Source organism: Micromonospora sp. SL4-19, assembly GCF_047921475.1.
GTDB lineage: Bacteria > Actinomycetota > Actinomycetes > Mycobacteriales > Micromonosporaceae > Micromonospora.
In genome coordinates this window covers 1-42,609 of record NZ_JBLROB010000042.1, presented here as the reverse complement: position 1 = coordinate 42,609, position 42,609 = coordinate 1, and the positions used below count along the sequence as shown (strand labels likewise).

The following is a 42,609-nucleotide window of genomic DNA, read 5'->3' as shown; positions in this document are numbered from 1 at the left end:
CCTTCCAAACTGACGGTTCTTGTCAGACGGCTGGGGCTGTTGCAGGTCGCGAGGTGGCCCGTCACGATCAGGCAGTGGAGGTCTACTTGTTCCGCGTGCCGGTTCCGGCCGATGCGTGCGAACCTATGGACGTACTGGTTGCTGCGAAGCGCGCGACCCATGCCGCGCGGGCAGCTCGGGAGGCCGGGGTACGCAGGGTTCGCCGGCAAGACGCCCGCCCCGTGCGCGAGGCCAGTGCTCGGGCTGTCGCTCTGGCTGAACCTGGCGTGATCTTCTGGTGCACATGGGGCAAGGAGCCACGTGTCTGGCACTGCGTTCCGCCTGGCACCTCCATCGAATCCTCAGTGGAGAGCGGGTGCCTAAGCGGGTGACGATCGGGACGGACGCCAGCGACGAGCAGAGACGCTAATGGACAGTTCCGGCAGCTCAACGCCGATGAAACGGCAGGCCAGAGCGCTGTGTTTGTTGCCTGGGGGTCAAGGGGTCGTCGGTTCGAATCCGGCCGCCCCGACGCAGGTCAGAGGTCATTCGGGATCTTCCGGGTGGCCTTTTCTGATCTTGTACAGCAGCGAGTACAGCAACGGCTCATTGGTCGAGGCTTTCGCCGAGCTTCCGCAGGGCTTCGCGGGTGGCCTTGGATGAGACCTGGCTGTAGATCTCCATCGTGATTGAGAAGTCCGCGTGTCTGAGGATCGCCATCGCGATCCGGGGATGGATGTCCAGGTCGACCAGCAGTGAACCACAGGTGCGTCGGGCGTCGTGGACGGTGATCTTCGGGACGCCAGCTACGAAGCCCTACCCGACAACTTCGCCAGCATGATCCGCATCGCGATGATCGACAACCTCACCAAACGGGTCACCGACGAAACCACCCCAACCTGGCGAGACATCTGAAGATCACATCACTCGCAAAATTCGTGAATCAGACGTCCTCTGAGCGGCCCGGACGTATTTCTCGGCAGGCACAGGGCCGGGGCGACCACCCGATCGGGTCAACGGTGTAAGATCCGCAGCTAGCGTCGCGGTGTACCCGGCACGAAGACCGCCGTGGGCATGGAGGCGCGGAAACGCAGGGGATTATGTGCACCCACCCTTCTCGCCGAGCGCGCGGCTGACCGCCCTCGGCACCCAACTGATCGAGATCCACGACTGGCTCCGCGAGGAGCTGGTCCGGCTCCGCGCGAGCCTCGACTCCCCCGGCGGCCTGACCCGCGAGCTGCGGGCGCACTGCGTCGGCTTCTGCGCGGCGCTGCACCGGCACCATACCGGCGAGGACGCCGGCGCGTTCCAGGTCCTCGCCGAGCAGGTGCCCGAGCTGCGGCCCGTGCTCGCCACGCTGAGCGAAGACCACCGGGTGGTCGCCTCGATCCTGACCCGGGTCGAGGAACTGGTCTCCGGCCCGGTCGCCGGCCCGGCGGTCCGGGCCGAGCTGGACGGCCTCGCCGCGCTGCTGGAGTCGCACTTCACCTACGAGGAGAGGACGCTGGTCGCCGCGCTGGACGCGGTGTCCGCGGGTACGGCCGAGGAGCTGCTCGGCCTCAATGTCCCCGACGGGAACTCGGCGGTCGAGGAGAGAAATTGACCACGGGGACGATCAACGCGGCGGCGGCCGGGACCTGGCAGCTCGGCGACCGCACGGTCAACCGGATCGGCTTCGGCAACTTCCGTGCAGCTCCACCTCCCGCTGTCACCGAGGAAGTCGTCGAGGCGGCCACGCGGCCACCTGGTCGAACGCCCGGAGGCGGTCGCAGCGTGAGCACCATCGCGGCCCAGACCATCACCACACGGCGGCTGGACCTACTGCCGCTTCTCGTCGAGCACGCCGAAGAGATGGTCACGGTCCTGTCCGATCCAGCGCTGCACACCTTCACCGGCGGCACTCCGGACACCCAGCAAGCCCTACGCTCGCGCTACCAGCGCATGACCGCAGGCTGCCCCGATCCGGCCGTCTCCTGGCTGAACTGGGTGATCCGGCTCCGTGACGAGGACTGCCTGACAGGCACAGTCCAGGCCACGATCAACCCCTCCGGCCACGGCCCCATCGCCGAGATCGCCTGGGTGGTCGGAACTCCGTGGCAGGGAAGAGGCATCGCCACCGAAGCAGCCCACGGGCTCGTCGACTGGCTCAGCCAGCAGCCGATCCCGACCATCATCGCCCACATCCACCCCGGCCATCAGGCATCCGCTGCCGTGGCCGCCGCTGCCGGGCTCTCAGCCAGCGACGAATGGCACGAAGGCGAGATTCGATGGCGCCGGAGCCTCCGGCGATAACTTCACCTCTCCACAGGTCTTGACTATTGCTCGTCCGACCTCGGCGAGTGCCAACACCGATGCTTCGGAGAGTCCGCCTGCCCACCCAGTTCGGCGCGTCCACGGGAAATGCAGGCTGGCCTGGGAGCGCATTCGGTAGATCGAAGCCAAAAGATGAACACCTTCGGCACTCCACACACGTCTGTACTGGCCGACCAGTTCGACTAACAGCCTGCTCCCATCAGCAAGACCTTCGATTCGACAGGAGCTCCAGTTGACACCTGATCCCATGGCCGTTCACCCCTTGCCGGCGCATGAGCGCGTGGTCTTCCTCAAGCCGCTGGTCACCTCGCCCAAGATCGTGGTGGGCGAGTACACCTACTACGACGATCCCGACGGTGCCACCGGCTTCGAGCACCGCAACGTGCTCTACGGCTATGGCCCGGAACGGCTGATCATCGGCAAGTACTGCGCAATCGCCGCAGGCGCCCGGTTCCTGATGGCCGGCGCCGACCATCCGACGATGGGCGTGTCGACGTTCCCGTTCACCATCTTTGGCGGTGAGTGGACCGAGCGGACCCTCGATATCGTCACCGCCATGCCCAGCCGGGGCGACACTGTCGTCGGCAATGACGTCTGGTTCGGCTACCAGGCCACCGTCATGCCGGGCGTACGGATCGGCGACGGGGCCATCATCGCGGCCGGTGCGGTGGTCACCGCCGACGTGCCGCCGTACACGATCGTCGGCGGCAATCCAGCCAAAGCGATCCGGCGCCGCTTCGAGGAGGCGGACATCGACCGGCTGCGTCGCGCCGCCTGGTGGGACTGGCCCGTTGACCTGGTCACCGAGCACACGCACACGATCATGGCCGGCACGCCGGCCGACATCGAACGCATCGCCAAAGAGAACGGACTGGAGCAAACCCCGTGACACCCGGATCCATCCACGAGCACGTCGTGGCCGACACTGCTAGCGGTCCGTACGCGATCACCACCGGCCCCGATGATGCGCTGTGGTTCACCATGGTCCACAGCGGGCGGATCGGCCGGCTGGTCCCCGGCGACGAGCCCACCAGCCACCAACTCGATCCGGCGTCCGGGCCTACGATCATCGTCACCGGGCCTGACGGGGCGCTCTGGTTCACCGAGTACCAGGCGCACCGTATCGGCCGGATCACCACCGACGGCGAGGTCACCGAGTTCCCGCTGCCCACCCCGAGCTGCGGACCGTTCGGCATCGCGGCAGGCCCCGACGGCGCCCTGTGGTTCACCGAGACCACCGCCGACCGCATCGGCCGGATCACCACCGACGGCCAGGTCACCGAGTTCCCGCTCCCGGACACCGGAGCATTCCCGTCCGCGATCACCGCCGGAGCCGACGGCGGGATGTGGTTCACCATGAACCAGGCCAATGCGATCGGGCGGATCGGCATGGACGGCGCGGTCACCGTCCACCCGCTGCCGACCGCGGCCGCCGCGCCGGTGGGCATCGTCGCGGGCCAGGACGGCGCCCTCTGGTTCGTCGAGATCGCCGCCGGTCAGATCGGGCGGATTACCCCCAACGGCACGATCCTGGAGTTTCCGCTGCCCGACCGCGCCGGCCGACCAAACGCCATCACCAGCGCCGGCAATGGCAACCTGTGGTTCACCGAGTGGGGCGGCAACCGCGTCGGTTCGATCGCTCCCGGAGGTGCTGTCGAGCTGCACGACCTGCCGACACCACGCTCCGAGCCGCACGGCATCACCCTCGGTCCCGACGGCGCGCTTTGGGTGGCATTAGAAATCGGTGCTCTCGCCCGGGTCACCGTCGCTCCGGACCTGCTACCCCAGCGCGGGAGAAGACCATGACCGTCAGGTTCAACACCATCACGGCAGAAGACTTTCCAACCCCTGCGACGAATCGGCGTCGACCGATCGTCCCGCGCAGCTGTCGCGTAGCGCGCCATGCGCGGCGGCAAGCTGCTCTCGCAGTTCGGCGATCTGCCGAGTGAGTTCTTGGTTGCGGCGGTGCGCCGTCTCAAGGCGGCGGATCAGGCTGGCTTCGCTGGTGCGTTGGCGGGGACGGCGACGCCAGTGGAGCGGTTGTTGATATCGCGTAGCCGTTCCACTGCCGCTCGGACGTCAGGCTGGCTGTAGAGCCAGGCCCGGCTTACCTTCGCCGCCGCAGCGACCTTGGCGTAGGTGACGGGCTCGCCGGTGGTTTCGAACTGGCGCAGTGCTGTGCGGGCACGGGCGAGGGTTTGCTCGTGTCGCCGGCGCGCTGCCGCGATGAGCCGATCTGACGCATCAACTGGCATCGCGGTGCGCTCCGCCCGCAGCGACTGCCTGCTTGATCTGCGCGATACGCGCGTCGAGTTGCTCGAGTACGAGCCGGTTCTGGTCGGCCAGCTTGGTCTGCCCTCGGGCCTCGAGTTGGGCGATGAGCGTCAGCGTGCGGTGGCGGTGCGCCTCGTGCGCAGGGAGGTCTTCACTGGTGGTGATGAACACCGGGCAGGTCAGGCACTTGTTGGAGTGGTCGCAGGTCTGCTGGCGCGGAAGCCCGCAGTGCCCGTTCGGTAGTGCGGTGCGTGACCGGTTCGCCCACTCCACATCGGCCGGTAGCAGGTGCTGCAGATCGTCGTCGGTGTCGCGGGCGGCGTCCCACTGGCGCTGCAGCACCGCGAGCTGGTGGCGTAACGCGAGGATCTCCGCGTCCTTGTCCCGGTCGCTGCCTGGCAACAGCCGCAGCAGTGCGACGACGTTCGTGAGGCCCAGGTACGCAAGTCGCAGCAGCATGACACGGCATCATCGCGCAGCCATCAACGGAGAGGGGCAAGCAGGACCCGCGTCGGAGAACAAGGCAAGATCCGTTCCCAGGCCCGAACAGTCTCTGACCAGACCGGACGTATCTTTCGGCAGGCACAGGGTCCATAACGCCGCTCAACGATTGATCCCGGAGGTCTTCCGCCCTGCCGTCGATCTGGCCATCGACTTGACGACTATCGCTGTCCGAGTCGAGCCAAGATCGTAATGACTGAGGGTGTGACTGTTTTGGCGCCCGAGCCGCCGCTCGCATCGCGGCCAGCGCGTGCACCGCCGCATCGCGGCGCGCCCGATTCTCGTCGCATTGGCGGCATGCACGCTTTGTTTGATCAATCCCCGTCTCCAGGTGCAGGTCAGCCACTCAACGTTCCGGCACCGGGGGTCCCCGCTGCATCAAGGCACGCCGGCCGCCTGAGGGACGACCCCGCGCGGGGCGGCGGCCAGCAGGCCGCCGTCCCGTCGTGCTCTGCGCGAGCTTCGGACTCCCTGCGCGCAACTTTTGCTGATTCATTTCAAAGTTTCGTAGTGATGCATCTAGCTTCATGTTGCTGCCGGCGATAGCCTCTCGCCCGAGAGCGCATCGCGTCCCCTTGGCTCGTCGAGGTTCGCCCCCGCTTCCCCGGGCCGGAACTGGAAAGGAACCGCATGTCCAGCCACCGCCTGCCAGCAAGAACCCGCAGAGCACACCCGTCCCGCCGAGCGGGCGCAGACGCCCGCCGACGACTGCTGCGCTTCCTGCTCGCCGCCGTCCTACCCGCCGCGTCCCTGTCCGTCGGCTCGCTCGCCGTCGGCACCCCGGCCTGGGCCGCGCCCACCAGCGCACCGGCCATTCTCACCCCGACCGCCCCGACCGGAACCAACGGCTTCTACCGAGGCCCGGTCACCCTGAACCTGTCCGCCACCGACGACGTCAGCGGTGTCCAGCGCCTGGAGTACCGGCTCGGCAACTCGGCACCGTTCCAGACCGCGGCGTCCGCGCCCGCCCCGTACCCCGCCAACCTGACCGGCTCGGTGCAGATCACCCAGCAGGGCACCACCACGGTCGGCTACCGGGCGGTCGGCGGCGACGGCTCCGTGGAGTCCGTCCGCACCATCACCGTCCGGATCGACACCGTCGCCCCGGTGGTCAGCTGGCCGGGCATCGTCGACGGGCACGTCGGCCACACCGCCACGCTGATCCCGACCCGGACTGATCCCGCGCCCGGCTCCGGGGGCGTCTTCATCCACCGCATGTGGCTCGACGGCACCGAGGTCACCCCGCTGCCCGTCACCACCTCCACCCTGGCCACCGGCGGGCACACCATCAGCGTGGTGGCCAGCGACGCGGCCGGCAACGCCGCCCGGTTCGACCAGGCGTTCGTCGTCACCACGTCCTTCACCGACCTCGACAACCTCATCGCCGGCTACGTCACCAGCGGCGCCCTCGACGCCGCCGCCGGCGACAGCCTGCGCGCCACCCTCGCCCAGGCTGCCAGCCTCGCCGAGACCGGCGGCACCAACGCGGCGGCCACCCTGCTCAACCAGTTCGTCGCGGCCGCGCAACGCGCCACCAACTCCGGGCCGACCCGCGACACCCTGGTCAGCGACGCCCGATACCTGAAGCAGCAGGTCACCGGCACGCTGCCGGCGGACCCGCCGACCGGCATGACCGTCACGCCGGCCACCGGACCTAACCCGATCCCCGCCGCGACACCGCTCGCGGCATCCACCAACTTCCCCGACGCCAGCTACCGGGTGCTGTACTTCTCGGCCACCAAGGGCTTCCGCCACGACCACATCGCCGACACCGCCCTGCTCGTGCAGCAACTGGGCAAGCAGTACGGCTTCGACGTCGACATCTGGGATCCGAGCCTGGCCCCCAACTCGCTGCGGAGCACGCCGTTCACCTCCGCCGCCGACCTGGCGAGGTACAAGACCATCATCTTCTCCTCGCCGGTGGACGGAACCAACCCCAACAGCACGCCGGACAAGGACGCCCTGACCGCCAATGAGCTGGCCGCCTTCAAGGAATACATCCAGGCCGGCGGCGGCTACCTCGGGCTGCACGGGGCCTCCGACGCGATCCATAACGTGCCCTGGTACCGCGACCTGGTAGGAGCGTGGTTCACCAACCACCCCGGCGGCCAGAACGGCGAAGGCACCTGCGGCAGCTGCATCAACGTCCGGGTCAACACCGAGGACCCGGCCAACCCGGCCGTGGCGCACCTGCCGAAGGCCTGGCTCACCATCGACGAGCTGTACAACTTCGACCACAACCCGCGCGCCGAGGTGCACACGCTGCTCAGCCTCGACGAGTCGTCCTACCAGCGGAGCCTCAACAGTGGCAACGCCGCCATCAACCCGCTGCGGCTGATGAACGGCGACCACCCGATCGCCTGGTGCCAGGAGTACGACGGCGGACGCGAATTCTCCCTCATCCTCGGCCACGACCGCGCGCAGTACTACCGTGACCCGTTCACCCGGATCCTGCTGGCCGGCATCCACTGGACCGCCGACCAGACCGAGGCGAACTGCTCGACCTACCGACAGACCCGGACGCTGATCACCACCGGCGCCGCCAACGGCGCCCTGGACCCCGAGTCGGCCGACGCCGCCTCCGCGCTGCTCGACGACGCCCAGGCCGCCTACCTCGCACGGGACTACAACACCGCCACCACCTCGCTTAACCGGATCATCGCGATCGCCGGTAAACCCGCCGCCGGCAGCAAGGCGGCGCGTACCGAACTCGACCGCCAAGCCCGCCAGCTACGCGACTGGATGCTGACGTTGAAACACTCCTGACCGCCCCCGGTTGCCGCCGGCCCACAGCCGGCCGGCGGCAACCGCTGGTCTCCGTCTCCCGCGTACGGGGAGGGCAGCCAGTCCCGGGCGGGAGGCGCCCGGCGACGGGCCGCACCAGGCTGAGCCCTACGCCGCGGTGACCCGAGCGGGTCATCTGGCCGGGCACGCCCGGCGGCATACCCGCAGCGGGATGCGGCCCGATGAACGTGGGCCACGGAGTTCTCACAGCCGTCTCACGGACGGTCCGGGAAGTCTCGATAGAGCCCGGCCTGCCTCGAACCGCCACCTGGCCGTTGGCCTGCACCTTCGGCACGAGCCGGTACCGTCCGGCAGACGCCGGTAGGCCCGCTAGTTCACTGGGGGTCAAGGGGTCGTCGGTTCAAATCCGGCCGTCCCGACAAAGTCAAAGCCCTGACCAGTAGGAATGATGGTCAGGGCTTTGACTTTCTTCTATGGAGTTTTGAACCTCCCCCCGAAAACCCCTCATTTACCGGGTGCGGCAACCAGGTTTGTCATCGGTGTGCGTCGTTGTGCGCTGCTGGTGGGTGCTATCCGTTCGGGTTGGCGCCGAGGCGTTCAAGGACGTCGGAAACGTCCGGGGCTTGGACGGGCTTGGCGATGTAGTAGGTGTCGGTGACCTCCTCGCTGGAGTGTCCAAGCGGCGGAGGGGAAGACGAGCGGTCGGCGGCGGGCGGCCGTGGCGGTCGCGGTGGGTGGTGAACGCGGTGACGCATCGGGCTGGCAGGGCAAGGGTGCGACGCGACTTCTTGGTCTTGGTGTCCCCGTCGGCGCGGACCGAGCGCCAGACCTGGATGGACGGTGCCATGGGCGGGTCGTTGTCCGGCTTGCCGGTGAGGTCGACGTGAGCCCAGATGAGAGCGCGCAGTTCTTCGGTGCGCGCGCCGGTCAGCAGAGAGACCACGATGTAGGCGTGCAGGGAGCTGTCTTCGGCAGCGACCAGGAGCGCCTTGGCCTGGTTGAAGGCCAGCGACTTGGACGGTCGCCCGGTGCGACCGGTTGGAACGGTGCAGAGAGCTACGACGTTGCGTTTGACCTTGTCTCGCGCCATCGCCCGGTTGACCGCGCGGTTGTAGTAGGTGTTGGTGACCTCCTCGCTGGAGTGTCCAAGAGGACTGTCCGACATCGCCGCCGGCATCGGCCGAGTGATGGTCGCGGGCTCGCGCTCGAGGACTGCGGTGACGCGGTCGCCGCAGGCGTGAGCCGCGCAGGCGCAAGGCGTGCGCCGCGAAGCGGATCCGGTAAGCGCCAGGCGCCGCACGTTGTGAAGGAATCTGGCGGCGTCCGGCAGCAGGGCCGTGCCCGGACCAAGGTTTGGACGGAAGGCCGGGGTCGTTGCCCTCGGCGGTTCACTGCCTGGGGCGGCCCGTGCCGAAGTCCATCGGACCCCGGTCCTCCGCGCGGTGAAGAGTATCGGCGCCCACTGACACCCGGTGCCGGTTATGGCGGATCACGCCGTTCTGCGTCACCGTCGACTTCGACTCGCTTGAGGACGACTCCGTGACGGTATGCGACCGCGACTCGATGGGGTAGGAGCGTACGCTCGCCACCGTGGAGGCGTACCTCGCCGAGCGGCTGCGCGATGCCTGAGGCGACGACTGTGGAGGGCGGCGGGTCGCGGACGCTGTTCGTCAGCGACCTTGACTTCACGCTGCTGCGCCGCGACGCCACGCTGAGTCCGCGCACGATCGACACGATCAACCGGCTCGTCGCCGAGGGAATGCTGTTCACCTACGCCACCGCGCGGTCGTTCAGCTCGTCGCGGGCGGTGACGCGAGAGCTCCGGCTCACGCTGCCGGTGATCACCTACGGCGGCACAGTCACGGCCGATCCCGACAGTGGCGAGCCGCTCCGCGTCGACTTCATGGAGGCGGCGGTCGTGAGCACGATCCTGTCGGCGGCCCGCGAAGTCGGCGTCGAGCCGGTGGTCTTCGCGATGGAGGCCGGCCGCGACCGGATCAGGTGGCATCCGGGCCGCCCGTCGGCCGGCGTGCAGTCGTTCGTCACGCGCCGGGAGGGCGACCCGCGGCTGCTGCCGCTCGACGGGTGGGACGAGCTCGACCCCGCGTCGGTGTTCTACGCCACCCTGATCGCGGAGCGGGAACGGCTGGCGGAGCTGCGTGTCGCGCTGGCCGAGGTGCTCGCGGGCGCCGCGCACTTCCTCTCCGTCGACGGCTACACCCGGGAGCACTGGCTCGAGATCCACGCCGCGGGCGGGACGAAGGCGCTCGCCGCGCGGCGGCTGGCGGACGAGCTCCGCACGGGGCGAATGATCGCCTTCGGCGACAACGTGAACGACGTGCCGCTGTTCGGCGTGGCCGACGAATCGTGCGCGGTGGCGAACGCTGTGCCGGAGCTGCGGGCCCTCGCCACGCGCACCATCCCTTCGAACGACGAGGACGGCGTCGCGCGCTGGCTCGAAGAATGCGTCCGCGGCTGAACCGCAACGGGTGCTGACGAAACCCTTGCGCTCGGCCGGAGGTCCGGCCCATACTCCTCGCCAAAGCGGTTTGCCAAAGCGCTTTGCAAGATCTGCAGCGCGCACCCGAGCCAGCCGCCAGGTACGGCGCCGTGCCCGCAGCAGCATCGCGCCCCGACGACGAGGAGGCCGCACGGATGGTCTCGATCTCCGATGTCGCCCGGCACGCGGGCGTGAGCCCGACGACCGTCTCGCACACCCTCAGCGGCAAGCGCAAGGTGAGCGAGACGGTGCGCGAGAAGGTGCGCAGGGCGATGGCCGAGCTCGACTACGTCCCGACCCGCGCCGCGCAGAGCCTCGCGCTCGGAAAGACGGGCGTCCTCGCCGTCGTCGTCCCCGACATCGCGATCGAGTACTTCGCTGAGCTGGCGAAGGGGATCGAGTCCGTCGCAATGGAACGCGGATACAACATGCTCCTCGCGACGACCGGATTCGACTCCGGGAGGGAGAGCCGCTACCTGGAGATGATCGCCTCCCGCGCGGTCGACGGGATCATCTACGCCTCGGGCGCCGTGCTGGGCGCGAAAGCCCGTGCGGCCCTCAACGGGCGTCTCCCCGTGATCCTCGTCGACGAGGAGATCGAGGGGATCGTCGACCTGCCGACAATCGTCTCCGACAACGAGGCGGGCGGCCGAATCGTCGCCGAGCATCTGCTATCCCTCGGCCACCGCAGCGTGCTCGAGATCCAAGGGGCGCCTGTACATGCACCGGTGACGAGCGTCCTGCGCAGCACGGGGTTCGCCAGCGCGTGGGAGCCGGCCGGCGGCCGGGTGTTCACGACGTCCGGCGACTACTCCGTCGAGAGCGGGCCCCCCGCGGTCGACGGATTCGCTGATGCCTTCGCCGCCGGCGAGATCACGGCGGTGTTCGCCCACAACGACCTCATGGCGCTCGGCGCGATCGAAGGCCTACGCGCGAAGGGGTTCGACGTGCCGAGGGACGTCTCGGTGGTCGGGTTCGACGACATGTCGATCAGCCGGCATAGTTGTCCGCCGCTCACGACCGTCCGCCAGGACACGCAGGAACTCGGCACCCTGGCCGCCCGCACCCTGCTGCACGCACTCGAGACGGGCGAGCAACTCGTGCCCGGCCGCATCGCCATCCCGGTCGAGCTCATCGTCCGCGCCTCGACCGGGGAGGTCCGCCGATGACCCGCCACTCCGTGTTCCTCGGCGACGTCGCCCAGGACGAGTACTACGTCACGCCGCACTTCCCGCAGGCGAACGACAAGGTCATCGTGCAGGCGCTGGAACCCGAGTTCGGGGGAAGCATCGCGAACGCCGCGTCGATCTACGCCCACTACGGCATGCCGACGTCGTTCATCGGCCAGCTCAACTCCGGCGCCCTCACGCAGAAGCTCCTCGCGCAGCTGCGCGAGCACGGACTCGACACCCGGTTCGTGATCTTCGACGAGACTGTTCCCGACTCGCACTGCATCGTCCTCATCTCGGGCGAGCAGCACATCGTGATCATCCCGACGCTTGGCATCACGCGCACCGAGATCACTCCCGAGACGTTCGAGCACCTCGCCGAGGCCGAGTTCATCGTGACGACCCTCACCGACGCCAAGCCGCTCCGGATGGGGGAGCTCGGCGCGCACGAGGTGCTCGAGGCGCTCCGCGCCCGCGGAGCGAAGATCGTCGTCGACCTCGACGTCTACAACGAGGAGAACCACGGCACGGGACTCATCGAGCACTGCGACATCGTCTTCATGAACGCCATGGGCGAGGCCCGCTTCGCCGCCACCGGCGGCTCAATCCCTGAGCTCCTCGTCGGAGGTGCGGCGGCCGTCGTCGTCACGAAGGACAGCGAGGGCTGCGAGCTGCACACCCGCGACGGCGTGGTCGCGGTGCCGGGCCTTCCCGTCGACGTCGTCGACGTCACGGGTGCCGGCGACACGTTCACGAGCTCCTTCCTCTACGCACTCTCGATCGGCCGCGACCCCGTCGCCGCAGCCGAGTTCGCCAACGCCGCCGCCGCCCTCGCCGTCGGGAAGATCGGCGCGCGCGCCGGCATGACCACGCGCGAGGACGTCGACGGCTTCCTCCGATCGCTCGCACCGACCACGTCGACGACGATGTGACTCCGTCGAGGCTGAGTTCGGCGCACAAAAACAAGAAAGGACGCCGACGATGGCTTCCAGTCGATTCGCAACATTCATGCGCGGTTACGGCCGCCTGACGATCTTCATGATCCCGATCGGTATCGCGATCAACTTCGTCGGCGGGCAGATCGCACTGCTCCTCAAGCTGCCGGTCTATCTCGACAGCATCGGGACGATCCTCGTGGGAGCGACCTGCGGCGGCCTTCCGGGCGCGCTCGTGGGCCTCATCTCGAACGGGATCAACTCGATCACCTCGCCGCCGACGTTCGCGTTCGCGATCCTCAACGTCGCGTTCGGTCTGCTGGCGGGCTATTTCGGCCGGGTCGGCGTGTTCCGCACCTGGTGGAAGACGCTGCTGTCCGTGCTCCCGTTCGCCTTCATCGGCGGCTTCTGCGGCGCCCTCATCACGATCTGGGTGTTTGACGGGCTCGCCGTCGGCGGCGGCGCGATCGTCGTCGGCGCGCTCACGGCGATGGGCATGGACCTGAACACGGCAAACTTCGCCGCCCAGTTGCCGATGGACGTCCTCGACAAGGTGCCGACAGTGCTGATCGTGTACGCGATCATCAAGGGCATCCCGAAGCGGCTGCTCGTCAAGCTGCCGCTCGGCCGGGTGTACCTCGGCCAGCCGAATCCGCGCGCGAAGAAGCCGGTCGCCACGACCGCCACTCAGTCATGACGAACAACGCGGTGGCCGCCGTCGCTGACCGCTACCGGCAGCCGATGACACTGGGGAACGCCGTCCTCGACATCCACCCCGTCGCGATGGTCGCCGGCATCACGGCGCTGATCGTGGTGGGTCTGGCGAGCGCGGGGTGGATCGTGCCGCTGGCGGTCAGCGTGCTCTTCGTCGGAATCGCGTACCTCGCGGGGCGCGGTCCGTCCTACCTCGTCACGATCCTGAAACTCTGGATCGCGGTCGGGCTCATCCTGTTCGCCCTGCGCGCCCTGCTCGTGAAGGGCGAGACGGTCCTCGTCCCGCTCGGGCCGATCGCCATCACGCGCGAGGGCATCGAAAACGGTCTGCGCTTCACCACCGCGGTGATGGTGATCTGCGGCGGCGTGACGCTATTCTTCGCCATCGTATCGATGCGCCGGCTGATGCTGGCCCTCGAGCGGATCGGCGTGAGCCCGCGCGTCAGCTACGTCATCCTGGCGTCATTCCAGGCGATCACCGACCTCGGCGCCACCGCCCGAGTCGTGCTCGACGCGCAGAAGGCACGGGGGATCGAGGCCGAGGGGAACGTGTTCGTGCGAGCACGCGCGTTCTTCCCGGTGCTCGCCCCGGTGTTCCTGACGGCGATGACGGCGACCGAGGAGCGGGCGATCGCGCTCGACGCTCGCGCGTTCAACAACCCGGGCAGGCACACCAGCCTCCTCAACCTCAAGCCCTTGACCGCCGTCGACACCGTGCTCGTCGTGCTCTCGCTCGTCGTGGCCGCGGCCGCCGTCACCGGAGGGATCCTCGGATGGTTCTAGCCTCACTGACTGGAGTGGGCTTCACCTACGCCTACGCGGAGCAACCCGCGCTCGTCGGCATCGACCTGCAGCTCGAGGAGGGCCGGCTGCACGGCGTGGTCGGGCTCAACTCGAGCGGCAAGACGACGCTGTGCAGCCTGATCCGCGGCGTCATCCCGCACTTCCACCACGGCGACCTCACCGGCGAGGTGGTCATCCTCGGCAGGCCGCTGCTCGACTGGGACCCGGCCGAGCTGTCGCGGACTATCGGCTGCGTCTTCGATAACCCGTTCACGCAGATCAGCGGCATCCGCGAGACCGTGTTCGAGGAGATCGCGATCGGGCTCGAGAACCTCGGCGTGCCCCGCGACGAGATGATCGAGCGCGTCGAAGGCGTGGTCGAGCAGCTCGGCATCGAGGCGATCGTGGAGAAGAACCCAAACGAGCTCTCCGGCGGACAGCGGCAGAAGGTCGCGTTCGCGTCGATCATCGCCATGGACGCACCGGTCGTCGTGATCGACGAGCCGACGTCCCAGCTCGACCCCGAGGCATCCGAGGCCGTGTTCGAGATCATCGAGGGACTCAAGCACAGGGGCAAGTCCATCGTGCTCGCGGAGCACAAGATCGACCTGCTCGCGCAGTACGCCGACACCATCACCGTGATGAACGAGGGCACCGTCGTAATGCACGGGCCCACGAGGGATGTCGTCGGATCGGACGAGTTCGGCACGTACGGCGTCGTCCCCCCAGAGGTGACCGAGCTCGGCCGCAGGCTCGCCGCCGCAGGGAAACCGCTCGACCGGCTGCCGATTAAGCGGGCCGAAGCGTTCGACGAAATCTCCGTACGGATCGGAAGGAGCACGCATGCCCATTGAACTGAACGGGGTGGGCTTCACCTACCCCGACGGCTCGCGCGCGATCGGCGGCGTCGACCTCCGCGTCGCCGACGGGGAGCGGCTGGCGATCGTCGGGCAGAACGGGGCGGGCAAGACAACCACCGTCAAGCTCATGAACCGTCTGCTCTTGCCGACCGAGGGCGAGGTGCTCGTCGACGGGGCATCGACCGCGAAGCGCACCACCGCGCAGGTGGCCCGCGACGTCGGGTACGTGTTCCAGAACCCGGACGACCAGCTGTTCGCCGCCGACGTCCGCTCCGAGATCGAGTACCTACCCAAGTACCTCAAGTGGCCCGACGAGAAGCGCGAGGAGCGCTGCGCCCGCGCGATCGAGCTGACCGGCATCGGCGACCACCTCGACACCAACCCGAAGGACCTGCCGAGCGCGATCCGCAAGTTCGTCGCGATCGCCGCCATCCTCGTGTCGGAGTGCCGGTACGTGATCCTCGACGAGCCCACGGCGGGCCTCGACTCCCGGGGGCTCGCACTCCTGCACGGCATGCTCGACCGGCTCGGCGACGAGGGCGTCGCCGTCATCACGATCACGCACGACATGCGCTTCGTGATCGACGCGTTCGAGCGCGTCGTCGCGATGGCCGACGGTGCGGTTATCGCGGACGGCGACCGCAGGGACGTCTTCCTCGACGACGACATCCTCCGGCGCTCCCGCATCCGCCGGCCGGATGCCGCGCAGCTGGCACGCGACCTCAATCTGAGCCGCCGCGCCCTCACCGTCGACGACGTCGTCGAGCTCGTCCCCTGACCCGAACCCGAACCCGAACCCGAATCCGGAGAAAACTCCATGAGCAGGCCCTTCCGCACCGTCTTCCCCACGGGCACTCCCATTTTCGCGATGCTCCATCTGAAGGGCGAGGACGCGGTCGACCGCCTCCGCCGCGCCAAGCAGGAGATCGACGACCTATGGGGAAACGGCGTCGACGCGATCATCGTTGAGAACTACTTCGGCGAGGTCGAGGACGTCATCGCGGTGCTCGACCACCTGGTGGCGGAGCGCCCCGAGGTCGTCATCGGGCTGAACGTCCTCAACGACGACGCGCGGGCCTTCGAGCTCGCGGGCAGGTACCCGATCGCCTTCCTGCAGCTCGACTCGGTCGCCGGCCACCTCTCGCCGGAGGAAGACGCCGGGTTCGCCGAGCGGCTCGCCGAGATGCGCGCCGGGGTAGAGGCATCCGTCTTCGGCGGCGTCCGCTTCAAGTACCAGCCGTACCGCTCCGGCCGGACCCTCGAGGAGGACCTCGCGCTCGCCGTCGGGCGGTGCGACGCGATCGTGGTCACCGGCGACGGGACGGGACTCATCACGCCGCTCGACAAGATCGCGGAGTTCCGGCGCATCGTCGGCCCCGGCTTCCCCTTGATCGTCGGCGCGGGCGTCACGCCCGACAACGCCGCGGAGCAGCTCGCCCAGGCCGACGGCGTCGTCGTAGGCAGTGCCCTGAAGGACACGCTTGCCGACACCGGCGATGTCGCCCCCGAGAACGTCGCCCGCTTCGTCGCCGCAGCCCGCGCGGCGCACTGACCCTCGCCCCTCGCCGAACGAACGGAGATTCCGTGGCACGAGTACTGCTGGCCGGAGAGTCGTGGTCCACGACCTCGATCCACACGAAGGGGTTCGACTCGTTCTTCACGTCGACCTACGAGGAGGGCGGCGGCGCCTTCATCGCGGCCCTCGAGCGCGGCGGCCACGAGGTCGACTTCATGCCCAACCACGTCGCGTCGGCGCAGTTCCCGGCGACGACCGCCGAGTTCGACCGGTACGACGTGATCGTGCTGAGCGACATCGGTGCGAACACGATCCTGCTGCCCACGGACGTGTTCACCCGCGGCCAAGCGGTACCCGACCGCCTGGCCGCACTCGCCCACTGGGTGCACGGCGGCGGCGCGCTGCTGATGGTGGGCGGGTACCTGAGCTTCCAGGGCATCGAGGCCAAGGCGAACTATCGCGGCACCGCACTCGCCGCCATCCTCCCAGTCCACATGGAGGTCGGCGACGACCGCGAGGAGACGCCGCACGGCGTGCGCCCCCGCGTCGTCCAGCGGCACGCCGCCGTCGCGCACGTCCCGCAAGAGCTGCCCGCCATCCTCGGCTACCAGCGACTCCGGATGCGTCCCGCCGCCGAGACGCTCATCGCCGTCGACGGACGCCCACTCCTGGTCGTCGGCCGCCACGGTGAAGGGCGGGTCGCCGCGTTCGCGAGCGACATGGGGCCGCACTGGCTGCCGCCGGAGTTCCTCGCATGGGAGGGCTTCGACGCCCTCTGGCAGGACATGGTCGGCTGGCTCGCGGGCGAGGAAGAAGGAGAGAAGGAATGACAGACCACGAGATCACCGACGAGCCGCCTGCCGGCCTCGTCGCCGCGCAGCGCATCGCCATCAAGGTTGCCGAGGCCGGCACCGAGGCCGCCGTCGCAGGGCAGACCGAGCGAGAGTTGCACCGCATCATCGACCAGATGGTGCTGGACGCCGGCGCGGTCGGCACGTGGACGCCAACGACGGTCGGCTTCGGGATCGGGACGCTCAGCTGCTTCCCCACCGACGTGCCCACCGACCGCGCACTGTGGAACCTCGATCTCGGCATGATCGACGTCCACCCCGTCACCGTCGACGGATGGTGGGGCGACTGCACGCGCTCTTTCCAGCGGGGAGACAACCACGCCCAGCGCGAGGCGCTCGCCACAATCGAGCGCATCCACGCGACGGTCCTCGCGGCCGCGGAGCCGGGGATGCGGGCGTGCGACTGGTTCGGCGTCTTCAGCGACGAGCTCGCGAAGACCCCGTACGTGCTGCTCGATCGCCTGAGCAACATCGGCCACTCGCTCACCGCGAACTCGTCGTACGACGACGGGTACATCGACGCCTCCAACGAGACCGTGATGCGCGGGGCGTGGGCGGTGGAGCCCTTCATCGGCAACCACCTCTACGGGGTCAAGCGCGAGGACGTCGTGTGGTTCGGCCCGACGAAGGCGACGGTGATCCGATGAGCGCCCGCCCCATCGTCATCGACACCGACCCGGGCATCGACGACGCGCTGGCGATCATGCTGGCCGCCGCGAGTCCTGAGGTCGACCTGCGCGGGCTCGTCGCAGTGGCGGGCAACGTCGGACTCCCGTACACGTCGGGCAACGCGGCCGCCCTCGCCGACCTGCTGCGGCTCGACATCCCGGTCGGCAAGGGCGCGTCGGGGCCGCTGTGGCGGCGCGACATCGACTTCACGCCGGACGTGCACGGCGAGGACGGCTTCGCCGGCCACAGCCTGCCCGTCTCGACGCGGAGCTTCGAACCCGGGGTCCCCCTACTCGCGCGTCTCATCGAGGAGAGCGCCGACCCCATCACGATCGTCCCAATCGGGCCGCTCACGAACATCGCGATGCTCGTCAACGAGTACCCCGAGACGGCGCGCAAGGTGGAGCGGTTCGTCATCATGGGCGGGGGAGCGTTCGACGTGCTCGGCAACGTCACGCCCGTCGCGGAGTTCAACATCTGGTTCGACCCGGACGCCGCGGCACGTGTCTTCGCGTTCGGCGTCCCGATCACGATGGTGGGGCTGAACGCGACGCACCAGGCCACGGTGGCGCGGAAGCACCTGCCGCGGCTGTTCGCCTCGGGTGGCCCGGTCGCCGAGATCGTCGGGCACCTGCTCGCCGGCTACCACAACGTCGGCGTCGACATGGAGGCCGCGATGCCGCAGCACGACTCGCTCGCGGTCGCCGGGGTGATCGACCCCGACGTGTTCACGACGGTGCCGGCGTTCGTCGACGTCGAGAACGTCGGACGCCTCACGTCCGGGATGACGCTCGTCGACCGCGCCTGCGAGAGCGGCGAGCCGAACTGCGACGTCGCGGTGAAGGTCGACGTCGAGCGGTTCCGCGACCTGCTGGATTCGCGGCTGTCGGCGCTCGACGCGTCGCTGCGCCAGGATTGACCGGACCGGCGGTCGGAGGGATAGGCATGGCAGAGGTCGTGGTCGTGGGGAGCACCAACGCGGATCTGGTCGTCGAGGTGCCGCGGCGCCCCGGCGGCGGCGAGACGCTACTCGGCTCCAACCTCGCCCTGCACCCGGGCGGCAAGGGTGCGAACCAGGCGGCGGCGTCGGCTCGGGCCGGCGCCGCCACGCGGCTCGTCGGATGCCTCGGCGACGACGACCACGGCGCGTTCCTCCGCCGGGGACTGCAGGACGCCGGCGTCGACGTCGAGCACGTCCACACCGTCGAGCGGCCGACGGGCACGGCGATCATCCTCGTCACACCGGACGGCGAAAACTCGATCGTCGTCTCGCCCGGTGCGAACAGCGCGGTTGACGTCGAACTCGTGGAGCGGCCCGACGCGGGCTGGACCGAGGCGCGCGTGGTGGTGCTGAGCATGGAGATCCCCGTCGCGACGGTCGACCACGTCGCGACGGCGGCGGCGGCGCGCGGCATCCGCGTCGTGCTCAACGCCGCCCCGGCACGGGAGCTGCCGGCCGGCACGCTGCGCGCGTGCGACCCGCTCATCGTCAACGAGCACGAGGCGCGGATCGTGCTCGGCCGCGATGCCTCGGGGTTCGAGGAGCTCGCCCGCGGACTGCTCGACGCCGGTGCGCGGTCCGTCGTCATCACGCTCGGCGTGGACGGAGCGCTCGTCGCCGATCCGGACGGGCTCCATCGTGAGGCGGGTCGTGTCGTGGAGGTCGTCGACACTACCGGGGCCGGAGACGCGTTCGTCGGCGCCGTGGCGTGCGAGCTGTCGCACGGAGCCCCGCTGCGGGACGCGGTGCGGTTTGCCGTCGCGATGTCGGCGATCACGGTCGGCGCGCGCGGCGCGCAGTCGTCCTACCCCGACCGGCCGGTCGTCGAGAGCCTGCTCGCGGGGAGCTGAGCCGGCTCACGTCGAAAGAGCGGGATCGCACTCCGGTCCCTTCCCGGCGGCCGCGGCCTGCTTCTCGCACGCCGGTTCAGGCGCTCTTCGCGGCGGCCTTCATCGCGCGCTGGCCGAACGGGGCAGGGCCGATGTCACCCGACTCACCCGTGATGCGGCGCGAGTCGCCTGGCGCTACGCTCCTCGGCCGGAGCTGCGGACCACCGTGGCGGAGCACGCTGAGCTTGGTCGCATTGGCGGCTCGAGCGGCGGTGGCGCTCGGAGAGGAGACCAGTCAGCTGCTCGCCGGCTGGCTGGCGAGCAGCCGCCCCAGCAAGTGAGGTCCCTTCACGACCGAGAGTCACAGCGATCTCCAAGTGTCGCCTCGTGCGCCTGGTGGTTCAGGTGTTGAGGCCGGCCCAATGTGTGACGGCGACGATCGACGACAGCAGGACGCCGGCCATCATCGGGATCGATGCCTTCGGTTCTATCCTTGCGCGGTGCCGTACGCCGACCTCAGCTTGGAGCCGTGGAGCGACCTGTCTGACGGCGCTGCCCGCCGGATGGCTCAGGATATCGCCGACCGACACGACCTGACTGTGGTGGGCCTGAAGAACACGGCGTACATGGGGCGGTCGCACCGGATGGCGCTGTTCGACCGTGACGGGATGCAATTCGCTCTTGTACCCGGCGGCCGGCCGACTCTCGGCTACGACGCCGCCCGATTCCAGCCCGTCCCGAACCAGGTCGCCAGCTACGCCGACAGCGCCGGCGAGTACGGTCTTCCAACGCTGGCTGAGTACGTCGACGCGATGACCTCGCCGGTACGCAGCGCCGAGATGCCGGCGATGCTGATCGCGGTGGAAGCCTTCGATCCCTGCGAGATTCCGCTGGCGCCCCGGCGAGCGGGTGGTGGCGTACGCGACGTTCGTGGCCCCGGCCATGCTGGCCTCGTCGGCGATGAGCGGCGCACTGTCCGAGACCACCTTCAACCTCTTCGCAAGTCGGTCGTCTAATCGATGGGGGTGCGTCCCCGTGGTGGGGGAGCGGGTGCGGTGATGCTTGGATTCGTCCTGGCGGTGGCCCCCGTTTACCCCCCGAAAACCCTGGCTCGACGCTGACGAACAGTGACAGGAAGCGGTCATCGCCCGGTAGTGTCTGTGCTGCTCAATGCCTACTTTTGACAATCGATGACAAGCTCGGGGTGGCTACGGTTGGTGACAAGGGGTCGTCGGTTCAAATCCGGCCGTCCCGACAAAGAAAAAGCCCTGACCAGCAGGAATGCCGGTCGCAACAGCATGAGCCGGCATCATCGCGTAGTCATCGGTGACGATGGGTGCGGGCGACGCCCCCGGATCAGATCAAGGTCGGGCCTGGACGCCAAGAGGGCCAGCGACCTGCACGGATGCCGTTCTCGGCAGGTACAGCGCTCGTGAAGCAGGCGGTGAGCTGAGGCCCGGACGTGCAGCGGGTCCTTGAATCAGCTGTCGGCCGCCCAGAACCGGACCCGGAATCGTTCCACGTCCATGATGGGGATGGGGTGGTCCGGCTGGGCTTCGATCCGGCGGAGTTCGGCACGCCCGGTAACGCTCACGTGGGCGTGGTAAGGGCCGGGCGGGCCGAGGGCCAGAGTGGGGCTCGCCGGAAACTCCAACATGCCGGAGACGTGCACGGTGCCGTCGCTCAGGGTCAGGGTGACCCGCTGCTGAGCGTCCGCGTCCTGGTCGTTGTCGGGCGGGGCGGCGGCCCATGCCTCAAGCACGACGCGGGCGCGGTGGTAGGCACCCGAGGCGCTCAACAGGTACAGGATGTCGTCGCCTGCATAGCAGAGCGCCCTGGCGGAGAACGCACTGTTTAGGAACTCGGCGGCCACACCCGCGACGATGATGATGCGGTTCGCGGGTGCCAGCAGCGCCTCGACGCTGGCCAGCGGTCCAGTCATCGCCCCTCGCAGTGCTTGCGGGGCCGGGCGTTCGCCCGGCCCCGCAAGGATAGCTGTCTCGTCAGAAGTGGATCTGGACCGAGCCGGACGTCATGGCCGTCAGGCTGGACTTGTCAAGGTCGTAGCTGCTCGGATAGTTGTCGTAGATGATCTGGTCGTTGGGGATGGTGTTGTCGCCGAGCCGCCAGACGACGAGGCGAAGGCCGTCGGGGTTGTCTTTACCGTAGAAGAGGAACCCGAACCCGGCCTGACCGCCGACAGTGCCGACGCCCTTGGCCGCCAACTTGCCCGTGGGTGTGACGACGAGCCATTCGAGTCTGGTGGAGAGCAGCCTCATTTCACCGCCTTCGAGGTCGGCGGCGATGCGGCCGTTGCCGGGCACCGGGCCGTTCTCGCCCGGCAGATACTTGACGGTCGCCTGGGCGTGTAGTTTGCCGATGTGTTCGGGGTTCGCCGGGAAGGCCCCGGCGGGTGAGGAGATGACGCCGCCCTCGGTGATGAACCCGCCCTTCGGGTCGTACACGATGACCATGACCTCGGCGGTGCCCGTGCCACCGTCGTCGTCGGTCACCGCCACCTCGATGGTGTACATGCCGGCGCTGGTGAAGGTGTGCGTCTGGTTGCAGACGTGGTCGGTGGGGGTGGACTGGGTGGTGGTGGAGTCGTCCCACGACACCTTGCAGGTGTGGGTGTCGTTGGCGGCGTCGGTGAACGGCGCGCTGAGCTGCACCGGGGTCCCCACGCGGAACACCTGCCAGGGGGTGGGGCTGGTGATGCTCACCTGCGGCGGGACGTTGTAGACGTTGACCTCGGTAGAAGCCGAGACGGGTGGATGCATCCCGTCGTTGACGGTCAGGGTGGCAATGTAGGTGCCGTCGTCGGTGCAGGTGATCTTCGCCCGCAGGTTGTGCGGGTTGTCGAAGGAGCAGGTGGCGCCCGGGTCGTTCTCGTCCGACCCTTGGACGGTCCAGGTGATGTCGGTCTCCGAGGCCACGGTCTGCAGGGTCGCGTAAAGCTGGATGGGTTGTCCCTCTGATCCGTAGACCCTGGGGGAGACATTGACGAGCGGGCCGTTGGCCGCGCCGGCGTCGGCGCGGGGCAGGATCTGCACCCAGAACCAGTCGTTGTCCCGGTAGAGGATCCGGTCATCCCGGTAGAACGGGGGCAGTTGCGCGCCGGCCCTCACGTTGTCATCGGCGAGCACGGCACGTACTGAGAAGTCCACCGGCATTCCCCGAAGACGCCGAGCAGCCGCGCCTTGGAGGGTGCTCGCGAAGGGGTATTCGTCGCAATGTTCGTCGAAGAGTGGCCGATCCTCGGGTGGGATCCCCGTCTCCAGGTAGGGCCATGTTCCCTGGCATGCCCGGTTCTTCTCGCCCTCGTTCTCTGTCCACTCCGGGCCTTCGTACGGCACTCGTTGCAGATAGTTGGTCTCGGTGCGGGCGTCATAGTTGCCGGGTATCCGCTTGTCTCCGTCGAGTCGGAGCGGTCGGGTGTTGTTCGGGTCGGCGAAGGCGTCCCGGATGTGCTCGGCGACCTCCTTCACGGGGCTGTTGGAGCCGTCGGCGTTGAGCACGGGGTAGATCAGGTGCGGTACGACGTCGTGGAAGATGCACGCCGCCGTCCGGCTGCCGAAGTAGTCGGCGGAGTCGCACCGGACGAAGTAGTCGAGCGGCGTCCCGTCGTCGTCGCGGACGTAGTCCGAGGGAGTGTTCCTGAGCTGGTACTCGATGGCGAACGGGTGAAAGCGCATCTTGTCGGGCTGGTCGGTGTTGGCGTCCGACGAGAGCACGAACGACGACCATGTGCCGGTCAGCGAGTTGCTCAGCCACTCGGCGAGGGTTCGCCGGTGGTCACCGCTGACGCTGCAGCCAGGCGTGTCGTGGTAGCAGTCGATGCCAAAGGACACGTTGTCCGCGGCCGTCAAGCTGCCGAAGAACAACACGCTCATTGGCCGCAGGAACAGGTTGATGTTGCGGGTGCCGTCGTCACGCCCGTAGCCAACGACGACAAAGGTCATGTTCATGACCCCGAAACGCTCGCGGTTCGGGTCGACTTCCACCGCGGTGAGCACGTAGGTCGCGCACCACTGCATGCGGTTCTTGATGTAGCCGTACCGGTCGTTTGCCGCCGCTGGGCTGGTCTCGCACTCCTGCGCGAAATCGGTGTCCGGCGCGGCGGGGGGAGTCATCACTTCCCGCAGGATTCCGACGTCGGTGTCATCCCCGCCCGCGGCAGCCGTTCCACGCGCCCGGTTCCGCTCCTCGATGGATGCTTGCGCGACGTCGTAGCCGATGTCCTGCCCGGACGCGAGGGCACGGCTGCGGGCCAGATCCCGCAGTTGCGCCGGCGAGGCGTCGGGGGGCGTCGGCGGAATCTCCGACGTCGACCTCAACCCGGCACCCTTGCCCGATCCGAGCTGTCTGGCGGTGATGGTGAGGTTGGTCGACGCCGCCTTCGGCTCTAGCTCTGTCGCCTGAGCGGCACGCGGCGGTACGAGCACCGCCGAGGCGACGGTCGCCGCGACGGCGGCCGCCCACCATCGTTGAGTCTTTGTCATCTGCTCTCCCGTCTGCCGAAGTGGCGAACCACATCGGCCAGTCATGGCGGGCCTCGCCTAGACTTGGGGAGTCACAAAAGGACGGCCGCGCGTAGCCCGCGCGGTCGACCGCGATCCCCGTTGGCGTGCTCGACCCAGAGGAGCACGCGTAGCATCGATGATTGGCGATGAGATACCGAACAGGGATTGATCTGTCGTAGATCCGACACCACACCTTGTTGCGCCCCCCACGTCGAAGGCATTGGCGGCCACTGCCGTCCCGACCCGGGGCGTTCCACGACGTGCTCGTTCGTTGGGTTGCGCGGCCGCGGCCGTCGCTAATCTATGCTCACTGAGTGCCCCTGCCGGCTCCGATCACCCGTGGCTCCTACGCGTCGGTCATGCTTGTGCTCGCCAGCGTGACACTTGTTTCGTGCGGCTCGCCATCGTCGACACCGAGCGCCGAGTCCACCGCTGCAGCCGACTCGAAGTGGCAGGATGCCTCAGGCTCATCACAACCGGCCCATGCGTCCAGTAGGGCCATTAGCTGCAGCTGGGCTGGCCCCGCCGGGGGCCAGCACGACTCCACCTATTGCCAGCGGGTGGTTGACGACGAGCTACGCCGCAGCGAGCTCACTCCGGACCAGCGCGCTGATGCAGAGGCCGCCGTCGAAGCCGTCGTCAAAGCGATCGACCACCTGACCTTCGACTGCGCCCAACCGGTCACGGAGGAGTGCCTGGCGGAGCAAGCCCGGCGGCGAATCATGCCGGCGACGGACAGACCGGCGCGGACCGTCGAACAAGTCCGGCAGGCGCTCACCGTTGCGGGCTTCGCCGACGTCACCGTACGAACGGCCGGGCAGGCGGATCCGGCACCACGAGACACCATCGTCTACGCCGTACCGATCGGTACCGGTTGCGTGGTGGGGCATCTCGCCGCCAGCGGCCAAGGCGCCGGACAACAGGGAGTCCTCGGCACCCTACCCGACGGCCGGTGCCTCGCCTGACAGGTCGACCTGACGCGCGCGTTGGTGACCTTCATCCGAGGCAGGTCGTAGTACATCGCCTCGGCGGGCAGCGGAGCGGTTCAGGCAGGTCTCCGGCCCCAAGCCGAGATCATGGGCGAGGTGACGAGGTCGAGGAGCCCTGTCGCGATGTTGTGGCGATGCTGGTCGACATCATCGACGGTGGCCAACCCGGCGGAGATCAGCCGGTCGCGGATCTGCCTCATGGTGGCCTGTTCCAGCAGGGCGCAGGCGACACCGGTCATCGGGAAGAAGGCGTCGGCTTCAACATCGGCCAGTCCCGCGTCGCGCAGCAACCTCGGTAGCCTGCGCGCGTAGGACAGGTCGACACCGGCGGCACGTCATGATTGTGGGAATAGCGTGTGTGACGTGCGTGGACGTGTGGCGAAACGTCCTGGGGGTCATCCCTGAAGAGGTGGGGTCGTGTCAAGCGCGGACGCTGGACCGGTTGTGACCGGTTTATGGGGGATTCCCGGGATTGGCGTGGGCAGGCGTCGGTGAGGGGTCGGGGTCCAGGCTCGACCTTTAGGTCGACCCGCGTAGCGGGTGTGGCCTTGACGCCGATCCCGAGGCGATCGCACGATGGCGGCGCCGGGAGCGGGCTATGAGGTTGTGTGGGCCGTCTTCTCCGATGTCCTGAATGGATGTGCGGCATGCCGGTTGGTTGTGATCCGGTTGCCGGTCATCCCTTCGCCGCTGTTCGTGCGGCATGGAGTGGTGCGGCCACAGCCAGGGCCGGGTCAATCAAGTAACGCTCGACCGCGTCCCGCGTGCGGGAGGGTCAGACCCCCAGCGACCTCGGGTCCTGGCTGTGTCCGGATCAGGCTCACGCCGGTCGGGTGCTCAGGGCGCGGATATGCCTGTCGCGCAGCCCGTAGAACACCAGCGTGAGAAGTTTTCGGCCGGCGGTGACCTTGCCTATGTTGGATCCCCGGCGGGCGCCGACTCGGATCTGGGTCGCGCCGACCGGGCCGCGGCTGAGCGGTTGCACCGCCTCGATCGCAGCCCAGCGCAGCAGGGGACTGCCTTGTTTGGTGATCTGGCCGCGGTGCACGGTGTTGTCGGATTCCCGGTGGCGTGGGGTCAGCCCGGCCCAGGAGCACAGCTGCTGCGGGCGGACGCCGAGCCGGACCTGTCGGTGGTCGGCCAGGCGCGGGACGGGGCCGAGGCAGTTAGGCTCTGCCGCGAGCTGCGCCCCGACATCGTCCTCATGGACGTCCGGATGCCCGGCCAGGACGGCGTCGCGGCGACCCGCCAGATCCTCGCCGACCCCACCACCGCGAGCCGCATCGTCATGCTCACTACCTTTGATCTCGACGAGTATGTCTACGCGGCCCTGCGCGCCGGGGCCAGCGGCTTCCTGGTCAAGGACATCCCCGACGAACAGTTGGTCGCCGGCCTCCGGTCCGTGCACCGCGGGGAGGCCCTGTTCGCACCCACCGTCACGCGTCGCCTCATTGATGCCTATGTAAGGAAGCCGCCCGCAGGCGCCGTGCCTGGCGCGGAGACCCTCACCGCTCGGGAGGTCGAGGTGTGGCGCCTCGTCGTCGCCGGCCGGTCCAACACCGAGATCGCAGCCGAACTCTACGTCGGCGAAACCACCGTGAAGACCCACGTCTCCCGGCTGCTCGCCAAGCTCGGCGCCCGCGACCGCATCCAGCTCGTCGTGCTGGGCTATGAGAGTGGCATCCAGTCACACTAGTGCGGCACCGGATTCGGACGCCGATGACGCGGCCGACGACCCGTGCGCGGTGACCCGGGCGCACGTGGAGGCGTTCCAGGCCTGGATGATCGACGCCAGATCCGCGTCGACCGCCCTGAACAAGCACAAGAGACTGCAGCAGTTCTTCAAGTGGCTGCTCGTCGACGAGCAGGCCATCGACCGGTCGCCGATGGAACGCCGCTCGTCGCCCTTCACTTCGGACATTACCGCACCACCTGATCACGGAGCGCCACGAACCGCTACTCGGAAGGCTCATTGACAAGGTGGGGAGGGCCTGAAAGGGTCTCGCGTACAACAAAATTCATCCGATGTTTTTTTGGGTGACCATTCAGGGAGAAAACGGCGATGCGGAAAAAACCGCTTGCACTGACACTTGGCATGTCATTGCTCCTGTCCACGGGTGTAGCGGATAAGGCGTCCGCGACCAGCTCCGGCGAGGAGCGCTTCCAGCCGAGTGTCACCTACGATCTGTCGGTGACCGACGCCGAGCGCGACGCGATCCACGCGGAAGTCGAGGCGTTGGCTGGACGCGTCAACAGCGCGCGGGCGGGGGACGGCACCTACGACCCGCTCAGTCTGGTCGGGGCGATGCTGGACGGGTCGAGCTACGACTCCATCTCCCGAGGTGGCACGGCCGCGACGGCGTACCCCTTCCCGGTCAGCAACACCGCGGCCAACCAGTACGAGTACGACCGCAAGGTCGCCAAGCTCGCCTGGGTGGTCAAGCTGGCCACCGACCTGGGTTTCCCGGTGGTCGTCCAACGCCAGCCTGACAAGTACGTCTACGCAGAGATCGGTGACCCGGACGCCCCAGAGATGGTCATGGCGTTGAGTCACCTCGACTCGCCGACGGCTTCTGTTTCGGCAGCCCAGTTGGCGCGCTGGCGGGACGCCGATGGCAACTACGGCACTCCTGGTGCGTACCACTCGCCCTATGTCAAGGACGGCTCGGTCTACGGGGCGGGCATTCAGGACGACAGCGGCCCGACGCTGGCGACGCTGCTCGCGGCCAAGGCGCTGCTCGAGGCGGGGCTGCCCCTCGACCGACGCATCCGCATCGTCATGGGAATCTACGAAGACGGCGGTCCCGGCACGCCCTCGACGACGAACACCGCCACCTTCCAGTCCATCCCGTACAACTCGAACCCGAGCTTCTACGACAACTGGGCCTACAAGAACCTCAACCGGGAAGAGATCCCGATCGCGGCCTACACCTCCGACTCGCGGTTCCCGGTCATCGTCGGCAACTCCGGAGCGGTGACCCCGTCGGTGTCGATGAGCTTGGCCGCAGACAGCACCAAGGCCTTCCGGCTTACGGCTGCCACAGCCGGCGTCACCCTGCGCGAAGGCGACCCGACGCTCAAGGACATCGCCTACGGCAGCACCACGCAGATCGCCTCGCGGGCCATTTTCACCCTCGACGTGGCGGGGGCCGGCTCCGCCGAGCGCGACCGATTCGTGTCGGCGATCACCGCTGCCGCGACCACGAAGGGTTGGCTCCCGGCTGCTCCCCGCACCACGCCCAAGGTGCAGACCACGATCACCGGCGACTCGCTCACGCTGGAGATCAACACCGATGTGGCGATGGAGATGCCGACCCCGCAGTACGGCAAGAATGCGGTCGTGTGGGGAATGTTCCTCCTCTCCAAGGGACTCGGCGCACTGGGAACCACGGCCGCCGACATGCAAGTGAAGAAGGCCGCCGACGGCATCACCGACCTGTTCTTCCGCGACGGTGTCGAAGGCGAAGCCTATATCGGCAAGTACATGGGCATTCCGGCGAACCTGTTGCGCAACCCGAGCAACGGCACGCCAAACCTGACCTTTGCCCTCATGGGAGGCATCAGTTCGGAGACCCCGACGAGCTTTTACACGGACGCCTCCGGCAGCCTCAGCATCCCGATGTATGTGCGCAGCATGCACGTCACCGCGGCTGACTCCGGCCAGGCAACGGCGGCGGTCACGGCCGCCTTCCAGGCGAAGGGGTTCACCATCGGGACCCTCGGCTCGCCCGTCGGCGCGGGGTTGTACGTCACTCACGACAACCCGCTGACGGCTCTTCAGTTCGGGAGCTACCAAGCCTCGATCAACCACAACCCGAAGGAGTTTGCGGATCCTCATTCCCTCAGGGACGTGGTCTATCCGCAGGGCACGACCGGTGGCACCCTGGCCAGCAGCTTCCGCAACAAGATGACCGCCTTCGGCGCCGTCATCCCGGGTAACGAGCGCTGGTGGCACACGGCCAACGAGCGGATGAAGATCGACTCGGCAGTGCAGATGACCAAGATGATGGCCGATGGAATGCTGGAGATGGCCCGGTACTCCGGGCCCGCCGGTGCCAAGTTCATGTCGGCAGACATCCCGGGGCTGAACTCGGACCGGGCGGACCTCGACCTGCTCGACGTCACGATCGGAACCTACAAGGACGCGTCGGCCGCCGTCGGCACGAGCCAGTTGGGCAACCAGGCCCTGCTCGGCGCCACCTCGTTCAACATCCCGATGTGGAACGGGCGCGGCAACTCGACCCCGACGGCGTCGGCTTTCGAACTGGGACACGCCCCGGGAGGGGTCTACCTGCCCCTGACCGACACCGAGTACCTGAACTCCACGTACGTGGCGCCGATGCGTCTCGAGTTCAAGGTGGAGCGTCCCGATCACATGTCGGACGCGGCTTGGGCGAAGTTCGTCGCCGGGGGCTACGGCGACTTCCAGTTCAACATTCTCGTCGGCGACAAGGTTGTGCCGCTGGCCGTTCCTGCGGGGCAGAGTGCGGACAAGTACTTCTCCTCGCGCATCTCGGCCAACAACCCCGACGCCATCTACCTGTCGGTCAACCTCGCGATCACCGATGCACCGTACACCGGGGTGCAGGCCAAGCTCGCGGATTCCAAGACGGACCTGTACACGGTCAATCCGACGTACCTGGCCTCGAACCCGGATCCGTTCCCCGGGCGCGGGGCCATCGAACAGCGGGGCTTCTTCGTGTTCGGTGACGGGCAGAAGAACGCGGAGTTCTCTTCACCCGACGCGGTCTACGTGACAGTCGCCAACGCGGTCGTCGATGCGAAGCCGTCGGCGGTGGTGAAGAAGCTGAAGGGCGACACGAACGAGTTGACCATCACGGTGAAGCAGACCCATGTCGACGGCAGCGAGTCTCCGGTGACGGCCACGGTCACCATCGACAACAACGCTTCCGGCACCTACACCGTCGGCGATTACAAGGTATTCGTCGACACCAAGGGCAACACCCAGGTGCGGTCGATCTCCATCGTGTGACGCATGTGAACCGGAAGGTCCGCGCGCGCACGGGAGGGTATGCCCGGTGGCAGGATGCCTCGACTCGGGGTCAGCGGCCGCCGGGGTGTGAGGCACATTGACAACGGAGTGGAGCCATTGCCGTCGGTGGTGGCTCCACTCCGTTGTGCGCCACTGGGCGTGGCTGTTCCTGTGGGTTGCTGTCACGGTTGCGAACTGCGGACGCTGCTCGCCGAGCAGGCGCTGCAGCACCATGATCTGGCGTCGCAGGGGGAGGATCTCGATGTCCTCGGTCCGGTCGCTCGTCGTCTGCAGTCGGAGTGCCGCGAAGATGTTCGCCACTCCGAGATGCATCAATCGCAGCAGCACGGCCATCATCGCTCGGCGACCGCCGGCGATCCATGTGTGAGGCAGCCAGGTTGCCGAAATCGCGACGGTCGTGATCAGTTGTTGTCGATTGCCGCCGCCAGGTCGATTCCTCGCTGCCCCAAACCGGCCCGCTCGGCCCACGCGTTAAGGGCGGTGAGGAAGCCGAGTCGCGGCCGAGGGGTGCCGCTGGCACCCCTCGGCCGCGTGGTGTCATCATCTGGTGTGGAGCAGGCGTGCGGATAGCGGTGCGAAGACCACCGCCAGCACCGTGCAGGCGATCAGGACCCAGGCGAGCTGAGGGCCGGGCGTTTCGCCCGCCATCAACTCTCGCGCGGCGGTCACCAGGTGGGTGACCGGGTTGCCATCGACAAAGGCTTGCAGCCATCCGGGCAGCGTGGCCGGGTCGACGAAGATGTTGCTGAACAGCGACAGCGGGTACAGCAGAGCCTGGGACACGCCGAGCACGGCGCCAGGCGACTTCATAAGTAGCGCCAGTGCCGCCCACACCCAGGACAGGCTGACGCTGAAGGCGACGACAAGCAGCACTGCGGCCGCCACACCGAGGACGTTACCGTGCGGGCGGAACCCCAGCGCAAGGCCGAGCCCCACGACCACCGCCGAGGCGAGCACGTACCGTACGGTGTCGCTGAGCATTGCCCCGATGAGTGGGGCGGCGGGTCGGATCGACAGCGTGCGGTACCGGTCGAATGCGCCGCTGGCGAGGTCGATACTGAGCGTGGCGCCGGTGGTGCCGGTCGTCACCAGCAGGGTCATCACGAGGATCCCCGGGACCAGGTAGCCGACGTACTTGCCGGTTGATCCGCCGACCGCGCCGCCGAACAGGTACGTGAACATCAGGGTGAACACGACCGGGTGGACGGCGATGTCGAAGATCTGGACGGGGGTACGCCTGATCTTCAGCAGAGCCCGCCGGGTGAACGTCAGGCTGGCGCTCAGGGTGCTGGGCTGGGACGGTCGCGGGCGGGCGGCGAGCACCGCGCCGGGGCGTCGGGCGCCTGTGACGGTGTTGAGCGTGGTCATTCAGTCTTCTTCCTTCGGTGCGGCGTCCGCAGTGGCCGGACGGCCGGTCAGGGCGAGGAACACCTCGTCGAGGCTGGGCTGTCCGAGGGTGAATTCGGTGATCTCGACCTGGGCCCGCGATAGCTCGGTCAGCGCATGTGCCGCTGCCGCGGCGCCGGCCGGCCCGCTTTCCGGCACCTGTGCGGTCACGGCGGCTGGATCGGAGCTGAGCGCCACAGGCCCGTGCAGCGCCCGGGTCAGCACCCGTTCGGCGGTGGCCCGGTCGTCAGGTTCGGCCAGACGGACGTGCAGGGTGCCACCTCCGACCGATGCCTTGAGTTGGCTGCTGGTGCCCTGGGCGATGAGGGTGCCGTGGTCGATGACAGCGATGCGGTCGGCGAGTTGGTCCGCCTCGTCGAGGTACTGGGTGGTCAACAGGACCGTGGCGCCCTCGGCGATGAGGACCCGGACCAGGTTCCACACGTCGTTGCGGCTGCGTGGGTCCAGCCCGGCGGTGGGCTCGTCCAGGAACAGCAGATCGGGGGTGACGATGAGGCCGGCGGCGATGTCCAGCCGGCGCCGCATGCCGCCGGAGTACGTCTTGACCAGACGGTCGGCCGCCTCGGTCAGGGAAAAAGCGTTCAGCAGCTCTTCGGCGCGGGCTGCCGTACCAGCGCGGGAGTGGCCGTGCAGCCGACCGAGCAGGACGAGGTTCTCCCGTGCGGTGAGCCCGTCGTCGAGGGAGGCGTACTGCCCGGTCAGGCTGATCCGGTCGCGTACCGCAGCGGCGTGGCTGACCACGTCGTGGCCGAACACCCGTGCGCTACCCGCGTCGGGGCGCAGCAGTGTGGCCAGCATGCGGATCGTGGTCGTCTTGCCAGCACCGTTAGGGCCGAGGAACCCGTACACCGAGCCTGCGGGGATGCTCAGGTCGATACCGTCCACGGCTCGGGTCGTGCCGAACGTCTTCACCAGGCCCGTAGCTTCGACGGCCAGGTGGCTGGAGTTCGTCATCGGGTCCAGCCGTCCTCGTCGACCAGCTCGCCCTGCTCCGCGCTGACATCACCGGCGACGGCGAACGCCGCAGCGGCCTCCGGCAGGCCCGGCGCGCCGGCGAGGGCCGCTTGCAGGGCCTCGGGCGAGTCCCACCGCCACATGTCCACCCACGTCCGCTCGTCGACACGGATCAGTCGGGTCTCGGTGGGACCGGCGAACGCCGCCCTGACCGCTGCGAGCAGGTTCCTGCGCCGCTCCAGCACGGTGTCGGCGTCCGCGGGGTCGGCCGTGAAGCGCGTCGTCCGAATGAGAGCCATTTCCGTACCTCTTCTCTAGAGTTGGTTATTAGAGATGAACTCTAGTGTTACAGTGCAGGCATGCAACTGGTCAAGAGCACGGGCAAGAAGGGCGAGAAGTCGCGGCAGACTCGGGGACGGATCCTGCAGGCCGCGTACGAACTGTTTGTCGATAAGGGGTACGGGGCCACGACGCTGCAGGGCATCGCCGAGCGGGCCGGGGTCGCCGTGCAGACCATCTACTTCGCCTTCGGCAACAAGCCTTCGCTGCTCAAGGAGCTGGTTGACGTCACCATCGCCGGCGACGACGAGCCGATCCCCACGATGCAGCGGGCCTGGTTCATCGACGCTCTCGCGACCGACACCGCCGAGGCGCATTTGCGGGCACACGTGCGAGGCACCTGCGAGGTGCTCCAGCGGGTCGCGCCGATCATGGACGTGCTACGCGCCGCTGCCGCTCAGGATCTGAGCCTGGCCAGCATGTGGCCGCAGGACAGCGATCCGCGCCTCGAAGTCCAGACCGTCGCGGCGCGCAGCCTCGTGGCCAAGCCCGGCGCCAAGGCCGACCTGTCCGTCGAGCACGCTGCCGACCTGCTGTTCGGCCTGCTAAGTCCGCAGCTGTATCTGCTTTTCGTCCGCGACCGGGGCTGGACCCAGGATCGCTGGGAACAGTGGGTCTACGACACGCTCCACGCACAGCTCTGCGGGTAGCGCAAGCGCAAGTGGCCGTAGCAGCGGCGCCAGCAATCGGCTGACGCCGCGACTGCGTAGTCTCGTCGGTGGGTGTCAACGTCGAACTCCGTCAGCACGGACCACGGCCACGTAAAGGGCGGGCCGAGACCACCCTGGTGGACGAAATCGTCGATTGGGACGATCTCTTCGTCGGGTTGCTGAACAAGGTCTACAACCAGGGCCGGACACCGACGTTCGACAGGATTGACCCGTACGGCGACCTGGTGCTCGCCGGCGACGCCATGACTCAGCTGCTTGCTGAGCTGCCGGCCCTCGTCGTTGCCGCAGCTACCCAAGCCGAAAAGAGCTTCCTCGCAAGCCTCGAGGGACTAGCCCTCCGATGCGCTGCGGATCCCTCTGATCACTACCTGCATTTCGTTGGAGATTGACCGCTTCCGCTTCCGTGCAGCGGCTTGGGCCCTGCTCTCACGCTGCGTGAGCGGCGCGGCGCACCGCTCACGCACGTGACCTTTGTCGGTCAGGGCGCGGCGCTCAGTAGCCCCCATCCCGTCACCAGCGATGAGCAGCCATCGGGGGAGCCACTACCCCTTGACGGCTGGCCGCAGTGCCGAGCAGCCATCACCAACGGTTCACTGGATCGACAGGGCGCGCTCCCGTCAGCACGGCGGTCGTGGCCGGCAGTCGTGCACGCGCGGCTGCCGGCCAGGCACAAGGACGAGCAAAGCAGCCACTAGGGCAGCACACCGTCCACGCCGCGGGAGACCTCGTCGCTCGGGTTGCCAGCAAGATCCCGGACCGCGCGATAGGCCATGTCGATGGCCGAGTCCGCGTAGGCGCGCGGGGCGGAGTCGGTGTTGGCGATCGCGACGTGCCCCCAGGGCCGGCGCGCGGTGTGGCTGGGGAGTTCACCGTCGGGCCAGAAGGGATCCCAGGGCCGGGCGTATTCGTAGGCGTACCCGTGAGCCCAGCGGTTCACCGTGATGCCCTCGATGTCGCGGGCGGGATCGAACCCGCCCGGCTCGAGAGCGCGGGCGAGTTGGTCCCGGATCGCGCGTTCCATCTCCTGGAACGACGTCGCCAGCAACTGGCGCCGGCCGGCCTTGCCCTGATCGCGCGGTGAGAGTCCGGGCTGGCAGGCCGCCTTGCTCAGGTGCAGGATCATCGGTTGGCTGGGATCGTCGGGGAAGCGGTAGGAGCCCATGCTGACCGGGAAGTCCAGGCTGGCGCTGTTCCAGTACATGGTCGGGTACCTGATGCTGGAGATCTTGAGGTTGGCGAACGACGTCCAGTTGCGGATCTGCACGTTGGTGTAGACCAGGGCGAGCCGGCCGGCGTATTCGAGTGCCGTTCGCTGCTCGTCGGAGATCTCGTCGGTGAGGTACGGGATCATCTGGTTGTTGCAGGCGAGCACGACGTGCTGGGCGTGGACCGAGTGAAGCTCACCGGCCTGCACGTAGGCGACCTCGACCTGCTTGGCGCGTACGGGGTGGTCGTTGTGGCGAACCCGGACCACTGGGGCGCTGAGCCGGATGCGAACCCGGCTTCCGTTGCGGTCCAGCCGGTCGTAGCGCAGCCGGGTGGTCGTAATCTGCTCCATCGTGTGCCCGGGAAGCGCGTCGGGGATCAGCTTGCGGACAAGGGCTCGGGCTACACCGGCGTTGCCCTCTGGGAAGTGGTAGATGTAGTCGTCCTCGGCGTACCAGAACTTGTGCCCGGTCGGTGAGATCCTCGGATCCGGATCGTCCATGGCGAGGTCGAGCCCGTCGAAGCCCGGGTATTCCTCGGCGGCCGCGTCGAGCGCGCCGACGGCATCGATGCCGTACCCCCAGTTGCCGTTGGACACGGTCTGCAGGTACTTGATCGCGTCCGGGTGTGCCTTGACGTGCTCGGTGAGATACGTGCCGTAGGTGATGTCGGCGAGGCGGTCCTTTTTCTGCGCATCGGTCATGCCCGGCAGCCAGTCCTCGGGCGCGTCGTACATCCTGGCCAGATCGGCCTTGGCCTCCTCGGCCATGGGCGCGTTCTTGAGGATGTCGGCGTACTTCATCCCACGCTGGTACGCCACGAAGCGGTCGCGTCCCCAGGATTCCTTGTCGAAGAACAGCGCGCGCCCGAGGCCGTACCTGCTGTTGAAGCCACTGTCGAAGTACTTCTCGAACCGTTCGACGTCAATCCCGAGATCGTCGAGCATTCCGCGCGCCGGGCTGTTGAACGTCGACGGGGTGTCCAGTGACTGGGAGCCGCCGTACCCGACCAGTGTCCGTGCGGTTGTCTCGTACTCGTTGCGCCGCGCGTGCCCGCCGAAGTCATCGAGCGCGTCGAGGATCAGGATGCGCGCATTGTGGCCGAACTCTTGCTGGTAGAAGCGGGCTGCCGCGAGGCCACTGATCCCACCGCCGACGACCACAAGGTCGTACTGCTCACGGGTGTCCCGGGGCTGGCCGGCACCCTGCCAGAACGTGCCGTCGCGCAGCTTGTGCGGCACGACCATGGCGTCGCTCGTGTAGCCGCGCATGCCCTGGAGGGCTGGCGGGTACGGGGCAGGTTCGCCGCCTCCTGGGCCGCGCCCGGGTGCGGCGTGGGCGCCGGTGGCTCCGCCCAGACCACCCAGAGCCAGCGCACCCACGGTGACGGCGACCCCGTCCAGGAAATCACGGCGGGTGATGTTACGTCCCATCCCAAGTTCTTTATCGGACCGTTCGGGCACCGCGTTCCTCCCGTTGGTTAGACGATGATTAATGGCAGACTACTGATTGCGCTTAGATTGTCTAGGGGACGCACGGATAGCGTGGTCGTATGGGGTTGCGGCAACGAAATCCGTAGGCATCCTCCCGCAGTTTCCTCGCACCGAGGCTGCTGATGATGTGGGAGCGCACGAGGGTGGTTGCTCAGGGGCGAGCCGAGCAGACCACCGCCAACCCGCCAGCGTCCGTACGATCCGTCAAGGTCCGCTTGACATGGTGGACCGGGCGGCGGCCCGCTCCCCAGGGGGCGGATCGACGGCGCCGGGATGGCACGGTGGACTCAGTGCGGCGTTGCGGAGAGGGAAGCCGGATGAAGATCTGTACGCGCCGAGGCGACAGCGGTGAGACGGGCGCCTGGGGAGGTGCCCGTCTATCGAGCCTCCTTCGCCAGCCGCTTCCTCCAGTCGAACGGGATCGCGTACAAGTCGTGCGTCGGGCACTGGCAGTGGCCCTGGTTCTTCTCACTGTCGGTGCCTGTGACGGTGGAAAGGGGAAAGGCGCTTCCGGCCATCAGGATGCGCCTTCCCCCAGCGTCTCGCCGAGCAGCGCCGCCAGCAGCGCTGGTCTGTCCTTCCGCGTCGGGTCCCGGCGCTCCGCCTCGGACGCGGTGACCGTCGTGCCGGGCCGCGACCTCCGGGTCAGCTTCGACCTCCAAGGTAAAGCGGCGGCGGGCCGCTCGCTCAGCCATCTCGGCCTGACGCCCGACGGGCAGGTGATCAGTGCCGCCAGCCCCACCCCCGGAAACCGTGACGGCGAGTTGGTCATCGGCCAGAGCCGGGTGGGGCTCTACACCGGCGACGGGGTGCGGGAGTTGTCGGCGCCGTCGCGCGGCGCAGCGCGCCAGGCCATCTACGCGGACGCCGACGAGCGGACCGTGGCCTGGATGGAGACGACCAGCACCGACATGTACCAGATGGACTGGCGGGTGTACGGCTTCGACCGGCACACTGCCCGCACGGTGCTGCTCGGCGACTCCGCCGCCGTGTCCAAGGGCAAGAGAATGCCGATCCCGCCCGGGATGTCGATGCTCTCCGTCGGCGCGGGCCGGGTCTACTGGACCACGGCCGTGCCCACCACCGGCCAGCGTGAGTTCGGCGCGCAGATCATGGGCAGAGCCCTGACCGGGGGCCGGGCTCCGGAGGTCGTGGCCGAGCGGGCGAAGCTGCCCGCCGCGGCCGGCACTGTTCTGTACTACGTGCGGTCAGAGGACGTGTCGCCCGGCTTCCCGGCCGGCCGTTACGAGATCCGGAAGGTGGCCGGCGGGCGGGACGACGTGGTTGCCTCCGGGCCACTGGCACCGGAGCAGCAGGTCACCGCCCTGACGGCAGAGCCCGGTCGGGTTTCGTGGATCGTGTCGGCGCCGGAGCCGCCGGCCTCGTTGTACGTGCTGGACCCGGCGGCGGGCCAGGCCATCCAGGTCGCGCTCGGCGACGACGGCCGTTCCATGATGCTGAGTTCGTCACCGCGGTACGTCTGCTGGAGCAACGGCAGCGGTGGCGGCGACGCCGGCCAGTACGCCCTAGACCTACAGACCGATCGGCTGTGGCGACTCGGCGAGGCACCCGGGCTCAGCATGGTGTACGCCGCAGGTGACTACGTCGCCTGGTCGAAGCTCGGCGCGGAGCCGCAGAAGCCGGAGCAGAACTCTCTCGTGGTCGCCCGGCTCGGAAGTGCCGACAACTGAGCTGCGGGTCGGTTGGCGGCAACGCCAGATGCCCGCCACCGCGGCTCCGGCACCACGACGTGGTCATCACGTGGCACGATGCGCTGGACCGCTGAACGGGACGGAAGGACCAGCGATTGAACGCGACGTCGTCCGTTGTGGACAAACGCGTGTACCCGTACGCGTCCGCGCTTGCCGGCGGTCACCTCGCCCTGGCCACGTCCGCGCCGGACCGCGTCGACGAACAGCAGTACTTCGCCGGCTTCGTACGGACGCCACGGGTGGTCGCCGGCGGCCTACTGGCCTTGGCCGACATCGCCCGTGCGGACTTCCGCCAGGCCCGCGCCGACATGTCACGGGGCCGCGATCCGGTGGTGACCGGTGACGGCGAACGCTTGCGGTTGGAGGCGCTGTCGACGTGTGGTGGGCTGTACGGGCGGCTCGACCTCGCGGCCGCCGAGCTCGACGGCGCGTGGACCGGCCACGGCACGACCAACGTGGACATCAACCCGCCGTTGTACGAGTCGCTCACGCGCGTCGGCGCCGCAGACCCGCTGCGCCTGTCGGTCGGGGCCGACGAGCTCGCGGTCGCGACGTTGGACGGCAGGATCGTCGAGAAGCAGGTGCCGCTGCCGGCCCGGTGGCTGCGGGGGCTGGCCGAGGTGGCGGCTCGGGGGCTGTCTCTCGACCTGCGGCTGGAGATCCCCGCCGGCCGAGCCGTCGCTCTGCTGGCCGAGATGTCGGCGCGCAACGGCCGGCAGACCCGCTGGCTCGTGCCGGCGGGATCGGGGTGGCGCTCGACGACGCGGCCGGTTCCGGGTGCGATCTGCGTGGCGGACGGGTTCCGGCTGTCGGTGCTGCGACCGCTGCTTCCTGTGGCCCGCACGGTCGCGCTGTACGCACCGCCGGTCAGCGGGGCGTCCGCCCAGGTGAGCGGCTGGGTACTGGACTTCGGCACCGCCCGGTTCACGCTGCTGCTGTCGGCCGCCGTCAATCACGGGTTCGCCGGCGACGGGCAGCTGCTGGCCGATCTCAGCGCCGACACCGCGGTCGCCGACGCCGACGCGCTGCACATGGTGCTGGCCGATGAGCCGGTCGTCGACCGCGCGTCGATCGCCGTGCGCACCGGTTGGCGCCCCGCCCGGGTCACGTCGGCTCTGGCGGCGCTGGCGACAGCGGGTCAGGTGGGCTACGACATCGCTGCAGCGTCGTCCTTCCGCCGCCCGCTGCCGTACCGGGCTGATGCCGTCGCCGCCCTGCACCCCCGGTTGGCTGCGGCGCGGATCCTTGCCGACACCGGGCGAGTGACGGTGACCGCGGCGGGCGCTGAGGTGACGTCCGGCGAGACGACGTACCTCGTCCATCGCCGCGGCGACGAGTACGCCTGCACCTGCGTGTGGTGGGCGGAACACCACGGCCGGCGTGGCCCGTGCAAGCACGTCGTGGCGGCCGTCATCACCGAGCAGACGGGACAGCGGGATGAGTGACGTCTGGCACGAGGTGTGCGAGCGCATCGACGATGCCGACTTCGACGTGTTGGCCGAGGCGCTTGCAGTGATCGACGCCGAGGAGCGGGCGGCGTTGCTGCCGCTGCTGGAGGGATACACCCCGACACCCGCGACGCCGGAGCCGATCGTCCTGCCGCCGCTGGAACCCGAGCCTGATCCCGAGCTGCCGACGACGGGCGGGTTCGCGTTCTTCTACTCGCCGGCGGACGGAGAGCCGCCGAAAGACCTCGAAGGGATCCGCGCGTACCTCGCCCGGCAGCGACTGCGGCAACGGGAGCGGGACCGCACCAGCCAACGGCGGCACCTCGAGCGGCAGGCCGCCGAGGCCGCGAGGCGGAAGACCGAGCTTCGGCTTGCAGGTCTGGCACTGGCCACTCTCGCGTGCACGCCCGCGGCCACCGACGCCGTGAAGCGGCTGCATCGGCCGTGGTCCGCGGGGCCGCCGTTGCGCGCGCTTCCCGAAGTGGTGCCGGGTCTGCTCCGGGTTCGGGGCACGGCCTGGTGCACCACCCTCGCCCGCGGCATGGCGCGCCGAGCCCGGGGCCGGGCGACGCCGTGGCCCTTCACGGAGGCGCTGATGCGGGCCGTCGGCGCCGGGCCACCGGACACGCCCGGCGCCGTCGCGCAGTACGTGGCGAATCGGCGCTTTGGGCCCCTCGTCGACATCCTGGCCGAGGATCCCTGGTTCGATCACGTGCTGCCGTACCTCTTCGACGACGACCGGGTCGCAGCGGCGTTCACCGGATGGGGCGGTCGTGCCTGGCCGAGCGCTGTGGTGGAGCTTGCCGAGCGTGGGCGCGTCGAGCGTGCGGTGGTGATCGCCGGGTGCCTGCGCCGGCTCCGCTCCGGTGGACGGCAGGGCCTGCTCCAGCCGTACCTCGGCATGCTCAAGCAGCTGGCACCGGCCACCGACGAGCTGGCCGGACACCGCCAAGAGCTGGTCGGGCTGCTGACGGCGCCGATGTCCACGGTCGCCGACTTCGCGTACACGTCGCTGCAGGCGCTGCACCAGCGATCTCCGCTGGACCCGGCCACCTTGACGGAGATCACCCAGAGCATGCTCTCGCGGCCGGAGAAGAAGCTGGTCCGCGCCCACCTCGGCTGGCTGCGCTCGCTGCCGCTTGACGACGTCGTGGACGGGCTCGTCATCGGGCTGCACCACGAGGTACCCGAGTTCGCCGAGCGGACGCTCGACCTCATCGCGCCGCGGCTGCTCGTGCTGCCGGAGGCGTTCCGGGAACGGCTGCGCTCCGAGCTGCCGGCGCTTGAGGGTGTCGTTGCGGAACGACTCGCCACGCAGCTCGGCACGACGTACTCGGCGCCGGCATTCGCTCCGGTGCTGAGCACGGGCCCGCCGGCCGAGCTGCCGCCACCGCTGGACCTGGGTGCCCTCGCCGGTGAGCTGGCGACGGTTCTGCGCATGGGTGACGATGATCCCGTCCGCCATGAGCAGATCCTGGACGGCCTGGTGCGGGCGGCCCGTGGCGACCGTGCCGCCGTCGCTCGGGTGCTGGAGCCGGTGATGCCACAGTGGCCGGGCCGGTGGCAGGCGCTCATCAGCGCCACCATCGGCCGCCCGGCGTCGTACCAGATATCCGGTGCGCCGCTGGAGTTGTTCGTGGAGCGCCGGTGCGCCGAGCTGGCCGTGCGGTTGGCCGCCGATCCGCCGCCGGCGCTGCTGGCCACGCCGGCCACTGTCGCTGGTCACGTGGACCCGGACCGGGTGCTGAGCCTGCTGCAGCAGGCGGAGCGCGACGGCTGGCAGCCCGGCGACGCGGATCTCACCCAGGCCCTGCTCCGCCTGCCTCGCGTGGTTGACGCCGCCGTCCGCGCGGCGGCGACTCGCCTTGTGTCTCCCGCTGGCCGCCGGTTGGCCGACTGGCTCGTAGGTGGTGCGGAGCCGCGCACCTGGGTCGAGGACGCACAAGGCAGCCATTACTTCTCGGGTCGCCGGATCGCGATGCTGGACCCGGTGGAGCTTCCGTCGGAGCTCGCCGACCCGCGTACCGCCACCGAGCGGGCCAGCACGGGGTGGCGCATGCCCACGTTGGCGCTGTGGCCGATGGTGACGCCGTCACACCGCGAGGTGGCCGCCGCGCACATCCAGCCGTACGTGGCCGCCACGGTCGACCGGGGCAACCCGGGCGCCGGCTTCCTGGAGGGTCTCGCGGCGGCGGACGGGCCGGTCGGCGCGGCGATGTCCTTGACTCTGGCGTACGCGCTGGCAAGTTACCGGGAGACCGTGCGCCTCGCAGCCGGCGACGCACTCATCACCCTTGCCCAACGCCCGGACTGGGACAGCACCAGCGTCGGTGCCGAGGTCGGCACACTGGCCTGCGCCAACCAGATCGTGCTGCAACGCATCGTCCGGCCACTGACCGAGGCAACCAAGGCCGGCGCGCACGACGCGGTCTGGCAGCTGACGTCGACGGCGTTGCCGGCGCTCCTGGCCGCCGGCCAGCGGCCGGGACTCGCCGATGTCCTCACGCTCGCCGGCAACGCCGCCCGCGCCGGTCGGCATACAGCCGACCTGCCCGGCTTGGCGGAGCTGGCGGCCAAGCCGGGGCGCAGCCGGCTCGCCGAGGCCGCGCGCCGGCTCGCCACGATCATGTCCGGCCGGGCGTAGGGCGGTGCCACGCCGGACGAGCCGGGCGGGTAGCGCACCGACGACATGTCCTCGTGCCTATCCGATGGTGTGCCACGGTGAAACGCCTGCCTGGGGCGAGATGTGGACGGTCACACGGGCGGCGACCAAGGTGGTTAGCTGCCGGCGTGACAGCAGATGCCCTGGCGACGGAGTTGGCGAACACTGAACGGCGGCGGCTCCGGGCGCTCGTCGACGTGAGACTGGAGGATGCGGACGCCTTGCACGCCCCGGACTTCGAGCTTGTGACTCCCAACGGCGGGACCTGGTCCAAGGAGCAGTACCTCGGCGGCATCGCGTCAGGTGACATCAACTACCGCCGCTTCGAGGCGGTGTCGGACATTGACGTGATGGTGGACGGCGACCTGGCCGTTCTGCGCTACCAGTCACTTATCGACATCGCGGTCTGGGGGCAGCAGGCGGGACTGTTGGAGTGCTGGCACCTCGACTGCTATCGGCGCGACCGGGACGGTGGACTGTGGAAGGTGCGCTGGTCGCAGGCGACCGAAATCGACGTTACTTAGCGGCTTGACGGCAGCATCGGCTTTTCTTC

38 protein-coding genes and 4 pseudogenes are annotated in these 42,609 nt (G+C 68.6%); 29 read left to right on the top strand and 13 right to left on the bottom strand.

What is annotated here, in order from left to right; all coding sequences use genetic code 11:
* Window positions 1-585: 585 nt before the first annotated feature.
* A pseudogene (locus ACNAVT_RS29520) lies at window positions 586-786 on the bottom strand (site-specific integrase); the annotation flags it as partial.
* Here ACNAVT_RS29520 and ACNAVT_RS29515 point away from each other — a divergent pair.
* The 5 genes from ACNAVT_RS29515 to ACNAVT_RS29495 all read left to right on the top strand — a co-directional run bounded on the left by ACNAVT_RS29515 (window position 760) and on the right by ACNAVT_RS29495 (window position 4,098).
* Entirely contained in the window at window positions 760-894 is a 135-nt protein-coding gene (locus ACNAVT_RS29515) for a hypothetical protein (RefSeq protein WP_416300994.1), read from the top strand. The pseudogene ACNAVT_RS29520 and the gene ACNAVT_RS29515 overlap by 27 nt on opposite strands.
* Before the next feature lie 187 nt (window positions 895-1,081).
* Complete coding sequence (locus ACNAVT_RS29510; protein WP_416300990.1) at window positions 1,082-1,582, top strand: hemerythrin domain-containing protein; 501 nt, start codon at window positions 1,082-1,084, stop codon at window positions 1,580-1,582.
* Window positions 1,579-2,271, top strand: coding sequence for a GNAT family N-acetyltransferase (locus ACNAVT_RS29505; RefSeq protein WP_416300989.1), 693 nt, complete (start codon window positions 1,579-1,581; stop codon window positions 2,269-2,271). The genes ACNAVT_RS29510 and ACNAVT_RS29505 overlap by 4 nt, the downstream gene beginning before the upstream one ends.
* A 268-nt stretch (window positions 2,272-2,539) precedes the next feature.
* Window positions 2,540-3,181: a CatB-related O-acetyltransferase gene (locus ACNAVT_RS29500; RefSeq protein WP_416300988.1), complete on the top strand. Its 642-nt coding sequence runs from the start codon at window positions 2,540-2,542 to the stop codon at window positions 3,179-3,181.
* Between the two features lie 26 nt (window positions 3,182-3,207).
* Window positions 3,208-4,098: a virginiamycin B lyase gene (locus tag ACNAVT_RS29495; RefSeq protein WP_416300987.1), complete on the top strand. Its 891-nt coding sequence runs from the start codon at window positions 3,208-3,210 to the stop codon at window positions 4,096-4,098.
* A gap of 182 nt (window positions 4,099-4,280) precedes the next feature.
* On the opposite strand, the gene ACNAVT_RS29490 is transcribed toward ACNAVT_RS29495, so the two are convergent.
* On the bottom strand, window positions 4,281-4,547 hold the full coding sequence (locus ACNAVT_RS29490) for a DUF6262 family protein (protein WP_416300986.1): 267 nt from the start codon (window positions 4,545-4,547) through the stop codon (window positions 4,281-4,283).
* Window positions 4,537-5,025 (bottom strand): hypothetical protein, encoded by a 489-nt coding sequence (locus tag ACNAVT_RS29485; protein WP_416300985.1) that lies wholly within the window; start codon window positions 5,023-5,025, stop codon window positions 4,537-4,539. Before ACNAVT_RS29485 ends, ACNAVT_RS29490 begins: the two co-directional genes overlap by 11 nt.
* Window positions 5,026-5,697: 672 nt before the next feature.
* Between ACNAVT_RS29485 and ACNAVT_RS29480 the strand changes: the two genes are divergently transcribed.
* A complete protein-coding gene (locus ACNAVT_RS29480; RefSeq protein ID WP_416300984.1) occupies window positions 5,698-7,833 on the top strand; it encodes a ThuA domain-containing protein in 2,136 nt (711 codons plus the stop codon).
* Between the two features lie 603 nt (window positions 7,834-8,436).
* On the opposite strand, the pseudogene ACNAVT_RS29475 reads toward ACNAVT_RS29480, so the two are convergent.
* Window positions 8,437-8,923 (bottom strand): annotated as a pseudogene (locus ACNAVT_RS29475) (site-specific integrase); the annotation flags it as partial.
* Between the two features lie 380 nt (window positions 8,924-9,303).
* Between ACNAVT_RS29475 and ACNAVT_RS29470 the strand changes: the two are divergent.
* From ACNAVT_RS29470 to ACNAVT_RS29405, 14 genes and pseudogenes are all read left to right on the top strand, one after another.
* Window positions 9,304-9,384, top strand: a pseudogene (locus tag ACNAVT_RS29470) (His/Gly/Thr/Pro-type tRNA ligase C-terminal domain-containing protein); the annotation flags it as partial.
* Window positions 9,385-9,433: 49 nt separating this feature from the next.
* On the top strand, window positions 9,434-10,291 hold the full coding sequence (locus tag ACNAVT_RS29465) for an HAD family hydrolase (RefSeq protein ID WP_416300983.1): 858 nt from the start codon (window positions 9,434-9,436) through the stop codon (window positions 10,289-10,291).
* Between the two features lie 176 nt (window positions 10,292-10,467).
* Window positions 10,468-11,481 carry a LacI family DNA-binding transcriptional regulator gene (locus tag ACNAVT_RS29460; protein WP_416300982.1) on the top strand — a complete coding sequence of 338 codons (1,014 nt, stop codon included), beginning with the start codon at window positions 10,468-10,470 and terminating at the stop codon, window positions 11,479-11,481.
* The gene (locus ACNAVT_RS29455) at window positions 11,478-12,413 is read left to right on the top strand and encodes a carbohydrate kinase family protein (RefSeq protein ID WP_416300981.1); all 936 of its coding nucleotides are present in this window, start codon (window positions 11,478-11,480) and stop codon (window positions 12,411-12,413) included. The genes ACNAVT_RS29460 and ACNAVT_RS29455 overlap by 4 nt, the downstream gene beginning before the upstream one ends.
* 49 nt (window positions 12,414-12,462) lie before the next feature.
* A complete protein-coding gene (locus ACNAVT_RS29450; RefSeq protein WP_416300980.1) occupies window positions 12,463-13,113 on the top strand; it encodes an ECF transporter S component in 651 nt (216 codons plus the stop codon).
* Window positions 13,110-13,913, top strand: a complete 804-nt coding sequence (locus tag ACNAVT_RS29445) for an energy-coupling factor transporter transmembrane component T (protein ID WP_416300979.1) — start codon at window positions 13,110-13,112, stop codon at window positions 13,911-13,913. Before ACNAVT_RS29450 ends, ACNAVT_RS29445 begins: the two co-directional genes overlap by 4 nt.
* A 14-nt stretch (window positions 13,914-13,927) precedes the next feature.
* Window positions 13,928-14,767: an energy-coupling factor ABC transporter ATP-binding protein gene (locus ACNAVT_RS29440; protein ID WP_416300977.1), complete on the top strand. Its 840-nt coding sequence runs from the start codon at window positions 13,928-13,930 to the stop codon at window positions 14,765-14,767.
* A complete protein-coding gene (locus ACNAVT_RS29435; RefSeq protein WP_416300976.1) occupies window positions 14,757-15,551 on the top strand; it encodes an energy-coupling factor ABC transporter ATP-binding protein in 795 nt (264 codons plus the stop codon). The genes ACNAVT_RS29440 and ACNAVT_RS29435 overlap by 11 nt, the downstream gene beginning before the upstream one ends.
* A gap of 90 nt (window positions 15,552-15,641) precedes the next feature.
* The gene (locus tag ACNAVT_RS29430; protein ID WP_416300974.1) at window positions 15,642-16,325 is read left to right on the top strand and encodes a BtpA/SgcQ family protein; all 684 of its coding nucleotides are present in this window, start codon (window positions 15,642-15,644) and stop codon (window positions 16,323-16,325) included.
* A 32-nt stretch (window positions 16,326-16,357) separates the two neighbouring features.
* Window positions 16,358-17,119 carry a glutamine amidotransferase gene (locus ACNAVT_RS29425; RefSeq protein WP_416300972.1) on the top strand — a complete coding sequence of 254 codons (762 nt, stop codon included), beginning with the start codon at window positions 16,358-16,360 and terminating at the stop codon, window positions 17,117-17,119.
* Window positions 17,116-17,787: a M24 family metallopeptidase gene (locus ACNAVT_RS29420; protein WP_416300970.1), complete on the top strand. Its 672-nt coding sequence runs from the start codon at window positions 17,116-17,118 to the stop codon at window positions 17,785-17,787. The genes ACNAVT_RS29425 and ACNAVT_RS29420 overlap by 4 nt, the downstream gene beginning before the upstream one ends.
* Window positions 17,784-18,728 carry a nucleoside hydrolase gene (locus tag ACNAVT_RS29415; protein ID WP_416300968.1) on the top strand — a complete coding sequence of 315 codons (945 nt, stop codon included), beginning with the start codon at window positions 17,784-17,786 and terminating at the stop codon, window positions 18,726-18,728. Before ACNAVT_RS29420 ends, ACNAVT_RS29415 begins: the two co-directional genes overlap by 4 nt.
* 26 nt (window positions 18,729-18,754) lie before the next feature.
* Window positions 18,755-19,660, top strand: a complete 906-nt coding sequence (locus tag ACNAVT_RS29410; RefSeq protein WP_416300966.1) for a ribokinase — start codon at window positions 18,755-18,757, stop codon at window positions 19,658-19,660.
* Between the two features lie 876 nt (window positions 19,661-20,536).
* Window positions 20,537-20,638, top strand: a pseudogene (locus ACNAVT_RS29405) (ABC transporter); the annotation flags it as partial.
* 481 nt (window positions 20,639-21,119) lie between these two features.
* Here the strand turns inward: ACNAVT_RS29405 and ACNAVT_RS29400 are convergent.
* Together ACNAVT_RS29400 and ACNAVT_RS29395 are read right to left on the bottom strand one after the other, a co-directional pair.
* Window positions 21,120-21,581, bottom strand: coding sequence for a hypothetical protein (locus tag ACNAVT_RS29400; RefSeq protein ID WP_416300964.1), 462 nt, complete (start codon window positions 21,579-21,581; stop codon window positions 21,120-21,122).
* A gap of 61 nt (window positions 21,582-21,642) precedes the next feature.
* A complete protein-coding gene (locus tag ACNAVT_RS29395) occupies window positions 21,643-24,141 on the bottom strand; it encodes a PKD domain-containing protein (RefSeq protein ID WP_416300963.1) in 2,499 nt (832 codons plus the stop codon).
* 335 nt (window positions 24,142-24,476) lie between these two features.
* Here ACNAVT_RS29395 and ACNAVT_RS29390 point away from each other — a divergent pair, with 335 nt between their 5' ends.
* Complete coding sequence (locus tag ACNAVT_RS29390) at window positions 24,477-25,127, top strand: hypothetical protein (RefSeq protein ID WP_416300961.1); 651 nt, start codon at window positions 24,477-24,479, stop codon at window positions 25,125-25,127.
* Window positions 25,128-25,207: 80 nt separating this feature from the next.
* On the opposite strand, the gene ACNAVT_RS29385 is transcribed toward ACNAVT_RS29390, so the two are convergent.
* Together ACNAVT_RS29385 and ACNAVT_RS29380 are read right to left on the bottom strand one after the other, a co-directional pair.
* The gene (locus tag ACNAVT_RS29385) at window positions 25,208-25,441 is read right to left on the bottom strand and encodes a hypothetical protein (RefSeq protein WP_416300960.1); all 234 of its coding nucleotides are present in this window, start codon (window positions 25,439-25,441) and stop codon (window positions 25,208-25,210) included.
* A 530-nt stretch (window positions 25,442-25,971) separates the two neighbouring features.
* A complete protein-coding gene (locus tag ACNAVT_RS29380; protein ID WP_416300992.1) occupies window positions 25,972-26,232 on the bottom strand; it encodes a hypothetical protein in 261 nt (86 codons plus the stop codon).
* Here ACNAVT_RS29380 and ACNAVT_RS29375 point away from each other — a divergent pair.
* Complete coding sequence (locus tag ACNAVT_RS29375; protein ID WP_416300991.1) at window positions 26,218-26,847, top strand: response regulator; 630 nt, start codon at window positions 26,218-26,220, stop codon at window positions 26,845-26,847. The two genes, ACNAVT_RS29380 and ACNAVT_RS29375, sit on opposite strands and share 15 nt — an antisense overlap.
* Here ACNAVT_RS29375 and ACNAVT_RS29370 read toward each other — a convergent pair.
* Window positions 26,839-27,072 carry a hypothetical protein gene (locus ACNAVT_RS29370; RefSeq protein WP_416300959.1) on the bottom strand — a complete coding sequence of 78 codons (234 nt, stop codon included), beginning with the start codon at window positions 27,070-27,072 and terminating at the stop codon, window positions 26,839-26,841. The genes ACNAVT_RS29375 and ACNAVT_RS29370 overlap by 9 nt on opposite strands.
* A 270-nt stretch (window positions 27,073-27,342) precedes the next feature.
* Between ACNAVT_RS29370 and ACNAVT_RS29365 the strand changes: the two genes are divergently transcribed.
* The gene (locus tag ACNAVT_RS29365; RefSeq protein ID WP_416300957.1) at window positions 27,343-30,144 is read left to right on the top strand and encodes a M20/M25/M40 family metallo-hydrolase; all 2,802 of its coding nucleotides are present in this window, start codon (window positions 27,343-27,345) and stop codon (window positions 30,142-30,144) included.
* A 561-nt stretch (window positions 30,145-30,705) separates the two neighbouring features.
* Here the strand turns inward: ACNAVT_RS29365 and ACNAVT_RS29360 are convergent.
* Genes ACNAVT_RS29360 through ACNAVT_RS29350 form a run of 3 tightly spaced genes read right to left on the bottom strand, consistent with a single transcriptional unit; the run spans window position 30,706 to window position 32,825 of the window.
* Window positions 30,706-31,533, bottom strand: a complete 828-nt coding sequence (locus ACNAVT_RS29360; protein ID WP_416300956.1) for an ABC transporter permease — start codon at window positions 31,531-31,533, stop codon at window positions 30,706-30,708.
* Window positions 31,534-32,526 (bottom strand): ATP-binding cassette domain-containing protein, encoded by a 993-nt coding sequence (locus ACNAVT_RS29355; protein ID WP_416300954.1) that lies wholly within the window; start codon window positions 32,524-32,526, stop codon window positions 31,534-31,536.
* On the bottom strand, window positions 32,523-32,825 hold the full coding sequence (locus ACNAVT_RS29350) for a hypothetical protein (RefSeq protein ID WP_416300952.1): 303 nt from the start codon (window positions 32,823-32,825) through the stop codon (window positions 32,523-32,525). The genes ACNAVT_RS29355 and ACNAVT_RS29350 overlap by 4 nt, the downstream gene beginning before the upstream one ends.
* A 60-nt stretch (window positions 32,826-32,885) precedes the next feature.
* Between ACNAVT_RS29350 and ACNAVT_RS29345 the strand changes: the two genes are divergently transcribed.
* Window positions 32,886-33,515, top strand: coding sequence for a TetR/AcrR family transcriptional regulator (locus tag ACNAVT_RS29345; RefSeq protein WP_416300950.1), 630 nt, complete (start codon window positions 32,886-32,888; stop codon window positions 33,513-33,515).
* Window positions 33,516-33,583: 68 nt separating this feature from the next.
* Window positions 33,584-33,925 carry a hypothetical protein gene (locus ACNAVT_RS29340; RefSeq protein ID WP_416300948.1) on the top strand — a complete coding sequence of 114 codons (342 nt, stop codon included), beginning with the start codon at window positions 33,584-33,586 and terminating at the stop codon, window positions 33,923-33,925.
* A gap of 302 nt (window positions 33,926-34,227) precedes the next feature.
* On the opposite strand, the gene ACNAVT_RS29335 is transcribed toward ACNAVT_RS29340, so the two are convergent.
* A complete protein-coding gene (locus ACNAVT_RS29335; RefSeq protein ID WP_416300946.1) occupies window positions 34,228-36,174 on the bottom strand; it encodes an NAD(P)-binding protein in 1,947 nt (648 codons plus the stop codon).
* A gap of 683 nt (window positions 36,175-36,857) precedes the next feature.
* On the opposite strand from ACNAVT_RS29335, the gene ACNAVT_RS29330 reads away from it, so the two are divergent.
* The 4 genes from ACNAVT_RS29330 to ACNAVT_RS29315 all read left to right on the top strand — a co-directional run bounded on the left by ACNAVT_RS29330 (window position 36,858) and on the right by ACNAVT_RS29315 (window position 42,580).
* A complete protein-coding gene (locus ACNAVT_RS29330) occupies window positions 36,858-37,925 on the top strand; it encodes a hypothetical protein (protein WP_416300944.1) in 1,068 nt (355 codons plus the stop codon).
* 137 nt (window positions 37,926-38,062) lie between these two features.
* The gene (locus ACNAVT_RS29325; RefSeq protein ID WP_416300942.1) at window positions 38,063-39,391 is read left to right on the top strand and encodes an SWIM zinc finger family protein; all 1,329 of its coding nucleotides are present in this window, start codon (window positions 38,063-38,065) and stop codon (window positions 39,389-39,391) included.
* The gene (locus ACNAVT_RS29320; RefSeq protein WP_416300940.1) at window positions 39,384-42,038 is read left to right on the top strand and encodes a hypothetical protein; all 2,655 of its coding nucleotides are present in this window, start codon (window positions 39,384-39,386) and stop codon (window positions 42,036-42,038) included. The genes ACNAVT_RS29325 and ACNAVT_RS29320 overlap by 8 nt, the downstream gene beginning before the upstream one ends.
* 146 nt (window positions 42,039-42,184) lie before the next feature.
* On the top strand, window positions 42,185-42,580 hold the full coding sequence (locus tag ACNAVT_RS29315; protein ID WP_416300939.1) for a nuclear transport factor 2 family protein: 396 nt from the start codon (window positions 42,185-42,187) through the stop codon (window positions 42,578-42,580).
* The last annotated feature ends 29 nt before the right edge of the window (window positions 42,581-42,609 follow it).

Bases quoted from the DNA above. Each gene is read 5' to 3' on its own strand.
- ACNAVT_RS29500 (WP_416300988.1), top strand. From the start codon at position 2,540: ATGGCCGTTCACCCCTTGCCGGCGCATGAGCGCGTGGTCTTCCTCAAG.
- ACNAVT_RS29490 (WP_416300986.1), bottom strand. From the start codon at position 4,547: ATGCCAGTTGATGCGTCAGATCGGCTCATCGCGGCAGCGCGCCGGCGA.
- ACNAVT_RS29485 (WP_416300985.1), bottom strand. From the start codon at position 5,025: ATGCTGCTGCGACTTGCGTACCTGGGCCTCACGAACGTCGTCGCACTG.
- ACNAVT_RS29480 (WP_416300984.1), top strand. From the start codon at position 5,698: ATGTCCAGCCACCGCCTGCCAGCAAGAACCCGCAGAGCACACCCGTCC.
- ACNAVT_RS29465 (WP_416300983.1), top strand. From the start codon at position 9,434: ATGCCTGAGGCGACGACTGTGGAGGGCGGCGGGTCGCGGACGCTGTTC.
- ACNAVT_RS29460 (WP_416300982.1), top strand. From the start codon at position 10,468: ATGGTCTCGATCTCCGATGTCGCCCGGCACGCGGGCGTGAGCCCGACG.
- ACNAVT_RS29455 (WP_416300981.1), top strand. From the start codon at position 11,478: ATGACCCGCCACTCCGTGTTCCTCGGCGACGTCGCCCAGGACGAGTAC.
- ACNAVT_RS29450 (WP_416300980.1), top strand. From the start codon at position 12,463: ATGGCTTCCAGTCGATTCGCAACATTCATGCGCGGTTACGGCCGCCTG.
- ACNAVT_RS29445 (WP_416300979.1), top strand. From the start codon at position 13,110: ATGACGAACAACGCGGTGGCCGCCGTCGCTGACCGCTACCGGCAGCCG.
- ACNAVT_RS29435 (WP_416300976.1), top strand. From the start codon at position 14,757: ATGCCCATTGAACTGAACGGGGTGGGCTTCACCTACCCCGACGGCTCG.
- ACNAVT_RS29430 (WP_416300974.1), top strand. From the start codon at position 15,642: ATGCTCCATCTGAAGGGCGAGGACGCGGTCGACCGCCTCCGCCGCGCC.
- ACNAVT_RS29420 (WP_416300970.1), top strand. From the start codon at position 17,116: ATGACAGACCACGAGATCACCGACGAGCCGCCTGCCGGCCTCGTCGCC.
- ACNAVT_RS29415 (WP_416300968.1), top strand. From the start codon at position 17,784: ATGAGCGCCCGCCCCATCGTCATCGACACCGACCCGGGCATCGACGAC.
- ACNAVT_RS29410 (WP_416300966.1), top strand. From the start codon at position 18,755: ATGGCAGAGGTCGTGGTCGTGGGGAGCACCAACGCGGATCTGGTCGTC.
- ACNAVT_RS29400 (WP_416300964.1), bottom strand. From the start codon at position 21,581: ATGACTGGACCGCTGGCCAGCGTCGAGGCGCTGCTGGCACCCGCGAAC.
- ACNAVT_RS29395 (WP_416300963.1), bottom strand. From the start codon at position 24,141: ATGACAAAGACTCAACGATGGTGGGCGGCCGCCGTCGCGGCGACCGTC.
- ACNAVT_RS29370 (WP_416300959.1), bottom strand. From the start codon at position 27,072: ATGTCCGAAGTGAAGGGCGACGAGCGGCGTTCCATCGGCGACCGGTCG.
- ACNAVT_RS29360 (WP_416300956.1), bottom strand. From the start codon at position 31,533: ATGACCACGCTCAACACCGTCACAGGCGCCCGACGCCCCGGCGCGGTG.
- ACNAVT_RS29355 (WP_416300954.1), bottom strand. From the start codon at position 32,526: ATGACGAACTCCAGCCACCTGGCCGTCGAAGCTACGGGCCTGGTGAAG.
- ACNAVT_RS29350 (WP_416300952.1), bottom strand. From the start codon at position 32,825: ATGGCTCTCATTCGGACGACGCGCTTCACGGCCGACCCCGCGGACGCC.
- ACNAVT_RS29345 (WP_416300950.1), top strand. From the start codon at position 32,886: ATGCAACTGGTCAAGAGCACGGGCAAGAAGGGCGAGAAGTCGCGGCAG.
- ACNAVT_RS29335 (WP_416300946.1), bottom strand. From the start codon at position 36,174: ATGGGACGTAACATCACCCGCCGTGATTTCCTGGACGGGGTCGCCGTC.
- ACNAVT_RS29320 (WP_416300940.1), top strand. From the start codon at position 39,384: ATGAGTGACGTCTGGCACGAGGTGTGCGAGCGCATCGACGATGCCGAC.